Origin of the sequence: Pontibacter anaerobius (assembly GCF_026241195.1) — a bacterium.
In the GTDB taxonomy this organism is placed as follows: Bacteria; Bacteroidota; Bacteroidia; order Cytophagales; family Hymenobacteraceae; genus Pontibacter; species Pontibacter anaerobius.
This window is the reverse complement of record NZ_JAPFQO010000015.1, coordinates 1-57,671: the sequence shown is the minus strand read 5'-3', so window position 1 is coordinate 57,671 and position 57,671 is coordinate 1. Positions and strand designations below refer to the sequence as shown.

Below are 57,671 nucleotides of genomic sequence, written 5' to 3'. Positions count from 1 at the left end.
CCAGGGTCTCGGTGGAAGGAGCCGCTACAAAAGCATCCACTGCTGTGCTCATGGCCTCTACCTTGGTTTGGAAAGCGCTGTACGCCGGCACAATCAGGCTTTCAGCATAGTTAGCCAGCATCGTCTGGCGGTCATAGTCCGTGTTGGGGTCAGTGCTGTCGCTATCAGAGCCGCAGCTGCTAAGTATGGAAAGGCAGGCAAAAGCGCCTAAGGTATACTTTTTAAGAACTTTCATATGATACACTTTAAATGCGAAAGGCAGCTGCTGCGGAGTGGTTACCGCAGCAGCTGCACTTATCTAAAACACTAACTATTGTCTAAGGCGCTATAGCTGGCCTTTGATGCTGTCCATGTCATATACTGTGCTCAGTATGTTGATGGCGTTGTTGATATCCTCGGTGGTTGTCTCATACAGGTTGCTGCCGATGGCGTCTATTACCTCCTGGTACTTCGCCTGCGTTAGCTTGCGGTCAGACTTGTACTGCAGCCCCATTACAAAGCCGATGGCTTCGGAGAGGTAGTGGCTTTTCTTGGCCTGGTCAGCGTAGTTTTTCTTGGCTGCATTCAGCTCATGTATGGCAGAGGCGGCTACCAGGCGCTCCCACTCTGAGCGCACTGTGGATACGGCTTCGTCTTTGCCTTTCATGTCTTTGGCAGAGATGGCGGCGCGGCCTTTCAGGAACGCATCCATCATAACCTGGTTGCTGCCTAGCGCGGCATTTACCTGGTTGCTGTAATTAGCCCAGTACCTTGCCTCGCTCGTGTTGGCAGGGAAGTCTACGGGTGCCCCGAAATAACCGAAAGCCTCGTCCCAGTGGTGCTCCATCTTGGTGCCTTCGCCTTCCGTTACAGTGGTATTGTCTACCGCAGCGCCAATCTTCTCCTCTGTCAGGTAACTCTCTACGGCCTGGTAATAAAACACGGCGCCCATCAGTCCTTTCTGGATCACCTGTGCATACTCAACGCCATTCTCATCTACCAGGTAGCTCTTTGTGCCATCCCCGGTAGTTAGCAGGCCTGCCTGCCCGTTGCTGGCTGGTAAGCCTAATACATGGGTAGGAGCCTTGCTGGCAGCGGCCACGGCATCAAAATAACCTTCAAACTCGGCCTGGGCGGTAAGCATGGTCTTGTTCTTTAGTTGCTTGGAGGATGCTTCATTAAGGGCAGGGTTAGAAAACGCGTTGTTTGTATTCGCATACATATCCTTCATTTTCTGCGCATCTAATTGGGCACCTTCATGGCCTGTTTTAATGTAGTCGCTTAACTCATCCAGCATATCCATCCTGGTGGTTTGGCCGGCATAACTCACGTTCTCAAAGTTATAGGTTGTTGGCACGTTGTAAGCCGGGCCATCTTCATCATCGTCTGAGCAGGAAGTAAACGATACACAGGCTGCTAGTCCAACAAGGGCCAGTGTTGTGTGTCTTTTAATCGAGTTAAGCATCTTTTGTAAGTTTTATTTAGACTTATTTCAAATAATGGTGCAAAGCTAAACAGTACCTATATTAGAGGCAAGAGTTATTTAGAATAATTTTAAATAGCTAATAGCTCGGCACACTTGGAGAGGGTAGCAGCAGGGGCAGTCGGGGTGTGTCAGGGGCACTTAGCAACTTTAACAAATTTGTATTTGTATAGATATAAAGGACCTCAGTATATTTAAGGTAAATTATTGTACTACTTTGCCGTGCCTGTACTGTGGCATTTTACCTAACTTTATACTTTTAAGAACATGGACAAGATGGAGCATGGTGAGGAAAAAAGCAGCGCCCGGAATTCAGCGTTCCAGATAAGGCTGCCACTGTATATAAGTTTAGCGCTGGTAGTGGGTTTGCTGTTGGGGGCTACCATGTTCTCGCCATCATCCACTAACCCCCAGGGCACGGCCAAGAGCTACCTGAAATTCCGCGATATACTCAGCTACATAGACCGCGACTATGTAGATACTGTGGATGTGGAGGAGCTGACGGATTACGCCATCACTAAAATGCTGGAGAAGCTGGACCCGCACACGGCCTATATTCCCGCCGATGAACTGGCCATGGCCCGCTCCTACCTGGAAGGCGACTTTGAGGGCATCGGCGTGGAATTCAACATCTTTAAAGATACCATTTACGTGATTACGCCCCTGAGCGGAGGCCCATCTGAGGCGGCAGGTATACAGGCCGGCGACAAAATTATTAAAGTAGACGGGGAGAACGTAGCCGGCATCGGCATCAACAACGAGGGCGTGTTTAAGCGCCTGCGCGGCCCCAAAGGCACCAAAGTAAACCTCACCATCCAGCGGAACGCCCTTAAAAAGCAACTCAACTTCACCATCGAGCGCAACAAGATCCCGACCAACTCGGTGGATGTAAGCTATATGGTGGATAGCAAGACCGGCTATATAAAAGTGAGCCGCTTCTCGGCCAACACCTACGAAGAGTTTATGGCGGCCATGAGCAAGCTGAAGGAGCAGGGGATGGAGCAACTGCTGCTTGACCTGCGTGGCAACCCGGGCGGCTACATGGACCATGCCATCCGGATGGCTGACGAGTTTATTAACGATGAAAAGATGATCGTGTACACCGACGGCAAAGGCACAAGGTATGATTCCAAAACGTTTGCCCAGAAAGAGGGCGTGTTTGAGAAGGGATCCCTGGTGCTGCTGTTGGATGAGGGCAGTGCATCCGCCTCCGAGATTGTGGCCGGCGCCCTGCAGGATAACGACCGTGCCCTGATCGTGGGCCGCCGCTCCTTTGGCAAGGGCCTTGTGCAGATGCCGATTCCGCTGAATGATGGCTCCGAGCTGCGCCTCACCATTTCGCGCTACTACACGCCGAGCGGGCGCTCGATTCAGAAACCTTACGACGAAGGAATGGATGATTATGAGATGGATATCCTGAACCGGTTCGAGAAGGGCGAGTACTTCCACCCAGACAGCAGCTTGTTTGTAGACTCACTGAAGTATAAAACCCTGAGCGGGCGCGCTGTGTACGGCGGCGGTGGCATTATGCCGGATGTGTTTGTGCCCCGCGACACCACGGAACTGTCGGAGTACCTTAGCCAGCTGTACAACAAGAACGTGATCCGGGAGTATACTTTAGGCTACTACCAAAAGCATAAGAAGGAACTGGAGAAAATGCCTTTCGAAAAGTATAAAAAGACTTTTGAGGTAACAGACAAGATGCTGCAGGATGTGGTGCAGATGGCTAAAATTTCCGGGGTAGAGTATAACGAGGCGCAGTTTAAGCGCTCCCAGAACCTGCTCCGCAACCACCTGAAGGCCTTTATAGCCCGAAGCGTGTACGGGAACGATGGCTTTTTCCCGGTACTGCACCAGTCGGATGACGAGTTCCAGCAGGGGCTAAAGCACTTTAGCCGTGCTCAAAGTATGGCTGCAGGCAGTATGTAAATAACTTAGCCGTATCAAGTAGCACGACACACGTAACACGACCTGATAAGTGATCTTTAGTCTAAAAACGCAGTCGTGCTACTTGATACATGCTACGAGATACGAATAGATCCCTTTACCCAGAAAACAACGACACCTTAAAAACGAATCATACATGGCTTTTTACTATAAACTCGGGGAGATCCCGCAAAAACGCCACACACAGTTCCGGCAACCTGACGGCAGCCTTTATGCAGAGCAGCTGGTGGGTACGCTGGGCTTTAGCGGTGTTTCTTCGTTGCTGTACCATATTAACCCGCCCACACAGATTAGCCGCATTGGGGAGCCAAAGCCGTTTGCCCCGAAAAGGGCGGAGGGCGTGAAACTGGCGCCGCAGCACCTGCGCACCGTGGAGGTAAATGCCACCGGAACCGACTACCTCAGCGCCCGCAAAACAATGCTGTTCAACAACGATGTGGCCATCAGCCTCTGCAACCCGTCGGAGCTGGAGATGGACTACTACTACAAGAACGGACAGGCCGATGAGGTGGTGTTTGTGCACGATGGCACCGGCGACCTGCTGACCCAGATGGGACGCATCCCGTTCGGCCCTGGCGATTACCTGGTGATCCCGCGCACGGTTATCCATAAATTCCGCTTCGATAAAAGCGACAGCCAGGTGAGGCTGCTGGTGATCGAGTCGTTTAGCCCGATAGAGACGCCGCGCCGCTACCGCAACCACTTTGGCCAGCTACTGGAGCACTCGCCGTTCTGCGAGCGCGACATGCGCCCGCCGGTAGAGCTTATCACCGAAACTGAGAAAGGCGAGTACCTGGTGCAGGTGAAAAAGGAGGGAGAGTTGCACCAGTTCTACTACAAGTCCAGCCCGTTTGATGCCGTGGGCTGGGATGGCTACTTCTATCCATATGCCTTCAATATCAAGGATTTTGAGCCGATAACAGGCCGCATCCACCAGCCGCCTCCCGTGCACCAGAACTTTGAGGCGCACAACTTCGTGATCTGCTCTTTTGTGCCACGCCTGTTCGACTACCACCCGCTGGCCATTCCGGCGCCTTACAACCACTCCAACGTAGACTCCGACGAGGTGCTATACTATGTGGAGGGCAACTTTATGAGCCGCAAAGGCGTGGACCGTGGCTCGTTCACCATCCACCCTGGGGGCATCCCGCACGGGCCGCACCCAGGCACCGTGGAGGCAAGCATCGGCAAGAAGGAAACAGAGGAGTATGCCGTGATGATCGACACCTTTAAGCCGCTGCATTTAACCGTGGACGCCATGCCATACCTGGACGAGAAGTACCCGATGAGCTGGAACGAGGACGGCGACGGCAAAGTACGCAAAGGCGATATGTTTGACTAAACTGCTTCTTGTTTTGTAACTTGCGGCGGGAAAGGCGAGGCTCTGGGCTTCTGTCTCTCCCGCCGCAAGTGTTTTTTACCCTTATACTTACAATTGATGAAAAGAATGATGTTGATGGCGGTGCTGCTGCTTGCCCTGGTAGCCACTGCCTGCGAGAAGATTGATGACCTGCTCACTTTTTACATCGAAGAGGAGGAAACGTTTACCATTGAATCTGGTTTTCCGCTGGGGGCGCTGATACCGGCCACGCCGTTTACCATCACCACGAACTCCGAGGAAACGTTTAAGAATAATAAGACCCGTGCCGAGCTGGTGAAGGACGTGAGCCTGAACCGCCTGGAGCTGACCATTACAGAGCCTAAAACGCAGAATTTCGACTTCCTGAAGCGCATCGAGCTATACATCTCCAGCGAGAAGCAGCCGGAGGTGAAGATTGCTTACCTAGAGGAGGTGCCCAAAGGCAGCACCGTGCTGAAGCTGAAATCGACCAATGCCAAGCTCGATGAGTACATCAAAGGAGACAATTATACTATCCGCACCAAGGCCGAGATATCGAAGCCGGTGACGGAAGACATTACCATCAAAGCTGATATGCGATTTAAAGTAACCGCAGATCCTTTATAAGATGCATACATTACAAATGAGAATTTCAGAGGACAATAAGTTAGAGAAGATCATTATTGTAGGCGACCGCGTGCTGATAAAGCCCAAAACCGCCAGCGATCAGACCAAAAGCGGCCTGTACCTGCCGCCGGGCGTGCAAGCCAAGGAGAAAGTGCAGGAAGGTTACATTATGCGTGTAGGCCCTGGCTACCCGATACCAGCCGATTTCGGCTACGATGAGGAGTCGTGGGGGCAGGAGGAGGAAGAGGTGCGCTACATCCCGCTTCAGTCCAAAGAAGGCGACCTGGCCATTTACCTGCAGCGCGACGCCATTGAGATCAACTACCTTGGCGAGAAGTACTACATCGTGCCGCAGTCTGCCGTGCTGATGCTGGTGCGCGAGGAGGACCTGTAGCAGGATTAAGGCCGGTAAGTATACTTGGGCAAAGTATACTTACCGGCCATTTTTATACTTTACCTAATACGGAGGCCCTGGCTGTGTACAGCCAGGGCCTCCGTGTTTTTATACTTTCAGGTTTTGATGTCCGGCTATCCCGCCACCTTGTACACTGCCTTTGACACAGCTGGGGCAGCCATACTTCTGGCAGAGGCGTGGTCTTCCCTGTGGGAGCAGGGCATCCGTGGGCAGCTGAGCTATACTTGTAGCATTATAAAAATGTTTAAACATTTAAAAATATTGTCGGGTGCAGAAGCAACTACTTTACCTTAAAAGCTATCTATTGTGAAAAGAACCTGCTGACACCGCACACTGCCAAACTATGAATCTAAAATTACTGCTGCCATTTTCCTTCTTTATACTTTGCCTGGCCGGCCACATGCAGGCTCAGGACCAAAAGCAGGAACAGAAAAAGTATAACTATCCTCAAAAAACACTGCAGGCGCTGCGGGTGCAGCAGGCCCCTAAGATAGACGGTGAGTTGGATGAACCCATCTGGCAGCAGGCCGAGATCGCCACGCAGTTCATTAAGAACAGGCCTAACCCCGGCCCCCTGGAGAAACATCCGACCGAGGTCCGCATCCTGTACGACGATGCCGCCATCTACATCGGGGCCATCATGCATGATGTGTCCCGGGATTCTATCTTCCAGGAGTTTGGGCGCCGCGATGACCTGGGAAACACCGATTTCTTCGGGATTTTCCTGGATACCTATCTGGATGAGATCAACGGGTTTGGCTTCTTTATAACGCCGGCAGGGGTGCAGCTGGACGCCCGCTACTCCTCCAACGGCGAGGACTGGAGCTGGAATGCCGTGTGGGAGAGCAGTACCAAGGTGAACGAGACAAGCTGGGTGGCGGAGTTCAAGATCCCGTACTCGGCCATCAGGTTCAGCAGCAAGCCGGAGCAGGTATGGGGCCTGAATTTTATGCGCAACCGGCAATCCACGCGCGAGGGCTTTTTCTGGAACTACGTGGACCCGGCCACGGACGGCTTCGTGAACCAGTGGGGCAGGCTGGAGGGGCTGCGCAACATCGAGGCACCGCTGCGCCTGTCGTTCACGCCCTACGTTTCGACTTACCTGGAGCGCTACCCGGTGCAGCAGGAGGGCACAGGCAACACCTCGCACAGCCACAACTTTAACTTTGGGGGAGGCATGGATGTGAAGTATGGCATAAACGACGCCTTTACCCTGGACATGACGCTGGTGCCGGACTTCAGCCAGGTGCAGTCGGATAACCGCGTGCTGAACCTCTCGCCGTTCGAGCAGCAGTTCAGCGAAAACAGGCCGTTTTTCCTGGAGGGAACGGAGTTGTTCAACAAAGGTGATTTCTTTTACTCCCGCCGTATCGGGGGCAGGCCCGTGAACGCCAGCTTGATATACAGTGACGCCTACAAGGATTATGAGGTGATGGAGAGCCCCAGCGAGACAAAAATGATCAACGGCACAAAAGTATCCGGGCGCACGGAGTCGGGGCTGGGGATAGGGATTTTTAATGCGGTGGTGGGTGAGCAGTACGCCGAGCTGAAAGACGCGGAAGGCAACAAGATCAGACTGAAAACGCAGCCGCTCACCAATTACAACATCGCCGTGTTTGACCAATCCCTGAAAAACAACTCCTACGTGACGCTGGTGAACACGAACGTGATGCGGCAGGGTTCCACCTACGATGCCAACCTGACCGGCGTGCTGTTCCGGTTGGCCAACAAGGGCAACAAGTATGCGATCAACGGAAAAGGCGCGCTCAGCCAGCAGTTTTACACCGGCAACACCGAGCGGGGCTACATGTACCGCCTGGGCGTAGGCAAGGTAAGCGGCAATTTCCAGTTCAGCGCCTCACATACCCTGGAGTCTGACAAGTATAACCCCAACGATCTGGGCATCCTCTTCACCAACAACTCCTCGTCGCAGGAGCTGGAGCTTAACTACAACGTGTATGAGCCGTTCTGGAAGCTGCTGAACCTCTATACAAATGTGGGGGCGGTATATGAGCGCCGTTTCCGGCCCAACTCATTTCAGAACTTTGTGATTTACGGCAACATGAACGGCACTTTCAAGAATTTCATGAATGCCGGCCTGTTCTTTAACCTGGAGCCGGTGGTGACGAACGACTTCTTTGAGCCGCGCCTGAACGGCAGGGTGTACGCCTTTCCGGTGAACTACAATATGGGCGGCTGGGTTTCCTCGGATTACCGGAAGCGCTTTGCCACGGAGGTAAGCCTGAGCTACCGCACTTTTGAGGAACATAACCGCCACAACATTAACTTAGGCATTTATCCGCGCTTTAGGGTAAACAACCAGCTCAGCTTCAGCTACGGGTTTGAGTCGAACAACAGGTATGATGACATGGGCTTTGTGAGCCTTATCCGGCACAACACTGAAAACGGCGGGGAGCAGCAAGAGCCGGATGTGGTTTTCGGACTGCGCGAGGTGCACTCGGTGTACAACAGCCTGTCGGGGAGCTATATCTTCAACAACCGCATGTCGCTGGCCCTGCGTGTGTGGCACAACTGGAGCAAGGTAAACCACGACCGCTACTTCCGACTGCAGCACAGCGGCGCCTTGGAGCCTCACCAGTATGAGCCAGCGGAGTCGCCGGACGTGAACTACAACTCCTTTAACCTGGACATGGTGTACTCGTGGTGGTTCGCGCCGGGCAGCGAGATCAGCGTAGTCTGGAAAAATGCCTATGAGGAGCAGATAAACGAAATCTCCCCACACTATTTCGATAACTTCTCCCACACCCTGCGCTCGCCGCAGAGCAGCACCTTCTCGGTAAAAGTGCTCTACTACCTCGATTACCTGACCCTGAAAAAGAAGCTGTCGAAAAACTGACATGCGGGCAGTGCAAAGTACAAAAAGTAAAAAGCCGGCGCTGTGGCAGCGTCGGCTTTTTTAACGTTTGGCTAAAGTTGATATAGGTTATTTTCTGATCATGATCTTGCGGGTGTATACCTGGTCGCCGTGCTGCAGGCGCACGATGTAGAGGCCGTTGGCATGCTTGCTCAGGTCAACCATACCTTTATACTGGCCGTTAATCTGCCGCACCGAGGCTGTGTACAGCTGCTTGCCCAGTAGGTCTACCACCGTTAATGACAAGTTTTCGGGCGAGGAGGTTTCCACGGTATAGCTGAACTTGCCGTCCGCGCTTGGGTTCGGGAACACCATCAGCTCCGGCGCAACATCGCGCTCCGCACTCTCCAGCTCATACCGGTACGCCAACGACATGTCTGACACGCAACCATCCTTAAAGGTAATTACACTGTATTGGCCATTCAAAGTCGGGGTAAAGCGTTGCCCTGTTGCGCCTTCCAAGGGCTGGCCATCGAGGTACCATTGGTTACCTTCCGGTAAGCTCGAAATAAGCTCTTTGCCCTCACGCGTTACCTTTGGCTGGTCCAGCGGGGTACCCTCCTTTAGCGTTACAGCCACACGTGGGCTCGGGCAGCCGAGGGCGCGCACTTTTAGATCGTAGAAGTAATAGTAGTAGCCCGCCCACTCGGAACTGGCGGTGTTGCCGCTAATGGTAAACACATTCTCTACACCAAACGGATAGCCTTGCACGCCCTTGTTGTTTCGGTAAATGGTGGCGCTATCCTCATAAGAAATGGCGATATTATAAGTACCTGCCTGTGGCAACTCCAGGCCTAGGTAGTAAAGCTGGCCCAGGTCGTTCGGGTCGTTGGGCTGTACGAGTTCTTTTGTTGCCGGGGTGCTGCGGGTAGCCGTTACCCTGAGCTCACGCGCAGATACAGGAGAACCGTTCATATCAAATACAGTGAAAGTGATTTTGCCGCTGTGCCCAATGTATAAACGAGCCTGCTCCAGCACCACCGGTGCCTTGGTGGTTACCTGTACATCAGGCGTAAACTGGTTATAGCCACCGTCAGAGAAATAGTTCTTATCTGCAGGGCCAACCGTGGCTGAGAATTCATTGAAGGCGGCAAAGAGTGTGTTGCCGGCTGCAGCAGCCTGTACCTGCGCCTGGTTACCCGCCGCTATGGGCGTGGTGCTGGTGGGGGAGGTATACCAATACGGCGTGCCGCCACCCTCCGCCGACAAAGTATAAATAGGGCTGCTACCGCAACGGAAAGCTGAGGCATCGGCAGGAACAGCCGCATCTCCGGCCACTGTAAAAGTATAGCCGCGCTGGTTGTTGCTCTCCACCGCATCCGAGGTTAATTCCGACTTCGCCAACAGTTCATACGTGGCGCCTGCCTCTGTGGCAAAAGAGCCATCCAGGAGCAGTTCCGCCTGTGCAAAAGCAGCCAGTTTTTTATTGAAGGTGCCAGTCAGTGTGGTGAGTTCCTGGCCGTTCTTCAGCACTTTTATACTTACCGGAATATTCTGCTGCTCTGCGGTGCCATTGTTGCGAATGTTTAGCACCACGCTTTGTGAGGTTGAGGCACAGAGCGAACCGGCACCCACAGGTTGTACGGAGGCTATACTTACATCGCGCTGCGGCTTTACAAACTGAATGAGGTAATCCTGCGTTTCGCCTCGGCTGTAGCTGCTGCAGGCATTTACGGCGCTGGCGTCGTTTGTCTCCTGCACCACCACGCGCATACGTACTTTATTGTCAGTTATCAACGTGCCCGGGGCTTTAATATCGGCTGTAAAGGTGCCGTCGCCGCTGATAACGCCAGAGGTGGCGGCTAGTTCGTTGGCCTCGGCAAAGCTGCCGTTGCCGTTCCAGTCGATGTATACTTTGGCTACCTTGGCGGCTGCCGTGCCACAACTGCCAAGCTCCAGCTTCAGCTGTTTCGTCTGGCTTGGCTCCATAGGGAATACCGTAGAGGTCAGGTCGCGGTATGTGGTGCAATCACCTTGCTGGTTTATACTTTGTGATCCCAAAGTAAGCCTGCTGATGCGCGCTCCCTGGTTTGATGTGGCGCTGCTGGCGCAGGCTGCTGTGCCACCCATACCGCTCACCAGCAGCGCATACGCCTGCGGCCCTTCTTTTAAAGTGCCTTTGTGCCTGATGGTGATGGTATACTTTTTACCCGGCACGGCATCAGCAATCAGGATCTGCTCCACATTGTCCAACACGTTGTCGCCCGGTACGGCTGCGGCCTCCGGGGTGGCCGGGTTCAGGGTCCAGGGCTGGTAATTCTTGCCGTTGCCGGACACGCGGATGTCGAGGTCGTTTACCAGTTTAGGGGTACGGTTATTTAAGGCACTGGAGCCTAATGCGGTTATTGTGCCTTTGGGGTCGGTCCAGGAGATGGTGATCTTGAGCGGCCCCTTGCCCGAGGCGGTTACCTCCAGCGTTTGCGTTTCGCCCTGGTTCAGGGATCGCTCCTCCAGCAGGTGCGTGCCGCTGGTGTTGCTGATCATACTTGCGGCGAGCTCTGCGTTTAACAGGCCCCAGCCAAAGCGGTAATCCGGCCCTTCTGATTCCCCGGCTTCATCCGCAGTATGGATGGCGAGGCCTTTTAGCGTGGCGGCACGCATAAATTTCCCGAAGTTCACTTTGGCGTAGTGTTCCTGCAGCAGCAGCAGTGTGCCGGATACGTTAGGCGCGGCCATGGAAGTGCCGCTCTGTGTCTGATAGCTCCTGTCGTTGGTGGAGTAAGTGGAAAGCACCCGTACGCCGTTGCCGACAATGTCCGGCTTAATGCGGCCGTCATCAGTAGGCCCCCAGGAGCTAAAATTGGCCATTTCTACATCCTGCGGTAGGTTGTACCCATCCGTGATGGCACCCACAGCCCCAACGGTTAGTATATTTTTAGCGGTGCCGGAGGTGGAGATCACATCGTAGGTATCGTTGCTGCTTATACTTGCCGGGCGGGATTTCACGAGCTCGAAGGTGCCGTTGGTGTTGCGCTGAAAGTATGGCTCACCCACCTTCGGGCCGGTTTCGCCGTGGTTATTGCCTGCCGATTTTACGATGAGGTAATAGGGTGCGTTAAAAGCGATCTCATCCCAAGTGGCGGCTTCGTTGTTATAGTATCCAAAAGTGAAGTCCTCCTCTTTGCTCACGTTGGTATTGCCCCACCATTCCCAGTAAGGGTCCTCGGCGGTGCCTTTGCGGTCGGAGTTGAAGCGCCAGCCAGCCAGGCTTCCATAGGAATGGTTGGAGATGAGCAGGTCTTTGGCGGCCTCAGCCATCTCGGCATTATCTCCGTTAAAATCATAGGCCAGCAACGATTTATAGCCGAAGGCCATGCCTTTCGCCAGCGGGTTTACGCCACTGGCCACCATGGTGCCGGCCACGTGTGTGGCGTGTTCACTTTCTTTGGTGGGGTTATCTTTCTGGGTAACGCGGCCTGTAAGTTCCTGGTGCGAGGCGCGCACACGGCCACCGTCCCAGATGGCAAGTTTGTTGGCTAAGTTGCTGCTGCTGCCATTCAGGTCCAGGCCCAGCGAGCCTCCGGTCCACAGTTGGTCGGTTCGGGTGGTGGCGGCCGCATTAGAGTTGTTATAGGTGATGTAGTAAACGGGCATACCTGTCGCATCCAGCCCCTGCAGCGAGATGACGGTGCCGTCTTTATACTGTTTCTCAATCACCCAGCCATACTTTTCGGCCAGCGCGAGCGCCTTTGCTCGGTTGGCCTGGTAATCCTTTTCGGCGGCAGTGGCAATGCGTTGCAGTGCCTGCGTGTTGGTGCGGTCAGGGGTAAGGCCACGCTGGGCAACTGCCGTGGTGCCTGTAGCCAAGCCCAACGCAACAAGCCAAAGGCTCAGTCTTCTCATATAAATATAGCAGGGTAAAAATGTTCCATTCTAAAGATACTATAAAATCGTTATAAAGGCAAAGTAGTTCCCGTGTTAGGGGTGGTTAAAGAGGGGGTAGGTACACTTCTTTTTAATTGATGATTTGGATAAGCTATACTTGTTAGTTAGTGTTCATCCCGCTGCTCCGGACATCCCTGTCCGGAACCTTTCTGCTGCGGATTTCCAAGTCCGCGTACTTATACTTGCTTAGCCGCTGCTTTCTGCAACCTGAGCCAAGCTATCCATACTAGCCACGGTTCATCCTCAGTCTTACAAACCTATCGTTTCATTTTTGGCTTTGGTTCCCTCTAGCCCGGGAGGGCTCGTCTTCCCGCATCGCGCTGGGAGCTTTTCCTTTGCTCCTGCGTCGCAATGCCCTTACGGGCACCGGAAAAACTCCAAAGGCGCTCAACGGAAAGACTGGGATCAGTTTTCGATAGCCATTGCTATACCACTTGAACCGGACTCCCTCTCCTGTTTTGGGGGTAGGGGCCCTCGAGAAAAGGAGAGGGTTGGGGAGAGGTGAAATTCCCCTCCTTAGCCGCTGCACTCGCCACTGTCCTCTTGAGGGTCTATAGGAGTGGTTGGATAATCGTCCGCTGAATTCCCCTCCTCGGAGGGGTTAGGGGTGGGTTAATCGTTCTCGGGAAAGTCCTCCTTTGAAGGGGGTAGGGGGATGACAAGCGCCTGCGAAAAACTCTATTACTATTTTTCAGGATAGAGGTCATATTAGAATAAAAAAAAAGCGCACCAGCCGGGCCGGTGCGCTTTTTAAAGTATAGCTTTTATACGATACTATCGCTTCTGATATTGTGCAAACTCCTTGGCGAAGTAAGACAGGATGATGTCGGCGCCGGCGCGTTTTATACTTAGCAGGCTTTCCAGCATAGCTTTCTCACCGTCTATCCAGCCTCTTTCGGCGGCGGCTTTCACCATGGCATACTCCCCGCTCACGTTGTAGGCCGCAATAGGCAGGTGCGAATTCTCGCGCAGCGACTTGATGATGTCCAGGTAGGCCAGGGCGGGTTTCACCATCAGGTAGTCTGCGCCTTCGGCAATGTCCAGCTCGGCCTCCAGCAGGGCCTCGCGGCTGTTGGCCGGGTTCATCTGGTAGGTTTTCTTGTCGCCCATTTTAGGGGCTGAGCTTAATGCATCGCGGAACGGGCCGTAGAAGGCGCTGGCATACTTGGCGGTGTAGCTCATGATGCCCACCTTCTGGTAGCCATGCTCATCCAGCACGTGGCGGAGGTGTGCTACGCGGCCATCCATCATGTCTGATGGGGCCACTACGTCGGCTCCGGCCTGCGCCTGTGCCACGGCCATTTTGCCCAGTACCTCCAGCGTCTCGTCGTTCAGTATCTCGCCGTTCTCCACAATACCATCGTGTCCGTCGGAGCTGTAAGGATCCATGGCTACGTCTGAGAAAATCACCACATCCGGGAAGTTCTTCTTTATCTCTCGGATGGACCTGGCGTAAAGACCGTCCGGATTGTGGCTCTCGGTGGCATACTTGTCTTTGAGCTGGTCCGGTATACTTGGGAAGGGGGCGAAGGCTTTGATGCCTAGCTCTACGCAAGAGGCGATCTCCTCCTGCAGCGTATCAATGGAGAAGCGGTTGATGCCTGGCATCGAGGCTACCTCTACGCGCTGGTTCTGACCCTCAATCACAAAAAGCGGAAGTATAAAATCGTTTACCCCCAGCGTTGTTTCCTGCACCAGGTTGCGTATGGCTTCGGTCTGGCGGTTGCGTCTTGGTCTTCTGATCATATCTATAAAGTTTTACAGAAAAACGTTCGGTTTTAAGTTAGGGCAAAGGTACGGCTTAAATGGCAGAAAAGCTGTTTGTTTATAGTGGCCGTGCCGGTGTCTGTCGGGCAGACAAAAGAAAGAGACGCAATGTATTGCGTCTCTACAAGTATAAAAATCAGCTAAATCCCCTTCATTATTGATCATCCTCATCCGGCAGAATCTCCACATCCTGCACCAGCACGAAGTTCTCGATCTCACGGGCTCTGGGGGTGTTGGCCAGGCCGCCTTCGGCCGTCTCTTTATACTTGCGCTCCATGCTTTCGCCCACCTCGCCGAGGGCAGCCACGCACTGGTCCACGGGTATAACGGGATCTACGCCGGCAATGGCCAGCTGCGACGAAGAGAAGGCGATGGCAGCGGCACTGGCGTTGCGCACAATGCAGGGCACCTCCACCAAGCCGGCCACTGGGTCGCACACCAGGCCCAGCATGCATTGGATGGTGATGGCCACGGCATTAAACACCTGCGCCACATCGCCGCCAAGGCAGTACACAATGGCACCTGCGGCCATGGCAGCGGCGCTTCCTGTTTCGGCCTGGCAACCGCCCACGGCACCGGCCAGCGAGGCGTTCTGCTCAATGATCAGGGCGATGCCGGCGGCTACCAGCAGTCCCTCGTGTATCTTTCTGTCCTCCAGGCCGTGCAGCTCCTGCAGCGTAGTTAGCGTGCCCGGAAGTATACCCGAGGCACCGGCCGTAGGGGCGGCCACCACGCGGCCCATGCAGGAGTTCACCTCCTTGGCGCCCAACGCACGCGACACCAGCAGCTGGAACTCCGGCGAGAGCACTGTAACCGGCGACTTGGCCACTTTCTTGGCGCTGTTGTTCACCATGCCCGAGCGTGAGCGCATGTCCTCGGTCAGGCCGGTCTGCACGGCGTCTTTCATCACCTCGTAGGCCTTGGCGATGTTCTCCCAGATAAACTCCTCGGAGCGGCCTTTCTGCTCAATTTCGTACTCCAGCACGGGCTGGTACAGTGGTTCGCCGGTTTCAGCGCAGTGCTTTTGCCAGCTTTTAAAGTCTGTGAATAGTAATGACATCGTTTTAATTCCTTCTCTAGTGTTGTGTTGCGGCAGGCTGCCATGTGGCCAGCCGTACTACAAGTATACGTATTGCAAAGATAACAAAAGTGCCCGCAGGAAATGTTCTCCTGTGGGTAACTATCCCGAAGCCTAACCCCAACAGGTGTAGCCCGTTCAAAAAAGAAAAAAACTGAAGTATGGCAGGCCTATCCCCTGAAATAAAAGACAAGCTGCTAATGGCCCTGGAAAGCGCAGAGCACAGCATTTCGATGGCTAAGTTTAAGGTAAAAGACAAGCTACACCTGCTGGAGCCTATCAACATAATGCCCTACTATGGCTTTGGCAACGAAAACTATGTGTATGTAAAGGGCCGGGTGCTGGAAGATGAAAAGGTAAGGAAGCCGCGAGAAAGCGACGACGTGCTGGTCCATCTTAAGGACACTTACAAACGGTATGAGTCGGACGAGATACCGGGGATGAAAGTGAAGGCGAGTTTTGCGGGGCAGGAGGTGGAGGTGGAAACGGATGAAGAGGGATTCTTTAATGTGGAGTTCTGGCCCGACACTGCCATTGATTACAGTACAACTGATAACAAGGTAAAGCTGCAACTGCTGAGCCACAAAACAGACAAGGATCGGCTGGAGGCAGAGGCTTACGTGTATGCGCCGGGCAAAAACGTGGAGTTCGGCATCATCTCCGACATAGATGACACCGTGCTGATATCTAACATCAAAAGTTTTCTGGGGCGGCTAAAGCTGATGCTGACTAAGAACGCGACCGAGCGCAGCCCGTTTCCGGGAGTAGCCGGCTTTTTCAGGGCCTTGTGCAAGGGCAGCGACGGCAAGGGGAAGAACCCACTCTTCTACGTGTCGGGTAGCGAGTGGAACCTGTATGACCTGCTGATCAGCTTCTTCCGCTCACACGACATTCCGGAAGGCCCGCTGCTGCTCCGCGACAAAGGCACCCGCCTGGACCGCGGCGACTTGGAAACCAGCGAAGAGGAGTATAAGCTTGAAAAAATACGCCATATCCTGGATACCTTTCCCTACCTCAAATTCATCTGCATCGGCGACAGTGGCCAGCATGACCCTGAGGTTTACCAGAGGGTGGTGCAGGAGTACCCTGGCCGGGTTCTGGGTATCTATGTCCGCGATGTATCTCCAGGTGAGCGCGACAAAGAGGTTAGAAGTATAGCCCGGCAGGTAAAAGCGCAGGGTGTGGAGATGGAACTGGTGGAGGAAACCCTCTCGGCTGCCAGGCATGCCGTTAAAATGGGCTGGATAAACGAGGTGCAGCTGGAGGACGTAAGGCAGGCGTGTGAGGCCGACGAGCAGAAAGGCAGCTGACAAACCGCACAAACTATACTTTATACTTATACTATGGAGAAGGACAAGAAGCGAGTAGCTATGCGTGTGCACGGCAAGGTGCAAGGCGTATTCTTTAGAGCCAGCACCCAGGAGAAAGCCGAAGAACTGGGCCTCACCGGCTTTGTGCAGAACGAACCCGGTGGCACGGTATACTTAGAGGCCGAAGGAAGCCCCGAAGCTCTGAAGCAACTGGAGCAGTGGGCTTACGATGGCCCCCGCCACGCCAAGGTGGAGAAGGTGGAGGTAGAGGAGAAGGATAGCCTGGAGGGATTTGATGGCTTTGAGCAGCGGCGGTAGGGGTACCAAAAGTGTTGGAAGATGTATAATTATACATTAACTTTATCCTATATAAGTTACCCCTTATCCTCAAACTATGAGTACAAGAATCCTCCATTGCTCGACTTCTGTTGAAAATTATAATATGTGCATTGGGCACAATGTAGCAGGCTTTTCAAACCGGGCACCTCAGCAGGGTGATTTGATTTATCTTGTCGTAAAGGTGGGGAAGAAGACTTTATGCGGCGCACGCTTTAAGCTCAATGAAATAACCAAGCACAAGCCTTGGCCTGATGGAGAGAGATACGTGCATACTTTAGGTATAAAGGAAGTAGAGTTCTGTCAGCCTTTTGACTTGTCAGTGTTGTCAGAACCAGGCGGGAAACACTGGAGCATAAAGTATGTGCAAGCATCCAAGCCTATTACAGATAAAGCTGCTTGTGATCTATTAGATCACAAATTCAGGGTTAATAAGGTTGACCATTTCGTACCTTTTGAAGTTGCTTCACCTGTACCTGTTGATTTTGTAGAACCAACTACAACTACCACTGATGAAATAATAGATGAAGCACCGCTTACACGAGACTCAATAAGAATTCAGGCAAAGCTTGCGGAAATCGGAGACCGCATGGGGTACAGTATTTGGATTCCTAGGAACGATAGAAGCAGAGTCTTGGAGGCGTGGCAACCAATTAAGAAATCTGTACTAAACGACCTGCCACTTAACTATGATCTTGACACCATAAAAACTATTGAGAATATTGATGTGCTTTGGATAAATGGACGAACAATTGTCCGGGCCTTCGAGATAGAACACACAACATCGATTTACTCAGGCATACTAAGGATGGCCGATTTAATGGCACTGCAGCCTAATCTCAATATAAAAGCACATATAGTTGCTCCTTCAGAAAGAAAGTCAAAAGTAATGCAGGAGCTTTCCAGGCCAGTTTTCAGACATATACTGGCTAACACATGTACTTTTATTTCTTATTCTTCCATCGAAGAATTGGCAAGTGAGAAGAGACTCGAGTATATGACGGACGCTGTACTAAAAGTATATTCGGAGTCAGCGAAAGATTATATATCAACCTAACCTTTCGCCATTGTTGGTGTTCTCACCAACAATCTAAACTTCTGTAGCCGTACCGCTTGCTGGTGAAAACACGCAGCAAGGGCGGCGGCAAAAATCTTGCTTCAGTACTTCAACGGTATACTTTTCCCATGCTCCGCACCCTCCTACAGCAAATCCCATACTTTACCCCGGAAGACGTAGCCGCGCTGGAGGCACGGTGGCAGAAGCGGGTGCAGCTGAGTCGGTACGATTTCCTGATCCGGCAGGGGCAGGTGGAGCAGGGTTTATACTTTGTCTCCGGCGGTGCGCTGCGCATTTACTACCCGCTCCCCGACGAGGAAATCTGTGTGGGCTTTGGCTACCCTGACACCTTGCTCGTTTCCTTCCCCTCTTTCGTAAACGGCGCACCATCAAGCTACTACATACAGGCCCTGCGTAAGAGCGAGTTGCTTGGCATCAGTAAGTATGATTTTGTACAGCTGATGGAGGAGCGGCCCAACATCAGGCGCTTCTGGTACGAGCAGTTGGAGAAAGCGCTGGTGGGTAAAATTGAGCGCGAGGTAGACCTGCTGCTGCCTGAGCCGGAGCAGCGGCTGCAGCGGGTAAGGCAGCGCAGCCCGCACCTGTTCCAGCACATCCCTAAAAAGTATATCGCCTCCTACCTGCGCATGTCGCCCGAAACGCTGAGCCGCCTGAAGTAAGTTACAGGCTGTTGTAGTAGGCTACCAGCTTGGCTATGTCGCTGTCGTTGCGCAGGTTCAGAGAGTTGGTTTTGATGAAGCTTTGTAAGTCGTCAGGTTTTCCCGGCATGGCAGCGAGTAGCGAGCTTTTGCTTTTCTTCACCTTCACCAGTTTACTGCCAGTGGCAATGTAGTAATCCTCACTCTCCTGCACCTCCCGCTCAATGGTGGCCGAGTTATAGCTTTTGCGGTCGAAAATCTTTTTGGAGGTTTTTTTAAGCAGCGCGGTTTTGCCATCGGCTAACACCTCTAAAAATGCCTCCGGCAATACATCTTCGCCGCTATAACCATTTCGGAAGGTTTTGCTGGTGTTTGCGTTGTTGTGGATATAGTTGATGCTGAACTCCTTCACCGGCTCTATCAGTTCTTTTACCTGTCCGTTCTTGGCCTTAAAAATGATCACATCCTGCACCTGGTCATACATCATGTTAATGCCCTGGTAGGTAGTGCCATTGTTCAGCACGATCGTACCTTCGGCAAAGTCGGGGTGCAGGTAAGGCGAGCCTGCCATCGAAATGGTGTTGTACTCATGCACGGGGCGGGCCTCCATGTCTGTGGTTGAGGTGTATTGTGCCGCAGCATCTGCATAAAACAGGCCATAGGCCAAAAACGATAATATAAGTGCTTTCACTGATTTAGCCATGGGAGTTGTTTATATGTCTTGAGGTGTGGAAGATGCAAAAAAATCTTAATATATACTATACTTCGTTAAATCTTGATTTCCGTCAAGGATTTGGACGTATAACCTGCTGTATCTTTGTGCTGTACATCCTAAAACTATGATCGCCATGACCACACCGGAACAACTCTCGCAAATTATTAAACACCTGGCCGAAACCGTTGCGCAGGAATTCTCCTCGCTGAGTCTGGTTGACCTCAATTATAAGCCATCTCCCGATAGCTGGAGCATGCTGGAATGCCTGGAGCACCTGAACCGCTACAGCCGGTATTACAACCCGGCTCTGGCCAAAGCCATAGCACACAACACCTGCGAAAACTGCGTGCCAAGTATAACCTACAGTTGGCTGGGCAGAAAGTCGCTGGACATGGTGCGGCCGCAGAACATGAAGAAGCACAAAACGGTGAAGCACATGAACCCCAACAACAGCCAGTTGGGCCGTGCCACCATAGAGGAGTTTCTGCAGCACCAGCAGGAGTTGGCACACCTACTGTATGATGCTAAAAAAGCCAACCTAAATAAGAAAGCGGTACCGGTGGAATTCTTCAAGCTGCTGAAACTTAGGATAGGGGAGGCGCTGGAGTTTGTGACTGTGCACCAGGAACGCCATGTGCAGCAGGCGCTTCGGGTAAAGCAGTTGCTAGCGAAGCAAGCGGCTGCCTAAGGTTAGGCTGGTTTAACGATACTTTATACTTAGACTATACTTTCTAGCTGCTGCCAATGCGGTTGACTATGGTGTTTAGTTTGCAGCTAAACTGGGCCGGAGGCCCAGCTATACCCGGTCACGAGCGAGGACGCTCGCGCTATTAAATAGCCACTGCTAACGGAGCTTCAACAGAACTCCCCTCCTTAAACAAGGAGGGGCAGGGGTGGTTGGATAATTTCCCTCCTCGGAGGAGGCAGAGGGATGACAATCGTGCAGGAATTCTATACTTACAACCTTACCTCAACCTCCTGCTTTTCGCCTGTTGTGATATTCACGGTAAATAGCTGGTGACTGTTTGTGCTGGTAACCCAAAGCTGGCCGTTCAGGAACATGACATCATTGGGCTCGCTTAAACCGCTGACGAGGGTGCGAACGCGGTTACGCTGCAGGTCCAGCACTTTGATTTTGCCGTTGTAGGTGTCAGCTATGTAAATATCGTTGTCAATGCATTCCAACCCCACGCAGTGCTGCAGGAGCGCATCGTCAGTGTCACCGTCCACATCGCCGAAATCGAACAGGCCTCTGCCTAGCGGGGTAAGCACCATACCTGTTTCTATGTTGATGGTGCGGATGGCGCTGGCCTCGGCATCGGCTACATAAAGCACGGGGCCACTGCGGGAAAGCCCGCTGGGCTGGTTAAAGGCGGCTTCACGCAAAGGCCCGTCGGTCAGAGCTTCGCGGCCGCTACCGGCAAAGCGGTATACCTTCTCCGTCTCCAGGTCCATGCGCAGGAGCTGGTGGTTGCCGGCGTTGGCGATAAACATGCTTTTGCCATAAATGAGTAGGTCCCAGGGGCTGTTAGGGCTTACGGGCTCATCTAGCTTATCGTCCAGGAAATAGTACCCCAGCTCACCCGTACCCGCAGCCGTGCTCACCTGCTTTGCTTCCAGGTCTACCTTCCGGATGGCGTTGTTTTTGGCATCAGCTACATAGAGTATGCTGCCGTGCAGGGCCAGCCCGTGCGGCTCGTAGAAAGTGGCCTCACTATAGCTGCCGTTTCTAAAACCCTGCTCACCGCTTCCGATTATTTCCAGCACATCGCCTTGTTGGTTGAGCTTCAGGATGCGGTTGTGGCCACTGTCGGATAGAAAAATGGACCCTTCGGTATCACTTGTCAGCTTAGATGGGAAGTATAAATTCTTGGGTTTGGCTGGCGTATGCTCCACGTGGAAACGGATCGGCTCTGGGTTGAGTACCTCCTTATACTCTTCTTTTAACCTCTGGATATAAGGGCGCACAGTGTCGTAAACGGCCTCCCCGGCATGCTGCCCGATCACCTTGCCGTTAGGGTCTATCAGCACGGTGGTGGGCCAAGCACGCACCCCATACTGGTTCCAGATCTTGTAGTCGGCATCGTTTACCACCGGATGCTCAATCCCGAACTTGTGGATGGCCTGCAGGATAGTTTCATTCTGCTTCTCGGCGTCGAATTTGGCGGAGTGTATTCCTATCACCACCAGCACATCGGCAAACTCATCCTCCAACCGCTTCAGGTCGGGCACGATGTGCTGGCAGTTAATGCAGCCGAAGGTCCAGAAATCCAGGAGCACGATCTTGCCCGCAAAATCCTTGATGGACCAGCTTCTGTCGGTGTTGAGCCAGCCGTGCTCGGTGTTTATCTCTGGTGCGTTTACGCGTCCGGTTAGCATAGGGTAAAGTATAGGTTAAGCATGTGCGGTGTTCTATTTGTTACAGGTTTGGATGGTGTTTTGTTTTTTCTTTTAGTGGTACCGGGTGCAACCACCCCTGCCCCTCCTGGGGGTGCAGGGGCCCCCTTTAGAGGCTAAGGAGGGGTGTTTCACCTCTCCCCAACCCTCTCCTTTTCTCGAGGGCCCCTACCCCCAGAACAGGAGAGGGAGCCCGGCTCAAGCTCCGTCAGCGGTGACTATCGAAAACTGTTCCCAGTCTTTCCGTTGAGCGCCTTTGGAGTTTTTCCGGTGCCCGTGAGGGCATTGCGACGCAGGAGCAAAGGAAAAGCTCCCAGCGCGATGCGGGAAGACGAGGCCTCCCGGCCTGGAGGGCGCCAAGTATAAAATGAAACAATAGGTTGTAAGACTGAGGATCAGCTGCAACTAGCAAGGATAGCTTGTGTCAAGCTACAGAAAGCAACGGCTAACAAGTATAGCCAAAGTATAAGTATGGCTAGAGTTGCGTTACAAACTCAACACCATAATAGGACACAAGTCTTGAGACTTGCGCCATAAGGGGGCTTAACAACACCAAAGTATAAATCCATCACCGCATACCTTCACCATAGCAACCTCAATACCCATAACTCGCATAATTATCGTAAATTTGCCTAAACAGCTGCAATACAATGGCAGAAAACTATACATCAGACTTCGGAACCATCCTGCTTTTCCTGGTGGGCGGGGCTATTTTTGTGGTGATTGGCTTGTTTACGGCCAACCTGATCCGCCCCAAAAACCCGAACCCCGAGAAGCTGGCAACCTACGAGTCGGGGGAGGAGCCGATCGGGAACGCCTGGGTGCAGTTTAACCCGCGCTTTTACGTGGTGGCGCTGATCTTCATCATTTTCGATGTGGAGCTGGCGTTCCTGTTTCCGTGGGCTACGGTGTTTGGCCGCCGCGAGCTGATAGAGGCCACCGATGGCGTGTGGGGATGGTTTTCGTTGATCGAGATGTTCATCTTTATCGGGATTTTGGTGCTGGGGCTGGCCTATGCCTGGGCCAAAGGCCACCTCGACTGGATTAAGCCGAAGCCCATACTTCCGGAGGGCCGCTCCAAAATACCGATGGACGTGTACCAGCGCGTGAACGAGCGAACGTATGAACCAAAGAAGCCACAGCAGCAAGAGGAAGCATAACCGATGAATTTACCACAGGATAAGACTGGAGAAGGCGGTGTAGTGATCACCAAACTGGACGATTTGCTGAATTGGGCGCGGCTTACCTCGCTGTTCCCGATGGGCTTTGGTCTGGCGTGCTGCGCCATCGAAATGATGGGTGCCTACGCCTCGGGCTACGACCTGGACCGCTTCGGCATCATTCCGAGAGCCTCGCCGCGCCAGTCGGATGTGATGATTGTGGCCGGCACGGTTACCTTTAAGATGGCTGACCGCGTGCGCCGCCTCTACGAGCAGATGCCGGAGCCGCGCTACGTGATCTCGATGGGAAGCTGCTCGAACTGCGGCGGACCGTACTGGGAGCACGGCTACCATGTGGTGAAGGGAGTGGACAGGATCATTCCGGTGGATGTGTACGTGCCGGGCTGCCCACCAAGGCCGGAGGCGCTGATCGGTGGCTTCCTGAAGCTGCAGGAGATCATCCGAAAGGAAACCATACGCGCCCCGCGGGCCGTGCAGCAGATCATGGCCAAACGCGCGCAGCAGGAGCAGCCAGCATCAGGTGCCGACCAACAGGCCGTGTCTTGATTCACCTACATCATTTAATTTATACTTATGACCTTCGCGGAGCTACAGCAGTTTATAGCCGACAGATTTGGCGCAGAAGTTATACTTGAGGCCAAGGCCGATGCCCTGCAGCCCTACCTGGTGCTTCAGCCGGAGCGCCTGCCGGAGGTATGCCTGGAGCTCCACGACAACGAGCAGACTTATTTCGATTACCTCTCCTGCCTGACGGGCATGGACAACGGCCCCGCGGCTGGCACCATGGAGGTGATTTATACTTTATACTCTATCCCGTACGACCATCACCTGACGCTGAAGGTACAGCTGCGGCGCAACAACACGCTGGAAGAGGTTATCCCGCAAGTGCCCACCGTCAGCCACATCTGGCGCACCGCCGACTGGCACGAGCGTGAGGTGTTCGATCTATACGGTATCTACTTTAAAGACCACCCCGACATGCGCCGCATCCTCTGCGCCGCCGACTGGGAGGGCCACCCGCTCCGCAAGGATTACCAGTTGCAGGAGTACTACCATGGTATCAAAGTACCTTTCGACCAGCACAACGAACTGAATGGCTTTAAGGGCGAGCCGCAACTGATCATTAAAAAGGAGAATGAGCAGTTCCCGGATATGCGGGAGAAGCCGGAGTAGGATTGGTTATACTTGCAAAGCTGCTGTTAAATCTAAGCTAAATGCTTACGCTACCGCTGGCGCAAGTCTTCAGACTTGTGTCCTATTATGATGTTGAGTTTGTAACTCAACTGGCTCGGAGAGCCATACCTGTTGCATTGCTATACTTTATACCTGTCCATTTATACTTTAGCCGCCGCTTCCTTCAACTGGACACAAGCTATCCTTACTAGTTGCAGCTGATCCGCAGTCTTACAACCTATTGTTTCATTTTATACTTGGCGCCCTCCAGGCCGGGAGGCCTCGTCTTCCCGCATCGCGCTGGGACCTTTTCCTTTGCTCCTACGTCGCAATGCCTTCGGCACCGGAAAAACTCCAAAGGCGCTCAACGGGAAGACTGGGATCAGTTTTCGATAGCTTCCGCTAACAGAGCTTAAACCGAACTCCCCTCCTTAGCCAAGGAGGGGCAGGGGTGGTTGGGCATGGTACTACTGGAACTCCCTCTCCTGTTCTTAGGAGAGGGCTGGGGTTAAAACAAAGAAGCCGCCGGTTATACTTCCGGCGGCTTCTTTGTTATACTTTATACTTACTGCACATTCTTAAAAAACGTGGGCGAGTTGCCGTAGAGCGGCGTACGGCCGTCCCACTTCTCAATAAACTGCTGCTGGATGAGCAGCGGAGTAAGGGTGCGCTGGCGGAGTTCGTTGGCGCGGGCCTCGGCTTCGGCTTCCACGATCTTCTTGCGTGCCTGGGCCTCGGCTACTTTCAGTTCGTTCTCTACCTGCAGGGCCTGCTGCACGGCGCGGTTCTTTAGGTTCACGGCGCGCACAATCTCGTCGGGGTACTGCAGGCCGCTGGTCATCTGCTCCAGCTCAAAACCCTCTTTTCGCAAGGCGTTATCCAAAGCGATCTGTACCTTGTCTTCGAAGCTTTGGCGGTTCGAGATGATGCTGTCGGTGCTGTACTTGTTAAACTGGATGCGGAAAGCGTCACGGGTATAGTTGAACAGTGTGGTCTTGGTAATCAGCTCGATATCCTTGCGGTACTTGCTGAAGATACGTGGGCTCTCTCCCGGACTCACCCTGAAGGAAATCGTCGGGTCTACGGTAAAAACGGAGCCGTCTTTGGCGTTCACGGTAAAGGCAGGGTAGTCCACCGTCTGCACGAAAGTCGGGAACTGGAACACCTCCTCGGTAAACGGGTTGTACCACACGCGGCCTGTTACCAGGTTCACGTCCTGCACGCCCTTGTCGGTGCCGTAGAGTTTTACAAGTATCCCTTCATGTCCCGCATCAATACGGGTACAGGATTTCATGGCGGTGATGGAGAACACAAGTATAAGGATGAAGCTGAGGCTCCAGGTTAAAAGCTGACGGGCGTTGTTCATGGGTTAGGCTTTAAGTCTGTTGATGGAATAGCGGATAACGAAGAAGTTGGCGATGATGAGCACCACCAGCAGGCCGAGGCCAATGGCCACTTTCAGGTCGGAGGGCTGGCGCACCATGGACGCGATCTCGGTAAAGGTAAGGATGTCGATCAGCAGCAGCAGGCCGAGCAGGAGGATGTATCCGAATTTCATGGGAAGTATGTTATAAGGGCAATATATCGAAAACCTTTTGTTCTTTCAACTCCTGGAAGCCGATAGCCTTATAGAAAGTATGGGAATCTTCCCTTTTGGTGTTGCAGCGCACCCTTACTTTACTTACTCCTTTTTGTTTTGCCCAACTGCGCACCTGCTCCACCATCCTGCGGCCAGCGCCTGTTCTCCTATGGTTATCATCCACCACCAGTCCACCAATCTCCACAAACGCCCCGGACTCCAGCCGCACCGTGTAAAATGCATGCACCCAACCGATAAGCCTGTCGTCCAGCACAGCGCCAAGAACATAGTTATCCTTACCCTCCAGGATTTCCTGCAGCCATACGTTGGTTTCTACCACCGATGCCTTGTAACCGAGTTGAGAGGAGAGGCTGGTGATGGCTTCGGCGTGTGCGAGGGTGAGGGTGCGGAGGTGCATGGTTTTGAGAGATGCTTTTTTGCTGGCCTTTCGCTAGCGCGAGCTTCTAGCTCGTGCTGTTGTTTCTGGTTGGAAGCACGAGCTAGCGGGGCGACCCTTGTCCTTATTATTCTATTCCCTTAACTATATTTCTAAGATGAGTAAGATTACTTGGATCATCAAGCCTATGTATCATACTATGACAGTTGCTACAAAGCACAGCAAAATCAGTTTGAATGTTAATCTTATACTGTCCAATACCTAAATTAGAGATTGGGGTTAAATGATGTGCTTCTATGAATTTACGGCCGAGATCTCCATACTTCGTTGTGAAGTCAAACTCGCATGCTTCACATACATAACCTTTATATTCTTTTACTTTTTTTGATAATCTAGAATTGCGTTCTATTCTAAAATGAAGTCGATATTGTTTCTTTTCTGTAGCTGTTAATCCTTTGTTTTCGTCAACATGTGTATCATTAAAATTAAGTTCCTCATAGAGGTGAAGAAAGTGCAGGATATCAGCAATTAGTTCGGTTTCATTAGGTAAGTTGTCAGCAGGGTAATACCGTGCTATTATGTTGCCCGCTTCATAAAGTCTGGCGTTCGAATTTATCGAGCTGAGATTTATTTCAAGTAAGTCATTAGTATCAAGATCGATCTTTGCTCGATAGTCTTCTGCTCTAAGTTTTAGTACGTTTCTTGCCTCACTTTTATAGTAGTCTTTTACCTCAGTTACACCCTGGTTTAATGATAAATATACGCCTGACATATCGGCCTTAAATAGAAACACGGGATAATATCCTGATTGTGCAGTATCAGTAACTAGAGTGTCAAAAATTGCAATCCAAGGGCAATCAGTCCAATTGCCTTTACCGGGAGAGCCTACAACCTTGTATCTAGTTTGGTCGGATAAAATTCGGTTTATAAGTTCTGGAAATTCATGCCTCATTTGGTCGGCTAATGGGTTGCCCGCAAAAGCTTGACGCTTTTGTGTAAGATAGTTTTCAATTGGCTCTCTTAGTAATCTTTCCATGATATTTCAACTAACTGTGTGGTCTTGTTTCTGCATTCTACATACATTCAATGTGAAACGAATGTTTGAATAAAAATATACTATATATTCGTTATTTTATATAATTTTAAATTACATTATTAAATTGTACCCCCCAACAAACCCCAACATAAATCCCCGTTTTTTCCGACCTTTGCAGAAGAAGCAACGCTCTAACTTTCTAACATTTTAACTTTCTAACTCGCCCGTGTCCACGATCTACAAAAACTACCTGCTGCAGTCGGAACCGAACAAGTTCAGCCAGGATGCGCTGAAGTCCGGCGAGATGATCGTGAACATGGGACCGCAGCACCCGAGCACGCACGGCGTACTGCGCCTGGAGGTGGTCACCGACGGAGAGATCATTCAGGAGGTGGTGCCGCACATCGGTTACCTGCACCGTTGCTTCGAGAAGCATGCCGAAAGTATGGCCTATAACCAGACGCTGCCTTATGTGGACCGCATGGACTACCTGGCCGCCATGAACTCGGAGCATGTGTGGTGCATGGGTGTGGAGAAGTTGCTGGGCATTACCGACCAGATCCCGAAGCGGGTGGAGTACATCCGGGTGCTGGTAACGGAGCTCAACCGCATCGCCTCGCACTTTGTGGCCATCGGCACCTACGCCATCGACATCGGGGCTTTTACGCCTTTCCTGTGGCTGCTGCGCGATAGGGAGCACATTCAGCGCCTGCTGGAGTGGGTTTCGGGGGCGCGGATGCTGTACAACTATATCTGGGTGGGCGGTTTATACTATGATCTGCCTATCGGGTTTGAGGAGCGCTGCCGCGAGTTTATCGAGTACCTGCAGCCTAAGCTCGACGAGCTGGACACCATACTACTGACAAACAAAATCTTTATAGACCGCACGGCCAACGTGGGTGTGCTGCCGCTGGATGTGGCGATTAACTACAGCTGCTCCGGCCCGATGCTGCGCGGTTCTGGTTTAAAGTATGATTTGCGCCGCGTGGACGGTTACAGCGTGTACCCAGAGCTGGATTTTGAGGTGCCGATAGGGCAGGGGCTTGCCGGTACCACCGGCGACTGCTGGGACCGCAACTACGTGCGCGCCCTGGAGTGCCGCGAGTCTGTCAAGATCATCCGCCAGTGCCTCGACCAGCTGACCGGCAACCACAAACGCACCCCGGACTTCGACCCGCAGGCCGCCTGCCCCAAGAAAATACGCATGACCGGCAGCCAGGAGTTATACTTTAGAGGCGAGACACCGCGCGGCGAACTGGGCTACTTCTTCCGCACCACCGACAAGAGCGACGTGCCGTTCCGCGCCAAAGGCCGTGCCCCCAGCTTCGTGAACCTCTCGGTACTACCCGAAATCAGCCGCGGCTGTATGGTGGCGGATTTGATCGCCATCGTCGGTTCTGTGGATATTGTGTTGGGGGAAGTGGATAGGTAAGTGTAAAGTATACTTGCTGGCTCACGCAAGTGTGCGCTTATGTGCTACTGCTTCCTGCAACTGGAAACAAGCTATTCTTTTCTACTACTGCTATTCCGCAGTCTTACAAGCCTGATGTTGCATCTCTGGCCTTGGCTCCCTCCAGGCCGGGAAGCCTCGTCTTTGGGCATCGCGCTGGGAGCTTTTCTTTGCTCGCTATCGCTTTGCAATCCCGCTCTCGCGGGACCTAAAAACTCCAAAGGCGCTCAACCCAAAGACTGGGATTGGTTTCGATAGCCACCGCTGACGGAGCTGGAACTGGGCTCCCTCTCCTGTTTTTAGGAGAGGGCTGGGGAGAGGTGAAACTCCCCTCCTTGGATAAGGAGGGGCAGGGGTGGTTGGATAATCGGCTGCTGAATCCCCCTCCTCGGAGGTGTTAGGGGTGGGTTAATCGTTTACAGAATTTTCCTGATGCCTCCGGTCTCAGTGAAGTCGGAGACTTCACACCATTGGTAGGACACGAGTCTGGAGACTCGCGCCAGAAGAAATATATAGCTGTAGAGACAGGTCGCGAGCGTAGCTCTGAGGGCAGGGGGATGAAACAGCGTGTTGCAGAGAAATCCTGTCCATCCACTAATCCTGAAAATCCTGATCCAGACAAACAAAAAAGCCTGCTTCATCAGCAGGCTTTTTTGTTTTTATCCGCGTTGCTCTTTCCAGAGCTGGTTAAACGATTTTTTAGGTACGTGCAGTGGTTCGCGGCGCTTGCTCCAGGTGTCTTTCAGCACGCGCTTCAGCACGAAGTTCTTGATGCCGGAAGGTGCCAGGTTTAGCAGCGTGCGGCTCTTCATGGCCCTGAGCCAAAGCTTCATGGCAGTGGTTTCCTGTCCGTCCGCCAGGCCTTGGTCCACGCTCTGTTTGCGGTTTAGCAGCAGCAGGTTATGGATGTTGATCTTGACCGGGCAAACCGAGGTACAGGCGCCGCAGAGGGAACTGGCGAAGCTCAGGTGCTTGTGCTCGGCCATGCCGTTGTAGTGCGGCGAGATTACCGAGCCGATCGGGCCGCTGTAGGTGGTCTCGTATGTATGGCCGCCGATGTTTTTGTATACCGGGCACACGTTCAGGCAAGCGCCGCAGCGGATGCAGTTCAGGGCCTCGCGCTTCTCGGGCAGGGCCAGCAGGTCGGTACGGCCGTTATCCAGCAGGATCACATACATTTCCTCCGGTCCGTCCTTCTCTTTTGGCTGGCGCGGGCCGGTAAAAATGGTGTTGTACACAGTTACGTTCTGTCCGGTGCCGCTGGTGCTCAGCAGGGGCCAGAAAAGGTCCAGGTCCATGATGGAGGGGATCATCTTCTCGATGCCCACTATGGCGATATGCGTTTTCGGGAAGCTTGTAGAGAGACGGGCATTGCCCTCGTTCTCTGTTACGGCTACGCCGCCCACATCAGCGATCAGGAAATTGCCACCGGTTATGCCTACCTCGGCAGAGGTATACTTCTCGCGAAGCAGCTTGCGGGCCACGCCTACCAGTTCCTCAGCATTATCGGTTGGTTGTATGCCCAGCTTGCGCACAAACAGATCCCGGATGTCGTTTTTAGACATGTGCATGGCCGGCGTTACGATGTGGTAAGGGCGCTGCTCCGCCAGCTGCACAATGTACTCGCCCAGGTCGGTCTCCACGGTCTCGATGCCGTTCTTCTCCAGGTACTCGTTCAGGTGCACCTCCTCCGTGGTCATGGATTTGGACTTTACCACCGAGCGGGCGCGTTTGCGCTTCATGATCTCGCCAATCTCCTTTAAGGCCTCCTGTGCGTCGCGGGCCCAGATCACCTTACCGCCACGGGCGGTAAAGTTGGCCTCAAACTCCATCAGGTACTTGTCCAGGTTGTTGATGGTCTGGGTTTTTATGTAAGAGCCACGCTCGCGGGCCAGTTCATGGTCGGTGTATTGGGTGAGGCCACGCTGCACAGCGGCGTTATACTTGCCGATGTTGAATTTGATGGTAGCGCGGTGGCCTTGGTCGAATGCTTTTGTCTCCGCGTCCTGCAGAAACTGTCTCAGTTTACTCATACTGTTTCCCCCTTACGTTTTTCCGGGACAAAGGCTGCGCTTTAAGGCAGCCTAAAAAAGAAAAACACCCTTAAAGGTAGGGTGTTTTTCTTAATAGTTAAAAAGTTATAAAGTTTGGGAGATATAAAGGTGATGAATTAGAAGCACTTGTACGGTGAAGCGCTTTAACTGCCTTGCGGCAAATATCTCTCTAACTCCGAAACTCTATAACTCAAAAACTTATTTCTTATTGCTGTCTACCACAATGCGGTTCTCACGGTTGGCCAGCTCCCAAGCCACGTGGAACGCCAGTCGGGCTACCTTCTCGGCACTCTCGTAGATGATCTTATCAGGCTCATCACCTGGCTGGTGGTAATCGTCGTGCACGCCGTTGAAGTAGAACACGATCGGAATACCGTTCTTGGCGAAGTTGTAGTGGTCGGAGCGGTAGTAGAAGCGGTTCGGGTCGTTCTCGTCATTGTAAGTATAGTCGAGCTTCAGGTTCACGTACTTCTGGTTCATGTCCTCGTTTATCTGGTGCAGCTCCGAAGAAAGCTTGTCTGCCCCGATTACATAGATGTAGTTGCTGTCGTTGGTCTTCTCGTGGTCATAATCCATGCGGCCGATCATGTCGATGTTAACGTTGGCCACGGTGTTCTCCAGCGGGAAGATCGGGTTCTGGGAGTAGTACTCTGAGCCTAGCAGGCCTTTCTCCTCACCGGTTACCGTCATGAACAGTACGCTGCGGCGCGGGCCGTAGCCGGCTTTTTTGGCCTGGGCAAACGCTTCTGCCAACTCTATCACAGCCACTGTGCCGGAGCCGTCGTCGTTTGCGCCGTTATAGATCTTGTCACCTTCCAGCGACTCATCCACACCCACGTGATCATAGTGTGCAGTTACTACCACGATCTCCTCCTTCTTGTCAGTGCCCTCCACAAAGCCAAGTACGTTCTCGGTGGCCAGCGGCTCAGAGGTTCTGCTCATCAGGATCTTGATGTCTGAGGCAGGCTTGAAAGAAGCAGTTGCTGTGTTCTGCTGCATTTTCTCCGGGGTAGTACCCAGTATGGCTGCGCCCACAGTTGGCGTGGCGAAAATAGTGGCAGGGCGGCTGCTACCGTTGTTAGCCTGCGAGATGCTTGGCTGCTTAATGCGGTGCGAGAAGCGCTCCGCCATGGCGCGGTACTCCTCGGCACCCAGTACATACACTACGCCCTTGGCACTCGCTTTTTCGGCAGCGGCCGAGAAGCCGCGCATTTTTGTCTGCATTTCGGCAGCCGTAAGCATGGTTGCCACCAACTTGCCTTTAGCCGCCTGCTCGGTAACCTGGCCCGCATCCGCCATATACACAGCCTCTACGGCCTGCTCTGTGGTAAATGGGGAGCCTCCGAACGGGAAGAAATCCTGCATCATCAGGTATTTCTCTTTGCCAATGGAGATGTGGCCTTCGCCCCAGGTGCTCTTCTGCAGGTCAAAGGTCTGGTAGTATGGGTTGGCGCTGTTAGCTGTTACGGGGCCGGTCAGGCCATCCTCACGAAACTCGCGGGCAATATACTCTGCGGCCATTTTCTGGCCCTTCTCACCTGTGTTACGTCCTTCATACTCGTCGGAGGCGATAATGTGCAGGTGCTTGGAGAGGTCTGCTGCCGTGATGGTCTCGGCATACTTTGGGGCAGCCTCGCTAAGCTTGGCTACATCGGTAGTGGGTTTACTGGCGCTTGGGCCTTTGGCGCAGCCGTAGCCTACGGCGGCTAGCAAAAGGGCGGCGTAGAGATTGTGTCTCCTCATGGTTTAGGTTAGGTGTGTTAAAGTTTAGTTCAGTTTAGACGGATACAGGTACGGCAGGTTTAATTTAACTGTTCGGGTTGCGCTGCCGCTGCGCCTATTCCTTCACGATCAGAACGGTGGCAAAGGCGGCCACGCCCTCTTTCTTGCCCACAAATCCGAGATGCTCGGTGGTGGTGGCCTTAATGGAGATATCCTCCTCCGGAATGCCCATTACTTCGGCCAGGCAGGTTTTCATGGCCGGGATGTGCGGATTTACCTTCGGCTCCTGCAGGCAGATGGTGGAGTCGATGTTGCCGACCTCATAGCCTTCGCGGCTCAGCAGGTGCATCACCTCCTTCAGCAGTATCTTAGAGTCGATGCCTTTATACTTGGGGTCTTTGTCGGAGAAGTGGTAACCGATGTCGCGCATGTTGGCGGCGCCCAGCAGGGCATCGCAGATCACGTGAATCAGCACATCGGCATCTGAATGGCCCAAGGCACCGTGCGTGTACGGTATTTTGATGCCGCCGAGCCAGAAGTCGAGCCCTTCCTGCAGTTGGTGCACATCGTAGCCGAAGCCGGTTCTTATTTTCAGTTTCATAGTAGTATATCGGGAGTATAAATAAGTATAAAGCCAAAGTATAAACTGGCTAAAAAGGTAAATCTAAACCAAAAATACGATTTTGCGCCATGTTCAGGCCATTTTTTGGAAGGCGGCGGTGTAGGAGAGAGGTTGGGACGCAAAAAAAGAGCCTGCTATACTTTAGCAGGCTCTCACATCTATATTTCAAGAGCCTTGTGCTTAGGCCTCGATTTCGGCGAGCGTAGGGTAGGTGATGTACCCCTCAGGGCCGGGCGTATAGAACTTGTCCTGCTCCGGTTGCTGCAGCTCCGCATCCTGCGCAAAGCGCTCCGGCAGATCCGGGTTGGCAATAAACGGTACCCCGAAGGCCACCATGTCAGCATCGCCTTCCGCTATCACCTTGTTACCGCTTTCTTGTGTAAAGCCAGCGTTAATGATCAGGTTGCCTTTATACATCGGGCGGTAGCGCTTGGCAATTTCAGATTCCGCGTGCGGCACATCGTTTACATCGTTAAACGGCTCCGACAGGTGCAGGTAGGCCAAGTTATACTTGTTCAAGTGCTCGATGATGTAGTCGAAGGTCGGTATGGTGTCCTCGTTAAGGGTCATGCCGAAAATGCCGTGCAGGCTTGGGTTTAGGCGCACGCCGATCTTTTCCTCCGGTACTACCTCTTTAATCGCATCCAGCACCTCAAAAAGTATGCGTGCACGGTTCTCGATAGAGCCGCCATACGCATCAGTGCGGGTGTTGGAGGTAGAAGCGAAGAACTGGTGCAGCAGGTAACCGTTAGAGGCGTGTACTTCCACTCCGTCAAAACTGGCATCGATGGCATTTTTAGCAGCGTTTTTGAAATCCTGCACAATCTGCTCTATTTCCGGGATAGTCAGCGCACGTGGCGTTTCGGTGTCTTTAAAGCCTTCCGGGGTATAGGACTTCTCGTTCGGGTTGATGGCGGATGGCGCCACCGCAGGCTCTCCGTTATGGAAGTCAGGGTGCGAGATACGGCCCACGTGCCAAAGCTGCAGGAAGATTTTGCCGCCCTCGTCGTGCACGGCCTTGGTGATCTTTTTCCAGCCGTCTACCTGCTCCTGGCTGTAGATTCCGGGCGTGTTAATGTAGCCCACGGCCTGCTTTGATATCTGGGAACCCTCCGAAATGATAAGGCCTGCGCCAGCGCGCTGTGCATAGTAGGTGGCCATGATGTCGTTCGGCACGTTGCCTTCGTTAGCGGCGCGGCTGCGCGTCATGGGTGCCATAATTACCCGGTTCTTCAGTTCCAGGTCGTGTAGTTTTATCGGTTTTAAAAGCGGTTGTGCCATATCAATTTAAAAATTAAAGCATTGTAAAGTTAAAATTGGGTAGACATGTATGTGTGGCTTAGTATGATTGCCAGATACTGTTTTATGCAATCTTTGTAGCAAAAAAGAATACTTTTGAAGTATATACATTACTTGTCTATACAAATATATGATCAAAAAAATACTACCCGCGTAGTTTGTCGAGTAGGTTGCTTACTAAAACGGCTTCCTCCTGCGAAAGGTTATGAAAGCGTTCCATCAGGCTCGGGAACATGGCATCTACCTCCTGCAGCTTTTTAAGGCCGGTTTCGGTAATACGCACCTCAATCATGCGGCGGTTGGTCTGACAGATGTCGCGGGTAACGTAGCCTTTTTCAATCAGTTTATCGATGAGGCGGGTAACGTTGGAGTTGCGGTCCACCATGCGGTTCTGGATATCGCCGAAGCACACTGGCTCCGGGTGCTGCCCCCGAAGTATGGCCAGCACGTTGTGCTGCTGCAGCGTAAGCCCCAATCCTTTGAAGAACGGTATCAGTTGCTGGTTCAGCCAGTTGTTGGTAAACAACAGGTTAGCCATCAAGCGACGGTAATCGTCTTTAAACTCCTTCTGGTGTATTTCGTCTTCTATCCGCATGGGCCTACAAAGGTACGAAAGATATTTGTATATACAAAATTTGTAAGAGTAAGGTTGCGATCGGGCGTTTGTGCGTTTAAAATTTCACAAGTATTGTCGCCCTTACTGGAAGAATAAGAGCCAGGGAATGATGAACCCACCCCTAAAGCGACGCTCGCTACCTTCGAACTCGCGTTCTCGGTAGTCCAGAGGAGGGGAGTTTCACCTCTCCCCAGCCCTCTCCTTTTCTCGAGGGCCCCTACCCCCAAAACAGGAGAGTGAGATTTCGGCAGACGATTGTCATCCCCCTGCCCCCTTCAAAGGGGGACTTGGTTCAAGCTCCGTCAGCGGTGGCTATCGAAACCAATCCCAGTCCTTGGGTTGAGCGCCTTTGGAGTTTTTAGGTCCCGAAGGGATTGCAAAGCGACAGCGAGCAAAGAAAAGCTCCCAGCGCGATGCCCTTATCGAGGGCCCCTACCCCCAGGACGAGCCCTTCCGGGCTGGAGGGAGCCAAGGCCAGAGATGAAACGATAGGCAATTAAGATTGAGGATGAACGGCAGAAAGAGGGGATAGCTTGTGTCCAGTTGAAGGAAGCGGCGGCTAAAGTATAAATGGACAGGTATAAAGTATAGCCAAAGTATAAGTATGGCTCTGCAAGCCAGTTGAGTTGCAAACGCAACACCATTGTAGGACACAAGTCTGAAGACTTGCGCCAGAAGGGGTCAGACCAGAAAAGTATATCCCTGAGGATCAACAGCAGCCACTACACCATTAAAAAAGAAAGGCTGCCATACTTGGCAGCCTTCTTATCTAATCAATTTCGGATTACGCTTCTACAGCAGCCTCTTTCTTCTCTGCTTTATAAAGCAAGGTAGAGCAGTTGGTTTTGCGCAGCACCTCCTGGGCACAGCGCTGTATATCGTCTGGTGTAACGGCCTGTACTTTCTCGCCTTCCTGGTTGATGAGGTTGGCATCGCCGAGGAGTTTGCTGTAGGCCAGGTTCATAGCGCGGTTCAGCAGCTCTATCTCGGAGAACACGATGCTGGTTTCGGCCTGGTTCTTTACCTTGTTTAGCTCCTCCTCATCTACACGGTTATCAATCAGCTCCTGCACAATGGCCTCCACGGCAGCGTTTGCCTCCTGCAGGTCCACGCCCTCGTTCAGCTTACCCTGGATGATGAGCAGGCCCGGCTCCACGCTTCCGGTTACGGAGGCGGCGATGGAGTTGAATAGCTTCTGCTCTTTCACCAGCCGCTCGTAGAGACGACTCGATTTGCCCCGGCCCAGAATATCGCTGATCAGGTCTACGGCGTGGTAGTCGGGGTGCTGGCGGCCCGGCATGTGGTAGGCTTTGTAGAGGGCGCTGAGCGGTACATCAGAACTTGCCTCCAGCACGCGCTCTTCTGCCTGCCGCGGCTCCTCCTTCAGCTGGCGCTCATACTTCTCACCGGCAGGTATCGGGCCAAACCATTTTTCCGTCAGCTCCTTTGCATGCTCAAAAGTCACGTTGCCGGCCACTACAAGTATGGCGTTGCTCGGGGAGTAATGCTTGCGGAAAAAGGCCTTCACAATGTCCATCGTGGCATCCTCGATATGCGCGATCTCCTTGCCAATGGTAGCCCATTTATAGGAGTGCTCCTTGTAAGCCAGCGGGCGCAGCTTCAGCCACACATCACCGTAGGGCTGGTTCAGGTAATTCTGCTTAAACTCCTCTACCACCACCTTGCGCTGCACTTCCAGGCCGTGGTCGCTAAAGGCCAGTTCAAGCATGCGGTCCGACTCCAGCCAAAAGCCCGTTTCCAGGTTCTGGGCAGGCACCGAGAGGTAGTAGTTCGTGATATCGGGGCTGGTAAAGGCGTTGTTCTCGCCGCCTACGCGCTGCAAGGGTTCATCATACACCGGTATGTTCCTGGAGCCACTGAACATCAAATGCTCGAACAGGTGCGCAAAGCCGGTGTGGGCCTCCTCCTCATCGCGCGAACCCACATCATACAGCACGTTCAGTACCGCCATCGGCGAAGTATGATCCTCATGCACGATCACGCGCAGGCCGTTGTCGAGGGTAAATTCTTTAAACTCTATCATTGCTCTCTCTTCTGGTTTTATAGTGCTCGGTACACAGGGCGCCAAACTGTCGCAAAACAGCAAATCTATACTTTATACTATGTCTTTGCTTGCAGGCTTTACAGCTTTTCTGTAGCTTTTGCACGCCAACTGTGCCTTGCCATTTGGCGCTTGTGTAAGATCAACTAAACAAAAGTATAAATTAATGGCATACATTTCTGGAGCCCTGCCATTACTTTAACCCAAAAACTATAACGAGGTTTTCTTAAAAGAGATGAACTATAACCGCAAAGAGTATTCTGAGGAAGAACTGATAAAGCTGTACCGTGCCATTCTGAAGCCGCGCATGATCGAGGAGCGCATGCTGGTGCTGTTGCGCCAGGGCCGCGTAACCAAGTGGTTCTCCGGCATCGGGCAGGAGGCGATCTCGGTGGGCTCGGCCATGGCGCTGGATGAGGACGAGTACATTCTGCCGCTGCACCGCAACCTGGGCGTTTTCACGAGCCGCGAGGTGCCGCTGGACCGCCTTTTTGCGCAGTTTCAGGGCAAGACCCACGGCTTTACAAAAGGCCGCGACCGCTCTTTCCACTTCGGTACCAACGAGCACCACATTGTAGGCATGATCTCGCACCTGGGGCCGCAGCTGGCCGTGGCCGACGGTATTGCCCTGGCCGACCTGCTGGAGAACAAGGAGAAGGTAACGCTGGTGTTCAGTGGCGACGGCGGCGCATCGGAGGGTGATTTCCATGAGGCGCTGAACGTGGCCGCGGTGTGGGGCCTGCCGGTCATCTTTATGATCGAGAACAATGGGTATGGGCTTTCCACGCCAAGCAATGAGCAGTTTAAGTTTAGGCACTTTATCGATAAAGGTCCGGCCTATGGCATCGATGCCCTGCAGATAGACGGCAACAACATACTGGAAGTATACGACACCGTGCGCCAGGCGGCGGCTAGCATCCGCAAGAACCCGCGCCCGATGCTCATCGAGGCCATCACCTTCAGGATGCGCGGCCACGAGGAGGCCAGTGGCACCAAGTATGTGCCGCAGGAGCTGTTCGAGAAGTGGGCTAAGAAAGACCCTGTGGAGAACTTCGAGAAGTACCTGCTGGATGAGCTGGTGCTGACGCAGAAGGCCATGGAAAGTATAAAAGAGGAGCTGAAGGAGGAGATTGAGCAGGGGCTGCAGACCGCCTTTGCCGAGCCGATGCCGACAGCCAGCCGTGAGCAGGAACTGGAGGATATGTACAAACCTTTCTCTCAGGAAGTGATACAGCCAGCCTCCGATGCCAAATCCGAGCGTCGCTTCGTGGACGCCATCTCAGACGGGCTTCGCCAAAGTATGGAGCGGTACCCGGAGCTGGTGCTGATGGGCCAGGACATTGCCGAGTACGGCGGAGTGTTCAAGATCACGGAGGGTTTTGTGGATAAGTTCGGCAAAGACAGAGTGCGCAACACGCCGCTTTGCGAGTCGGCTATTCTGGGCATTGGCCTGGGCATGTCGGTACGCGGGCAGAAGAGTATGGTGGAGATGCAGTTTGCCGATTTCGTAAGCGCCGGCTTCAGCCAGATCGTAAATAACCTGGCCAAGAGCCATTACCGCTGGGGCCAGAACGCCGATGTGGTGGTGCGTATGCCAACAGGTGCGGGCACAGCTGCCGGCCCGTTCCACTCGCAGAGCAACGAGGCCTGGTTCTTCCACACGCCGGGCTTAAAAATAGTATACCCGTCCTCACCCTACGATGCCAAAGGCTTGCTAAACGCTGCCATCGAGGATCCCAACCCGGTGATGTACTTTGAGCACAAACTGCTCTACCGCTCCATCTCGCAGGAAATTCCGGATGATTATTATACTGTGGAGATCGGTAAGGCGAAAACGGTGGCTGAAGGATCAGACCTGACCATTATCACCTACGGCATGGGCGTACACTGGGCCAAGCAGCTGCAGCAGGAGCTAGGGGATGCAAGTATAGAGATCCTGGACCTGCGCTCGCTGCTACCATGGGACAAGGATGCCGTGCGTGCCGCCGTGGAGAAAACAGGCCGTGTGATTATACTTCATGAGGATACCATGACCGGAGGCATAGGCGGGGAGATTGCCGCCTGGATAAGCGAGCACTGCTTCGAGCTGCTGGATGCGCCGGTGGCCCGCGTGGCCAGCCTGGATACCGCCGTGCCGTTTGCGCCGCCGCTGGAGCAGGAGTTTTTGCCGAAGCAGCGCCTGCGCGAGAAGGTGGAAGCTATGCTGAATTACTAAAAGGCGCCGAAGCAGCACAGCCTATACTTTGGTTGTATGCTGTGTTTTGCTTTTGTGTTTAAGCTATTTATAATAAAATTAAAATCATATATTTGCATCATGCGTTTATTCCGCCCATACCTTTTTATGCTGCTGTGCCTGTTCCTGCTTGCCGGGGCGGGGTGCCAGCGCAAAGGAATTCCTTGCCCCAAGCCTACCAGCAAGCGCACAGTAAAAGTACAGGGGCCAAACTCGCAGGGCCTGGAGGCCATTAAGGTGAAGAGGGATAAAAACGGACGGGTAAAGAAGGGACGCGTGTTGGGCCTGTTTTAGAAAACCAGTTTAAACAGAATCAGTATAAAACCATGATGAAGGTGCGTGTTGCTGAATCTTGCTGCCGGACAGCGTATAAGTATGGCTTGGGCCTGCTGCTGTTTTTCCTGTTGGGTACCCTGCCCGGATATGGCCAGGTAAGCTATGAGGCGTTGGCTAAGCATGAGCAGCAGCTACGGAAATCGTTGAAAGATGCCGAAAAGGTAGACAGCAAGTACAAAGACACCCACCTGAACACCGATGCTTATACTTTTAAGAAAGGGGCCGCCGGCCGAAAGCGCGTAAAGCGGGATGACGGCTCCAGGTTGCACTTCAACGTAAACGGGGATCCGGCCAGGAAATTTAAGCTCTTTAAGAAAAGAAAGTATAAGCCCCGGAGCGAGAAAAGAAAATCAAACTAAGAAGAGAAAGGACTTTATAATATGAATTGGCACCCGCTAACCAGCGTTGATCAGTTGGAAGAGATCATGGATGAATCGAAGAACACGCCGGTAGTTATTTTTAAGCACAGTACCGCCTGCTCCATCAGTTCTACCGCCAAAAGCCGCCTGGAGCGCCAGTGGGCCGGCGCCGGCATCGACCATGTAAAGCCCTACTACCTCGACCTGATAAGCTACAGGCCTGTTTCCAACGAAGTGGCAGAGCTGCTGCAGGTAAGGCACCAGTCGCCGCAGCTGCTGTTGGTGCAGGATGGCGTTTGTACCTATGATGCCTCACACCTCGGTATCAGCGTAGACGCGCTTAAAAAGCAGGTGGCGGCATAGCGGCTTATACTTTGGCCGCCCTATTTTCCGTATAAAGTACCACAACGATTCTGGCGCTGTAGTAGTAAGTAGGAAAAGTTCGGAAACGGCTTTTACGCATACTTTTAAGGTGTTGGCGGCAGGTGATCTTAAGTTTGAAATACGCGTAAAGTTGAGTACTTTTATACAACCTGAAATGCACTGGCCTGTGATAAGATTCTTGACATGTATACTTGTGGCAGCGCTTCTGGCAGCCACCCCAGCCGTTGCCCAAACGGAGGAAGACGAAAGCTTTGAGCAAGAGACGAGCTACGGCATCAACTTCAACTCCAACGGTGGCCTGATCGGAGGGGCCTTTCTGCGTTTCTCCTATTACATGAACGAGCGCATGTACCAGTTTGGCGGCGTGGAGGTAGTGGAGGTAAAACACCCCAAGGAAGAGCGCTACCTGAACTATGTGGGCGAGCCGTTTGTGTACGGCAAGAAGAATTACTTTTTTGTGGTGAGGCCGCATTATGGCCGCGAGCTGGTGCTGTTCCGCAAGGCAGCTGAGTCTGGGGTGCAGGTAAATGCCCTGGGCGCCGTTGGCCCTTCTATTGGCCTGCTCGTGCCTTACTACATAGACTACAGCTACGACGGTACCACCAACGATGTGCGCACCGTGCCTTACGACGAGAACATCCACACCAACACAGACTATATCCTGGGCAGCGATACCGTTTTCCGGGGCTTGGGGCAGACAAAGGTTAAGCCGGGCTTGCACGCCAAGGCCGGCCTTAGCTTTGAGTATGGCCGCTACCGCGAAAGTATAGCAGGTATAGAGGTGGGTGTGGCAGTGGAGTACTTCCCGAGTGAGCCGGTTATCATTCCGTTGGCCGAGAACAACAATACGTTCACCTCAGTGTACCTGAACCTGTACTACGGTAGCAGAAAGTAAAATCCCCCGAACATTTATTGGTGCCGGTTTGTTAGAGAGGCATACCTTGCCATGGCCACATTTTTGGTCTATGGTTAAACTCTTAAGCCATAACTTCCTATCTTTGCCCCATGGATGAAATGATGACACTTCCGGTTATTCAGCCTAACGCCAAGCCCGAGGGACTTAACGCGTTGGGCCAGCCCCGCAAGCCAAACTGGCTGCGTGTAAAACTGCCGGTTGGGAAGGAGTATGCCAAAGTAAGAAACATTGTAGACGAATATAAACTGCACACCATCTGCGAGAGCGGCAACTGCCCAAACATGGGCGAGTGCTGGGGTGCAGGCACTGCTACGTTCATGATCTTAGGTAACGTGTGTACCCGCAGCTGCTCTTTCTGCGCTGTGGCTACCGGCCGCCCCAACGAGTATGATGAAGATGAGCCACGCCGCGTAGCCGAGGCCATACAACTGATGGGCGTAAAGCACGCTGTGATCACATCGGTAAACCGCGATGAGCTGAAAGACCGTGGCGCTGCCATCTGGCACGAAACGGTAAAGCAGGTGAAACTGATGTCGCCGACCACAACCATTGAGACCCTAATCCCTGATGTGAAGGGTACCTGGGATGCCCTGATCACGATGATCTCGCCAGGCCAGGAGGTGGTGTCGCACAACATGGAGACGGTGAAGGAGCTGTATCGTCGTGTGCGCCCGCAGGCAAAGTATGACCGCTCGCTGGAGCAGATACGCCGCACCAAGGAGTACGGGCAGCGCACCAAAACAGGCATTATGCTCGGCCTGGGCGAAACTCGCGAGCAGGTGTATCAGGCTATGGACGACCTCGCTGCCAACGGCTGCGACATCCTGACACTGGGCCAGTATCTGCAGCCAACCAAAATGCACCTGGAGGTAGCCGAGTTTATCCACCCGGACCTGTTCGACCATTACCGTGAGGAAGGGTTGAGACGGGGTATAAAATATGTTGAGTCCGGTCCTTTAGTAAGATCCTCATATCATGCTGAGCGTCATGTAAACGTTTAGCCGCATAACACTAAACAAAAAAAGCCCCTGTTGCGCCTAGGCGCAACAGGGGCTTTTTTTGTTGGTCTATAAGCTGACTCTGTAAAATTGTAATTATCTCATATTTTAATAAAAATATTTAAATATATTTGATAATACTGTTGTTAAATGTAATTTTAACGGCTGATTACTGCTAATATGCCTATGTAAACAACTTTACTTTTTCTCTTCGCAATAGAATTTTTGCACTGCTTGCCCCCTCTTTCTTCATGTCGAGAGAATAAAGGTTTCCATGCCTATGGGATACTTTTATGCAAAATAAATTCTATGATTATAATAAGAATTTATTGTCTTAACTGTAACTATTTCTGGCATACCAAGTAAAAGAGTGGAAGATAGATATAGCCCTATCTATAAATATGTAAGTGACGTTATATACAGTTATTTCTAATATTATGATTAAACATCTACTGCTGACCTTTCTTTTACTGACTGGCAGTATCACCCTTAGCCTGGCAAGTGAGCATGAAATAGAGCTTGGGCGGGCAACTACCTTCTCGGCGCTGGCCAACAAGAAGATTGTAGCCAAAGGGCCTGGAATTACTCAGATCGATGGCAACATTGGTATTAGTCCGGGCAGAACCATAGAAGGCGAGCCATACCTGGATGTGCTCGGCCGGAAGGAACGCAACACGGAGTTGGCGCAAGCAGGCATGCAGTACGCAAATGCCGTTTATGATAAATTGCTTAACCTGCCGGATTATGTTAATCATGCTCCCGCAATAGGTAATAACAACTCCTTAACCCCTGGTGTCTACAGGTTCAACGCCAACACCGTCTTAAACGGCAACCTTCGTCTTGATGGTCAGGGGAGCATCAACTCTCAGTTTATATTCCTGATAGAGGGCGACTTCACCTCCAACAGCGGCAGTATCCAGTTCTCGGACATGGGTGCTTCCGCAAAAAATGTTTACTGGATCATAACAGGCAATGCCACCATCGGGGCCGGTAGCTCTTTTCAAGGTAATATCATTGCCGCCGGAGACATCACCTTTCATAACAGGGCTGCGTTGGTAGGCCGTGCCATTTCACTCGGGGGTACTATTTACTTCGATGAGAACTCTACGGCCATGCCTATCATCATACAAACTAACCTGGAGGTAGAGAAGGATGTGGAGTACAAGGATGTGACGCTGGGAGCCAAGGTAACCTATACCATAAAAGCCACCAACAAAGGTTTGGGCAATGCCATGCATGTAGTGGTAAAAGAGCAGATACCGGCAGGGCTTAAGTTTGTAAGGTTTATCTCGGCCACCAAAGGCACTTACAACGAAGAGACCCACCAATGGCTTGTTGGCGATATGGCGGTAGGGCCGACAGAAACGCTGAAGCTGGAATTTGAGATAGTAGGAACAGGTAACATCAAAAACAAAGTAGTCATTATAGGGGATAACCCCGACCCGGAGCCCATTGATGACGAGGATGAAGCCGAAGTTGTACTTCCCGACCTGGGCGTAACCAAGCAACTGCTTAACCCGAAGGAGTCATACTTTGTAGGCGACTTCGTGGACTATAAGATTACACTTACCAACTATGCTGACAAAGCTGAGGAAGATGTGTATGTAAGAGAGAAACTGCCTGAGGGGCTGCAGTTCGTGAGCTATACAGCCAGTGCAGGAACATACAACCACGAGGCCGGTGTGTTCTATGTACCATCGCTCCCTGGCAACTCAACCATAACCCTTACCATCAGAGCCAGACTTGTAAAGGCCGGCGCGATCAGCAACGTTGTCAGTATCATCGCAAAAGACATTGAGCCCGAAGATCCGAATAACCCAGGTGATCCAAATAACCCTGGCAACCCAACAGATCCGGGCGACTATGAAGACTCTGACCCTGATAACGACGAAGATGTTGTTACCATACCGGAGGTGAAATGTAACCCGGAACTGGCGGTGGCCATCAGCGAAGCACCAACTACTGTGTGCGCCAGCGCTACCAGCCTGACCTTTAAGGCAGCATCAGAGGTAATTGGCGGCACTTATACCTGGACACTACCTCAAGGCTGGAGTTTTGCCGAGGGTACTGACCGTAACAGCAGCCAGGTAACGGTGCATGCTAGCGCTACCAGCGGCAGCAAAACGGTGAAAGTTACAGTAACCGACCAGTGCGGCAAAACAGCAAGCGCAGAAGTAGCAGTTAATGTAACCGGTGCCCCTAAAGCGCCAGCCATAAACGGCCTTGCGCAAGTATGTTTCAACAGCGAGGGCATGACTCTGGAGGCAGGCGAGTCTGAAGAGGAACTGACCTATGAGTGGTCTGTAGATACCAACCTGGAAATAGTTGGAGACATTACCGGAGCCAGCGTAGTAGTTAAGCCAAAGAATGGCAGCCTGCTGGGCGGCAAAGTAACCCTGAAAACTACAAACAGCTGCGGCTTCAGCAGCACCAGCGTAAAAGTGCTGGCCGTAACGCCAGCCCTGAAAGCTCCGACAGCCATTAACGGAGAGGTTAAGGTATGCGAGGACAAGCAAGTAACCTTCAGCACACCGGCAGTAACCGGTGCCACCAGTTATACCTGGGCATTCCCTTCTGATTGGAAAGTAGTAGGTGCTGCAAACGGAAGAGAAGTAACCGTAACAGTTGGCAAAGAAAGTGGGGCTATCAGTGTGGTAGCTAACGGCGAGTGCGGTAGCAGCGAAGCCTTCAGCAAAGAAGTGGAGGTGAACGAGCCGCCAACCATCGAAAACTTCGCCTTGAACGGAGATGGCGAGGCTTGCCAGAATGAAACACTTGTATTTACTGCAACCGAAGTGCCGGGAGCTACTTATAATTTCGCTGCCGGAGGTGGTGTGCAGATTATTTCGAAAACAGGCAACAAAGTAACCGTTAAAGCAGGTGCTTCTAATGGTACCGTGTCTGTTACAATAACTGACTTCTGCGGCAACGAACTGACTGTAACTAAAAGCGTGGTGGTTACGCCGATGCTGGCTACGCCAACTATCTCGGGTACAGACAAAGTATGCCAGAACAGCACAGGCAATGTATATACAGCGCCAGCTTATGAGGGTACAGTAACTTATAAGTGGACAGCCAACGGCGGCCTGACCATTACCTCCGGAGCGAACGCTTCTACAGTAGAGGTAAGTGCCGGTGCTAGCGGTGGCACCCTGACACTGGAGGTGACGAACGGCTGCTTTACAGTGAAGGCTTCTAAAGTAATTGGTATCAACCCGGTGCCTAACGCTCCGGCAAGTATAACCGGCGATGCAACAGTATGTGCCGGAACAGAGCAGACCTACACAGCCGCTGCAGTAACTGGTGCTACCTCTTACACCTGGAGCTTCCCTTCATCAGACTGGACAGTAGTATCCGGGGGAGACAGCAGAACAGTAACGGTAACAGTTGGCAGCACAAGCGGAAACGTAACGGTGAAGGCTAACAACGCATGCGGTCGCAGCGTGCAGGCAGCTTCCCTGGCAGTAGTTGTGAGCGATGTGCTGACAGCCCCAGCCATCAGCGGCAGCAACGGTGCTTGCGTAGGCACGAACCTGACTTATACTATACCGGCAGTAGCCGGAGCCACCGGGTATGAGTGGAATGTGCCGGAAACCTGGGCCATCGTATCAGGGCAGAATACTACTTCCATTGTAGTAAAAGTTGGAGAAAAGGGCGGTAACATGAAAGTAGCCGTGAGAAATGAGTGCGGCCTTGGTGAGGAAGCCGTGAAAGCAGTAGCACCTGTATTAGCCCCTGCCGCTCCGGTTATCACAGGCAACAACGATGTGTGCGAGAACACGCCACAGCTAACTTACACCATCTCTAACCCTGAGGGAGGCGCCACCTATACCTGGGCGCTGCCAGAAGGCTGGAGCTTCGAGGGAGGCAACACCGGCACAAGCGTAATAGTGAATGCAGGAACAACGGCCGGAGCTATAAAAGTAGTAGCCGAGAACAGCTGCGACACTTCAGAGGGTACTTTGGAGATTGAGATCTTCACGCCTCCGGTAACGCCAGGGCTGATTACCGACAACAGCAACGTATGCGACGGACTGGTGTTCACCATAGAGCCTGTGGCCGGAGCAAACGATTACACCTGGACGGTAAGCAACGGGTTCACCATCACATCTGGTCAGGGTACTACAACCATCACTGTTAAAGCCGACAGAGTTGATGCCCAGGGAACGGTAACGGTAGTTGCCAATAACGGCCCGTGCAGCAGTATGGAAGCCATGGGTAACATTGATGCCTCTAAAGCCGACGGTAACCTGAATTTCCCGAAAGCCTTCAGCCCGAACGGCGATGGCAAGAACGACAACTGGCACATTAAGAACCTGGAGAAATTCCCGAACAACGAGATAACCATTTTCAACCGCTGGGGATCTGAGGTGTTCAAAACAAAGAACTACCAGAACAACTGGTCTGGTAAAGGATTGGAGCAAGGTACTTACTTCTACAAAGTAAGGGTAACGTTATGTGACGGCGTAGTGAAAGAGTTTACCGGGTATACGACCATATTCCGCTAGACTGAGGCTTAAAAATTAGTAATTCCAAAGACAATGAGAATATATTACCTATTGCTGGCCCTGTTGCTTACCACGGCCGCAAGCGCTCAGCAAAATCCGCAGTACTCACAGTATATTTTTAACAGCATGTCCATCAACCCGGCTTACACGGGTAGCAAAAACGTGTTGAACATAAACGCGTTTCACCGCTCCCAGTGGACGGGCGTGGAAGGGTCGCCAAGCACGCAGTCGTTGGCAGTGGACGGGGTGATGGCCAGTGACAAGCTAGGCCTTGGCCTGAACCTGACGCGGGATGAACTAGGTGCCCACAGCACCACCAGCGCCTACGCCAACGTTGCCGTGAAGCTGCAGGTGAGCGAGAATGCCATCTTCAGCCTGGGCCTGGCGCCCGGCCTGGTGCAGCATACCGTGGATGGCAGCAAGTTCGGCATCGAAGATGACCCAACTATACCGACGGGCAAAGAGACAAGTATAAAGCCGGACGTGAAGATCGGTGCCTACTTCCATACCCGCAGTTTCTATGCTGGCTTCTCAGGTACGGACTTGCTGCAGTTTAAGGACATGGACCAGGTGGAGCCGGAGCGCCATTACTTCTTTACAGCAGGCTATGTGTTTGATGTAAGCCGTTTCGTGAAGCTGAAGCCAAGCCTGTTGGTGAAGGAGGACTTCCATGCACCTACAAGTATGGATGTGAACGCCTTTATACTTCTGGCAGATCGCCTGTGGCTGGGTAGCTCTTACCGCACAAGTATGAATGTTTTCAACGATGCTGAGATGGGCGATGTGGAAAAACGCACGGCCGTAGCCTTTATAGGCGAGCTGCAGGTAATGAAGCAGCTGCGTGTGGGTTACTCCTACGACAAAATGCTGAATGGATATAGCAACCAGAGCACCCACGAGGTATCGGTTGGCTACTACTTCTTCCGTAAGAAAGAGACCAAAATGCTGACGCCGCAGTACTTTTAATCGAAAAGCGCTTACTATATGAACTTCAAGAATATACCCTTTTACTTAATAACTGCCGCCGTGCTGGGTTTTACGCCTGTGGCACAGGGCCAGTCTTCGCTGCGCAAGGCAGATAAACTTTACGATAACTACGAGTTTGCGCTGGCTTTGCCCTTGTACAAGGAAGCCATACTAAAACGCAAGCCCGAACTGCCAACCGTGGAGCGCATTGCCACGGCTTATCGCCTGACGCGCCAGAACCGGGAGGCGGAAGTATGGTACGGTAAGGTTGTCTCCATGCCGGGTCGCCCGCCGATGAACCTATACTATTACGCGGAGGCGCTGCGCAGCAACGGTAAGTACATTGAGGCGAAGGAGCAGTACATGCAGTGGGGAGAGGAGATGCCGGAGTATGCCGAGCGCGCCCAGCAACTGATGGAGGCTACAGACAAATCCATACGCCTGATGAAGCAGCCTGCCGTGGCAGAAGTTACCCAGCTAACCACCCTGAACGCAGCCGGCGCCTCAGACTTTAGCCCGATGATGTACGGTAGCAACGGTATCATTTTTACCTCTGACCGCGGTGTGCGAAAAGACGGGAAAGATGCCAAAGTTTACGGTTGGACAGGCCGCCCGTACCTGCAGCTGTTCGTAGCGCAGGAAGTAGGAGAGGGTACTTACGGTAGCCCGCAGCCACTGCAGGAGGTAGTTAACGCTGACTACCACAACGCCACAGCCTCTGCCGCCAAAGATGGGGGCAAGTTATACTTTACACGTACCAAAATGGTGCCTGCGCTGAGTAACGTAAACGCAGACCCCACCAGTTGGGCAGAAAAGAATGAAAACCAGAACCTGGTAAACCGCCTGGAGATATATGCTGCAGAGAAAAAGGGCGGCGCCTGGAGCAACATTGAGCCATTCGTCTATAACAAAGTGGAAGAGTACTCTGTTGGGCATCCGGCTGTTTCGGCAGACGGGCAGGTGCTATACTTTGTGTCTGACATGCCGGGTGGTTTCGGCGACACGGATATTTACTACAGCACGCGTCAGCCGAACGGTGGCTGGAGTGAGCCTGTAAACGCAGGCGCAGTGGTGAACACGAGCGGCCGCGAGAGCTTCCCGTACGTGGATGCCAACGGCAAACTATACTTTGCCTCTGAGGGGCACCCGGGCATGGGCGGCATGGACATTTTCTCTGCGGAGGGCGGGCTTGGCAACTGGCGCGATGTGAAAAACCTGGGTTACCCGATCAACACACCACAAAACGACTACGGCATCATGTTCACAGAGCCGGGAGTGCGTGGCCTTTTGTCCTCTAACCGTGACTCGCAGAACGGCACCGAAGACATTTACGCCTTTAAGGTGCTGCAGAAGCCGGTGGTACTGGCCATTACAACCCTGGGCCGTTATCAGAACAATAAGAAAAAAACTGTGCAGGAGCCACTGCCACAGACCAGAATCATGATAAGCCAAAAGAACTCAAAAGATTCTACAGTGGTTATTACAGATGAGAAGGCACAGAGTTATGCAGACGCCCGCGCAGGCAACGCTTATACTTTTACAGGCTCTAAGATCGGCTTCCTGAAAATGGAGTCTGCCATAGAGGTGCCGACCACTGCCTCTGATACCGTGCAGGTGGCGCTCATATTCGATAAGAACGAGGTGGAGAAAGCCATTGTGCTGGAAAACATCTACTACGACCTGGATAAAGCAGACATTCGCCCTGACGCGGCCAAAGAACTGGACAAACTGGTGACGCTGCTGAAGAACAACCCAAGCGTAGAGATTGAGATGGGTTCGCATACAGACAGTCGCGAAAGCCATCAGTATAACCAGCAGCTGTCTGAAAGAAGAGCGCAGGCCGCCGTGGATTACCTGGTGTCGAAAGGCATTGAGCGAAACCGCCTGACAGCAAAAGGTTACGGTAAAACAAGGTTAGTAAACAAGTGTGCTGACGGTGTGGAATGCCCTGAGGCGGAGCACCAGAAAAACCGCCGCACCGAGTTTATGATCAAGAAGAACTAAAACAGATTTAAATTCTCATTAGCTTTCATAGTTTGGAAAGGCTCTGTGGTTTCTGCGGAGCCTTTTATCTTTTCAGGGGCAGGGGCGTTGCGCCGATGCAGGGAAAATCCGGAACTTGTGAAGCCGGCAAGTATAAACCTTAAGCCGCGTTGCCCGTTTTCTGATTGTTCATCCACCTTACCTATGCACGCATTTCGCTATACTTATACTTTCCTTTTCTTTTTACTGATGATGTTGCCGCAGGTACTGCAGGCGCAGGAACTGTACAGTGGCCATGTGCTGAGTGCCCAGACGGAGCAGCCGCTACAGGGCGTAACCGTTACCGCCAGCTCGGGGGAGCAGGGCATCAGCAACGAAAACGGCTACTTTAGCCTGGCCACAGCCACTGCACCTGCCCGGCTTGTCTTCAGTTACATCGGTTACAAAACAGAGATCATAACAAACCCGGGTGCCGGGCAAGAACTGCGGGTGCTGCTGCAACCAGGCGCAGCCAGCCTGCAGGAGGTGGTGATTACCGGCTACGAAACCAACCGGCCGCTGCTGCAAACAGCGGGTGCGGTAAGTATAATTGAGCGGGAGGTGATCGAACGCTTCGACGAAAGCTCTATCGTGCGGGCTGTGAACACGGTGCCGGGTGTGCGGATGGAGGAGCGGGCGCCGTCCAGCTACCGCATTTCGATTCGCGGCAGTTCATTGCGTTCGCCCTACGGCATCCGTAATGTGAAGCTATACTATGATGGCATTCCGTTTACAGAGGCCAACGGCACCACGGCGCTGAATTTGATGGATGCGGCCAACATCGGAAGTATAGAGGTGCTGAAGGGGCCAACCGGAAGCATCTACGGTGCCGGCACAGGCGGAACCGTACTGCTGGAGCCGCGGCGTGCAGCAGACGGAGAGCAATCGTTGGAGGTGGGGGCGATGACAGGATCTTTTGGCTTAAGGCGCTACACGGCCACGGCCCGGGTAGGAGGGGAGAAAAGCAGTATCTTGGTGCAGTACGCGCGGCAGGAGTACGACGGCCACCGGCAGCAGTCGGCGGTAGACCGCGAGGTGCTGCTGCTGAGCTCTGAGTTCAAACCGTCAGACAAGCGTACCATCTCTGCCAATCTTGTTTACTCCGATTTATACTATGAGCTACCCGGTGGGCTGACGCAGGAGCAGTATGAGCAAGACCCAAGCCAGGCCCGCGGCGGCATGTTCGGGAGTGTGGCTCAGAACGCCTCCATGAACCAGGAAGGGGTGAATGTGGGGCTGAAGCAGGCGTATCGGTTTAGCGAGCAATTCCGAAACACCACCTCTGTGTATGGACTGCACCGTTTCAGAAATCATCCGTTTAACACAGACTATGAACGCAACACCAACCAGGAAATGGGCGGCCGCACCAGCTTTGCCTATGATGCGCAACTCGGAAGTATAGGCACTACCGTTACAGCAGGCGGGGAATTTCAGCGTGGATTCGAAGCGGCTCGCACCTACGATAACAACGGCGGCACCCCCGGCGACCTGCGCACGGATGATGAAGTGGTGGCTAAATCTGGATTCGCCTTTGCCCAGGCCGAGTTCGAGCTACCTGCCGATTTTATTGCCACCGCCGCACTAAGCCTGAACGACACCAGGTATGAAATAACGCGCCTGCACCAGGCCGGCAGCGGCAGTTACAGGTATAACCGCGATTTTGAGTCTGTGCTGTCGCCGCGCGTGGCCCTGCTCAAGCAGCTGACGGAGGAGGTAAGTATACATGCCAGCGTGAGCTCCGGCTTCTCGCCACCCACCGAAGAGGAGATTTTGACCTCAGACGGGCAGCTGAATGAGGAACTGGAAGCGGAGAAAGGCACTAACTACGAGGCAGGCGTGCGGGGCTTTGGCCTGAACGGCAGGCTGAGTTTTGATCTGGTGGCCTACTACTTTAGGTTGAAAGAAACCATTGTGAGCCGGCAGGATGTGTCGAGTGTGGCCGTGTTCCGCAACGTGGGCAGCACCAACCAGAAAGGCATCGAGACAAGTATAGGGTATACTTTGGTGGATGAGCCGACGCAGCAGCTGAGCTTGCTGAAAGTATGGACGAGCTATACCTTCAGCCATTTCCGCTTTGACGAGTACCAGCAAGATGAGAACGATTACTCCGGGAATGAGCTGACAGGCGTGGCGCCGCATACCGCCACAGCAGGACTGGATCTTAACACCCGCTTCGGCTTATACCTGCACCTGACGGCCAATTACTCCGACGAGGTCCCGCTAAACGACGAGAACACCATTTATGCTGATAACTATTTAGTAGCCGGAGCCAGGTTGGGTGTAAAAAAACGCCTGGGGCAGCACTTCGGGTTGGAAGTCTTTAGCGGTGTGGATAATGTCACGGATAAAAAGTATAGCTTGGGCAACGACCTTAATGCCTTCGGCGGTCGTTTCTTTCAGCCTGCGCCGGGCCGCAACTACTACGGCGGCCTCAGCCTGAAGTATACTTTATAGGTAACTAGCGGCTCCTGGCCAGGGTGGGCGGAAACTCTGACATGATATCGGCCACAACCAAACTAATTCGCTCCATGTCCTGAGAGGTTGGGTTAATACCCGCCTCAGCAAAACCGCGCCACAGCAGCTGGTTAGTGCTTGGGTCGATAAGGTCGATGACAAGTGTGCCGGCAGGGAAGCTCTGGATTGGTCTGTAATTTGTTATCCCGGCGGTGTTGTAGCGGAAGCGGTAGCCGAACCAGTAGCTGTAGCCGTAGCCAAAGCCTTCCGGGAAAGTATAATCAGAAGTAGGTGCCTGGCTTGCATCTACTGCCAGGTCGTATGCCACCAACAAACCGGGGTTCTGCACCTCGGGGCGCAGCCCGTCTTTCACCAACTCACTAGCAACCGCTTCTTTCACGCGCTGGTCCAGCAGCAGGTTAAACTGTGGGCCTGCCCCTCCTGCCACAGGCTTAGGAACCTCCGCACGGTACCAGTTAAACGTCTGGAACTTGGTAAAATCAACCGTAGGATCATAGGCATACTGCCTGTTTGCCTGCGGAATGCGGGAGCAACTGGCAAGCGTCAAAAACAGCAGGAGTAATGAGGTGTAGAGGTTGCCTGTTTTCTTCATAGTTCAAATTGTTTCAGGTGGTGTAGTATAAACGCTCTGCTAAGAGCTTTCTGATATAGTTATACTTGCTAAAAGTATAGTAATGTAAATATATACATAATTTATTAGATGTGAACACACCTGGTCGTGCCGATGTTTTAAAATCCCTGTTAGTTTGTACGGAGGTAGTATGGCGGGATAAAAAGACGGCAAGCAGGAGAGAGCCAGCCGAGATAAACAAAAAAGCCTGACCGATGCGGCCAGGCTTTTGAAGTATAAATCGGGGTGTGGTTAGCCGATGGCTACCATCTCATTTCCGTTCTCGTTGTAGGCCTCGATCGGGGCGCAGGAGCAAACCAGGTTACGGTCGCCGTACGCGCTGTCGATGCGGCTAACAGTTGGCCATACTTTGTTATCGCGCAGGTAAGCCATTGGGAACACGGCTTTCTCACGAGAGTAAGGGCGGTCCCAGTTCTCTACCATCACCACCTTAACCGTATGTGGGGCATTCTTCAGCACGTTGTTCTTCTGGTCAGCCTTGCCAGTTTCGATCTCGCGGATCTCCTCACGGATCGAGATCATCACATCACAGAATCTGTCCAGTTCTTCCTGCGGCTCAGACTCCGTTGGCTCTACCATCAGCGTGCCAGCAACTGGGAACGATACCGTAGGTGCATGGAAACCGTAATCCATCAGACGCTTCGCAATGTCCTCTACCTCTACACCGGCTTTCTTGAACTCACGGCAATCCAGGATCATCTCGTGAGCGCAACGGCCATTCTTGCCAACGTAAAGCACAGGGTAGTGCTTCTCCAGGCGAGCCTTAATGTAGTTGGCGTTCAAGATAGCTACCTTAGTAGCCTCAGTCAAACCTTCACCACCCATCATGGCAATGTAAGCATAAGAGATCGGCAGGATAGAGGCAGAACCCCAAGGCGCAGCAGACACAGCATGAATAGCTTTGTCGCCGTTTATCTTTCTAACCGCATGGCCTGGCAGGAACGGAGCCAGGTCTTTTACCACACCGATTGGACCCATGCCAGGGCCACCGCCACCGTGAGGGATGCAGAAGGTCTTGTGTAAATTTAGGTGGCAAACGTCGGCACCGATGTGCGCTGGGGAAGTCAGGCCTACCTGGGCGTTCATGTTGGCACCGTCCATGTACACGCGGCCGCCATTGTCATGTATAACCTGGCAGATCTCGATGATGCTCTCCTCGTACACACCGTGGGTAGATGGGTAAGTTACCATCAGGCAAGACAGTTCATTCTTATACTGCTCAGCTTTGGCGCGCAGGTCAGCTACGTCAATGTTACCCTTCTCATCGCACTTCACGATCACCACTTTCATGCCGGCCATAACCGCAGAGGCAGGGTTTGTACCGTGAGCAGAAGAAGGAATCAGGGCGATGTTGCGGTGATGATCACCACGGGACTCATGGTAGGCACGGATCACCATCAGACCGGCGTACTCACCTTGTGCACCAGAGTTTGGCTGCAGCGACACCGCATCGAAGCGAGTCACCTCGCACAGCCAAGCCTCCAGGTCAGCAAAAATCTGCTCATAACCTTTGGTCTGGTCGGCAGGGGCGAAGGGGTGCAGCTGTCCGATCTCAGGCCAGGTTACCGGGATCATCTCTGCCGTAGCGTTCAGTTTCATGGTGCAAGAGCCAAGCGGGATCATGGAGTGAACCAGGGAAATATCCTTGTTCTCCAGGTGCTTCATGTAGCGCAGCATCTCGTGCTCGGAGTGGTGCCTGTTAAACACTTCCTGCTTCAGGTACTCGCTCTTTCGGATAAGGCTGTCTGCCCAGGTGATCTCGGTTTCTTCCGGAAGCTCGTTTATACTTAACACATCCGCCGACTTGCCAGCCACTTTCGCGAACACGGCAAGTATATCCTTCACATCCTGCAGGTCGGTGTTTTGGTTAAGGGAGATAGCAATGTTCGTATCCCCAAGGTACAGGAAGTTAATGCCGGCAGCCTCAGCCTCTGTGCGGATAGCCTGCTGCATATCGGTACTTTCTACCGCTATCTTCAGCGTATCGAAATACTGCTCGTTCTGCTGCTCAAAGCCCAATGCCTTCAGGCCTTTCTCTAGCTGCTGCGCCAGGGCGTGCGTATTCAGGCCGATATACTTCAGGCGGCGTGGGCCGTGGTACACAGCATACATACCGGCAATTACAGCCAGCAGTACCTGTGCCGTACAGATGTTAGAGGTTGCTTTCTCGCGGCGGATATGCTGCTCGCGCGTCTGCAGGGCCATGCGGTACGCTCTGTTTCCTTCCGCATCTACAGAGATACCAATGATACGGCCAGGAATCACGCGCTTGAAAGCCTCCTTAGTAGCAAAGTAGCCCGCATGCGGACCGCCGAAGCCCATCGGTACGCCAAAGCGCTGTGTGGTTCCTACCACGGCGTCAGCACCCATCTCGCCCGGAGGCGTCAGCAGCGTCAGCGAAAGTATGTCGGCAGCAACAGCCACCAGCATCTCCTGCTCGTGCGCCTTGGCTATAAAGTCGGTATAATCAAAAATGGCACCGTCGGCAGCAGGGTACTGCACCAAGGCACCAAATAAAGTCTCGTCAGAGAAGTCTGCTTCGCGATGGTCGCCGATAACCAGCTCGATGCCGATAGGGGTGGCACGCGAAGAAAGGATATCGATGGTTTGCGGCAATACCTGGTTCGACACAAAGAAGCGGTTGGCATTTTTGCGCGAGCCTTTACGCTGGGCATAGAACATACCCATGGCCTCAGCAGCGGCAGTGCCCTCATCCAGCAGCGATGCGTTAGCGATCTCCATTCCTGTCAGGTCCATCACCATGGTCTGGTAATTGATCAGCGCCTCTAGTCGGCCCTGGGCAATCTCAGCCTGGTAAGGAGTATAGGCAGTGTACCAACCCGGGTTCTCCATAATGTTACGAAGTATAACCGGCGGCATAATGGTATCGTTGTATCCAAGCCCGATATACGACTTGTATACTTTGTTCTGCTTGGCGATCTGCGAGAACTTGTTCAGGAAGTCTCTCTCAGAAAGTGCGGCAGGCAGGTTGAGCGGCTTCTTCAGTCGGATGGCGGCTGGTACAGTCTCCTCAATCAGTTGATCCAGTGTGTCTACGCCAATGGTGCGCAGCATGTCCTGCATTTGCTCTTTATCGGGGCCGTTGTGGCGCTCCTTAAACACATCAGCAGGTTTTGTTTTAAAAATCATAACGATGCTATATTAGTCTGGAATTTTTTGGGTTTTCAGCTCCTTCGGAAGCCAGCCTTTCGGCAGTTCCTAACTCTTGCTACAAAAGTAGTAATACTTTATTATATTGAAGCATCAAAGCTAAATAGTTAAGGGCGCACGGGTGCGTATAATAACCTGAAGTATAAGCGCCAGCACGGACTTTTGTTCATCTGTTCCAACATAAAAAAAGCAGCAACAATTCAACTTCCTAACCTTATGCATAAACTGAAGATCGGCATCATTAAAGAAGGTAAAGTCCCGGTGGATAAGCGCGTGCCGCTCACCCCAAAAAAGTGCGTGGAGGCGATGCAGGAATTTCCGGGGATGGAGATTGTGGTGCAGCCAAGCGATGTGCGCTGTTTTACCGATGCCGAGTACCAGGAGCTCAACATTCCGCTGCAGCAGGACCTGGCCGATTGCGATGTGCTGATGGGGGTGAAGGAGGTGCCGATAGAGCAGCTGGTTCCGGACAAGACATACTTCTTCTTCTCCCATACTATAAAGAGGCAGCCGCACAACGCCAAACTGCTCCGCGCCATACTTGACAAGCACATCACGCTGATAGATTATGAAACGCTGAAGACGCCGGAGGGGCAGCGGGTGGTGGCCTTTGGCCGATACGCAGGTATAGTGGGTGCTTACAACGGTATACTTACCTACGGCAAAAAACACAGGCTCTTCGACCTGAAGCCAGCCTACCTGTGCCACGAGATGGAGGACATGCAGGAGGAGTACTTTAAGGTAAAGCTGCCGCCGATAAAAATCGCCATTACCGGGGGAGGCCGTGTGGCAGGCGGTGCCATGGAGGTGCTCGATAAGATGGGAATAAAGAAAGTGAGCGTCTTCGATTACCTCTACAAGCAGTTCACCGAGCCGGTTTACGCCCAGCTGCATTCCGGCGACTACAATGCCCGCCCTGATGTGGAAGTATGGGACTCGCCAGATTTCTACGCCAACCCACACTTATATAAGAGTACATTCCGGAAGTTTACCCGCGTAACCGACCTGCTCCTGGCCTGCGCCTACTGGGACCCGCACGCCCCGAAGCTGTTCACCGAGGAAGATACCCGAAAGCCGGATTTTAAAATAGACACCATCGCCGACATTACATGCGACGTGAATGGCTCCATACCTACCACCAAACGGGCCACCACCATAGAGGAGCCGGCTTATGATTATAACCCAACTGCCGGAGAACTGGAGCCGCCATACTCACAGCCCGATAACATCACGGTGATGGCGGTAGACAACCTGCCTTGCGAACTTCCCAGAAATGCTTCCCGCGACTTTGGCCGCCACCTTATAGATAATGTGTTCCCCCAATTCTTTAACAATGATAAAGGGGAGATGCTGGCGCGTGGCACCATTGCCAAAGACGGTAAGCTAACGCAACGCTATAGTTACTTGGAAGACTACGCCAACAGTGCCACAAATAATAAGGAGAAGCAGGAGGCGGTATAGTATAGAATACTGTAGTGCAATCACAAGTATAAAGAAAGCCCCAGCCCCAGTAAGGCCGGGGCTTTCTTGTTAAAGCTAGGGCGGGGGAGTTGGGGCAACCGGAGCTTTTATGATAGCCCTGCAGAGCAAAAGGCGAAGCCCTGAAAACATT

44 protein-coding genes (1 of these 44 running past the window's edge) are annotated in these 57,671 nt (G+C 52.8%); 25 read left to right on the top strand and 19 right to left on the bottom strand.

The window, feature by feature from the left end:
- Positions 1-235: the 5' portion of an imelysin family protein gene (locus OO017_RS19060; protein WP_266054299.1), read on the bottom strand. It extends 881 nt beyond the left edge of the window; only the first 235 of its 1,116 coding nucleotides appear in the window; its start codon is at positions 233-235; the stop codon falls past the left edge of the window.
- A 90-nt stretch (positions 236-325) separates the two neighbouring features.
- Complete coding sequence (locus tag OO017_RS19055) at positions 326-1,444, bottom strand: DUF4856 domain-containing protein (RefSeq protein ID WP_266054298.1); 1,119 nt, start codon at positions 1,442-1,444, stop codon at positions 326-328.
- A 285-nt stretch (positions 1,445-1,729) separates the two neighbouring features.
- Here OO017_RS19055 and OO017_RS19050 point away from each other — a divergent pair, with 285 nt between their 5' ends.
- The 5 genes from OO017_RS19050 to OO017_RS19030 all read left to right on the top strand — a co-directional run bounded on the left by OO017_RS19050 (position 1,730) and on the right by OO017_RS19030 (position 8,647).
- Positions 1,730-3,391: a S41 family peptidase gene (locus OO017_RS19050; protein ID WP_266054297.1), complete on the top strand. Its 1,662-nt coding sequence runs from the start codon at positions 1,730-1,732 to the stop codon at positions 3,389-3,391.
- A gap of 154 nt (positions 3,392-3,545) precedes the next feature.
- A complete protein-coding gene (locus OO017_RS19045; RefSeq protein ID WP_266054296.1) occupies positions 3,546-4,751 on the top strand; it encodes a homogentisate 1,2-dioxygenase in 1,206 nt (401 codons plus the stop codon).
- 96 nt (positions 4,752-4,847) lie between these two features.
- Complete coding sequence (locus OO017_RS19040) at positions 4,848-5,375, top strand: hypothetical protein (protein ID WP_266054295.1); 528 nt, start codon at positions 4,848-4,850, stop codon at positions 5,373-5,375.
- A gap of 16 nt (positions 5,376-5,391) precedes the next feature.
- The gene (locus tag OO017_RS19035; protein ID WP_266054294.1) at positions 5,392-5,769 is read left to right on the top strand and encodes a co-chaperone GroES; all 378 of its coding nucleotides are present in this window, start codon (positions 5,392-5,394) and stop codon (positions 5,767-5,769) included.
- 364 nt (positions 5,770-6,133) lie between these two features.
- Positions 6,134-8,647, top strand: coding sequence for a DUF5916 domain-containing protein (locus OO017_RS19030; RefSeq protein ID WP_266054293.1), 2,514 nt, complete (start codon positions 6,134-6,136; stop codon positions 8,645-8,647).
- Positions 8,648-8,734: 87 nt separating this feature from the next.
- Here the strand turns inward: OO017_RS19030 and OO017_RS19025 are convergent, their stop codons facing one another.
- The 3 genes from OO017_RS19025 to sdaAA all read right to left on the bottom strand — a co-directional run bounded on the left by OO017_RS19025 (position 8,735) and on the right by sdaAA (position 15,377).
- Positions 8,735-12,508, bottom strand: a complete 3,774-nt coding sequence (locus OO017_RS19025) for a S8 family serine peptidase (protein WP_266054292.1) — start codon at positions 12,506-12,508, stop codon at positions 8,735-8,737.
- 816 nt (positions 12,509-13,324) lie between these two features.
- Positions 13,325-14,296: a porphobilinogen synthase gene (gene hemB, locus OO017_RS19020; RefSeq protein WP_266054291.1), complete on the bottom strand. Its 972-nt coding sequence runs from the start codon at positions 14,294-14,296 to the stop codon at positions 13,325-13,327.
- Positions 14,297-14,471: 175 nt separating this feature from the next.
- The gene (gene sdaAA / locus OO017_RS19015) at positions 14,472-15,377 is read right to left on the bottom strand and encodes an L-serine ammonia-lyase, iron-sulfur-dependent, subunit alpha (RefSeq protein ID WP_266054290.1); all 906 of its coding nucleotides are present in this window, start codon (positions 15,375-15,377) and stop codon (positions 14,472-14,474) included.
- A gap of 179 nt (positions 15,378-15,556) precedes the next feature.
- Between sdaAA and OO017_RS19010 the strand changes: the two genes are divergently transcribed.
- The 4 genes from OO017_RS19010 to OO017_RS18995 all read left to right on the top strand — a co-directional run bounded on the left by OO017_RS19010 (position 15,557) and on the right by OO017_RS18995 (position 18,778).
- Positions 15,557-16,705, top strand: coding sequence for an App1 family protein phosphatidate phosphatase (locus OO017_RS19010; protein WP_266054289.1), 1,149 nt, complete (start codon positions 15,557-15,559; stop codon positions 16,703-16,705).
- A gap of 33 nt (positions 16,706-16,738) precedes the next feature.
- Complete coding sequence (locus OO017_RS19005) at positions 16,739-17,023, top strand: acylphosphatase (protein WP_266054288.1); 285 nt, start codon at positions 16,739-16,741, stop codon at positions 17,021-17,023.
- A 76-nt stretch (positions 17,024-17,099) separates the two neighbouring features.
- A complete protein-coding gene (locus OO017_RS19000) occupies positions 17,100-18,098 on the top strand; it encodes a type II restriction enzyme NmeDI-related protein (protein WP_266054287.1) in 999 nt (332 codons plus the stop codon).
- Positions 18,099-18,226: 128 nt separating this feature from the next.
- Positions 18,227-18,778 (top strand): Crp/Fnr family transcriptional regulator, encoded by a 552-nt coding sequence (locus tag OO017_RS18995; RefSeq protein WP_266054286.1) that lies wholly within the window; start codon positions 18,227-18,229, stop codon positions 18,776-18,778.
- A 1-nt stretch (position 18,779) separates the two neighbouring features.
- Here the strand turns inward: OO017_RS18995 and OO017_RS18990 are convergent, their stop codons facing one another.
- Positions 18,780-19,460: a hypothetical protein gene (locus OO017_RS18990; protein ID WP_266054285.1), complete on the bottom strand. Its 681-nt coding sequence runs from the start codon at positions 19,458-19,460 to the stop codon at positions 18,780-18,782.
- Between the two features lie 136 nt (positions 19,461-19,596).
- Between OO017_RS18990 and OO017_RS18985 the strand changes: the two genes are divergently transcribed.
- The gene (locus tag OO017_RS18985; protein ID WP_266054284.1) at positions 19,597-20,160 is read left to right on the top strand and encodes a DinB family protein; all 564 of its coding nucleotides are present in this window, start codon (positions 19,597-19,599) and stop codon (positions 20,158-20,160) included.
- A 269-nt stretch (positions 20,161-20,429) separates the two neighbouring features.
- Here the strand turns inward: OO017_RS18985 and OO017_RS18980 are convergent, their stop codons facing one another.
- Positions 20,430-21,851: a thioredoxin-like domain-containing protein gene (locus OO017_RS18980; RefSeq protein WP_266054283.1), complete on the bottom strand. Its 1,422-nt coding sequence runs from the start codon at positions 21,849-21,851 to the stop codon at positions 20,430-20,432.
- A 668-nt stretch (positions 21,852-22,519) separates the two neighbouring features.
- Here OO017_RS18980 and OO017_RS18975 point away from each other — a divergent pair.
- The 3 genes from OO017_RS18975 to OO017_RS18965 are packed head-to-tail and all read left to right on the top strand — an operon-like array spanning position 22,520 to position 24,223.
- Positions 22,520-23,029 carry an NADH-quinone oxidoreductase subunit A gene (locus tag OO017_RS18975; RefSeq protein WP_266054282.1) on the top strand — a complete coding sequence of 170 codons (510 nt, stop codon included), beginning with the start codon at positions 22,520-22,522 and terminating at the stop codon, positions 23,027-23,029.
- A gap of 3 nt (positions 23,030-23,032) precedes the next feature.
- Entirely contained in the window at positions 23,033-23,596 is a 564-nt protein-coding gene (nuoB, locus tag OO017_RS18970; protein WP_266054281.1) for an NADH-quinone oxidoreductase subunit NuoB, read from the top strand.
- 27 nt (positions 23,597-23,623) lie between these two features.
- A complete protein-coding gene (locus tag OO017_RS18965; RefSeq protein ID WP_369426445.1) occupies positions 23,624-24,223 on the top strand; it encodes an NADH-quinone oxidoreductase subunit C in 600 nt (199 codons plus the stop codon).
- Positions 24,224-24,788: 565 nt separating this feature from the next.
- Here the strand turns inward: OO017_RS18965 and OO017_RS18960 are convergent.
- From OO017_RS18960 to OO017_RS18945, 4 genes are all read right to left on the bottom strand, one after another.
- On the bottom strand, positions 24,789-25,589 hold the full coding sequence (locus OO017_RS18960) for an SPFH domain-containing protein (protein ID WP_266054280.1): 801 nt from the start codon (positions 25,587-25,589) through the stop codon (positions 24,789-24,791).
- 3 nt (positions 25,590-25,592) lie between these two features.
- Complete coding sequence (locus tag OO017_RS18955) at positions 25,593-25,781, bottom strand: hypothetical protein (protein ID WP_266054279.1); 189 nt, start codon at positions 25,779-25,781, stop codon at positions 25,593-25,595.
- A gap of 10 nt (positions 25,782-25,791) precedes the next feature.
- Entirely contained in the window at positions 25,792-26,220 is a 429-nt protein-coding gene (locus tag OO017_RS18950; protein ID WP_266054278.1) for a GNAT family N-acetyltransferase, read from the bottom strand.
- 106 nt (positions 26,221-26,326) lie between these two features.
- Complete coding sequence (locus OO017_RS18945) at positions 26,327-27,235, bottom strand: MrcB family domain-containing protein (RefSeq protein ID WP_266054277.1); 909 nt, start codon at positions 27,233-27,235, stop codon at positions 26,327-26,329.
- A 226-nt stretch (positions 27,236-27,461) separates the two neighbouring features.
- Between OO017_RS18945 and OO017_RS18940 the strand changes: the two genes are divergently transcribed.
- Complete coding sequence (locus OO017_RS18940; RefSeq protein ID WP_266054276.1) at positions 27,462-28,667, top strand: NADH-quinone oxidoreductase subunit D; 1,206 nt, start codon at positions 27,462-27,464, stop codon at positions 28,665-28,667.
- A gap of 677 nt (positions 28,668-29,344) precedes the next feature.
- Here the strand turns inward: OO017_RS18940 and OO017_RS18935 are convergent.
- From OO017_RS18935 to OO017_RS18910, 6 genes are all read right to left on the bottom strand, one after another.
- Positions 29,345-30,718, bottom strand: coding sequence for a LutB/LldF family L-lactate oxidation iron-sulfur protein (locus OO017_RS18935; protein ID WP_266054275.1), 1,374 nt, complete (start codon positions 30,716-30,718; stop codon positions 29,345-29,347).
- Positions 30,719-30,937: 219 nt separating this feature from the next.
- Positions 30,938-32,482: a M28 family peptidase gene (locus OO017_RS18930; RefSeq protein ID WP_266054274.1), complete on the bottom strand. Its 1,545-nt coding sequence runs from the start codon at positions 32,480-32,482 to the stop codon at positions 30,938-30,940.
- Positions 32,483-32,576: 94 nt separating this feature from the next.
- A complete protein-coding gene (gene ispF, locus OO017_RS18925) occupies positions 32,577-33,062 on the bottom strand; it encodes a 2-C-methyl-D-erythritol 2,4-cyclodiphosphate synthase (protein WP_266054273.1) in 486 nt (161 codons plus the stop codon).
- A 201-nt stretch (positions 33,063-33,263) separates the two neighbouring features.
- Positions 33,264-34,364 (bottom strand): alkene reductase, encoded by a 1,101-nt coding sequence (locus OO017_RS18920; protein ID WP_266054272.1) that lies wholly within the window; start codon positions 34,362-34,364, stop codon positions 33,264-33,266.
- Between the two features lie 163 nt (positions 34,365-34,527).
- Positions 34,528-34,977 (bottom strand): MarR family winged helix-turn-helix transcriptional regulator, encoded by a 450-nt coding sequence (locus OO017_RS18915; RefSeq protein WP_266054271.1) that lies wholly within the window; start codon positions 34,975-34,977, stop codon positions 34,528-34,530.
- Between the two features lie 805 nt (positions 34,978-35,782).
- Positions 35,783-37,042 (bottom strand): M16 family metallopeptidase, encoded by a 1,260-nt coding sequence (locus tag OO017_RS18910; protein WP_266054270.1) that lies wholly within the window; start codon positions 37,040-37,042, stop codon positions 35,783-35,785.
- Between the two features lie 253 nt (positions 37,043-37,295).
- On the opposite strand from OO017_RS18910, the gene OO017_RS18905 reads away from it, so the two are divergent.
- From OO017_RS18905 to OO017_RS18860, 10 genes are all read left to right on the top strand, one after another.
- Entirely contained in the window at positions 37,296-39,275 is a 1,980-nt protein-coding gene (locus OO017_RS18905; protein ID WP_266054269.1) for an alpha-ketoacid dehydrogenase subunit alpha/beta, read from the top strand.
- 99 nt (positions 39,276-39,374) lie between these two features.
- Positions 39,375-39,587: a hypothetical protein gene (locus tag OO017_RS18900; protein ID WP_266054268.1), complete on the top strand. Its 213-nt coding sequence runs from the start codon at positions 39,375-39,377 to the stop codon at positions 39,585-39,587.
- Positions 39,588-39,619: 32 nt separating this feature from the next.
- Positions 39,620-39,988, top strand: a complete 369-nt coding sequence (locus OO017_RS18895; RefSeq protein WP_266054267.1) for a hypothetical protein — start codon at positions 39,620-39,622, stop codon at positions 39,986-39,988.
- A gap of 21 nt (positions 39,989-40,009) precedes the next feature.
- Positions 40,010-40,351, top strand: coding sequence for a bacillithiol system redox-active protein YtxJ (ytxJ, locus tag OO017_RS18890; RefSeq protein WP_266054266.1), 342 nt, complete (start codon positions 40,010-40,012; stop codon positions 40,349-40,351).
- Between the two features lie 214 nt (positions 40,352-40,565).
- Complete coding sequence (locus OO017_RS18885) at positions 40,566-41,267, top strand: hypothetical protein (RefSeq protein WP_266054265.1); 702 nt, start codon at positions 40,566-40,568, stop codon at positions 41,265-41,267.
- A 119-nt stretch (positions 41,268-41,386) separates the two neighbouring features.
- Positions 41,387-42,289, top strand: a complete 903-nt coding sequence (gene lipA / locus OO017_RS18880; RefSeq protein WP_266054335.1) for a lipoyl synthase — start codon at positions 41,387-41,389, stop codon at positions 42,287-42,289.
- Positions 42,290-42,723: 434 nt separating this feature from the next.
- Entirely contained in the window at positions 42,724-46,794 is a 4,071-nt protein-coding gene (locus OO017_RS18875; protein WP_266054264.1) for a PKD-like domain-containing protein, read from the top strand.
- A gap of 33 nt (positions 46,795-46,827) precedes the next feature.
- The gene (locus tag OO017_RS18870) at positions 46,828-47,760 is read left to right on the top strand and encodes a PorP/SprF family type IX secretion system membrane protein (RefSeq protein ID WP_266054263.1); all 933 of its coding nucleotides are present in this window, start codon (positions 46,828-46,830) and stop codon (positions 47,758-47,760) included.
- 18 nt (positions 47,761-47,778) lie between these two features.
- Complete coding sequence (locus tag OO017_RS18865; RefSeq protein WP_266054262.1) at positions 47,779-49,764, top strand: OmpA family protein; 1,986 nt, start codon at positions 47,779-47,781, stop codon at positions 49,762-49,764.
- Between the two features lie 183 nt (positions 49,765-49,947).
- Complete coding sequence (locus OO017_RS18860) at positions 49,948-52,236, top strand: TonB-dependent receptor (RefSeq protein WP_266054261.1); 2,289 nt, start codon at positions 49,948-49,950, stop codon at positions 52,234-52,236.
- A 4-nt stretch (positions 52,237-52,240) separates the two neighbouring features.
- Here the strand turns inward: OO017_RS18860 and OO017_RS18855 are convergent, their stop codons facing one another.
- Positions 52,241-52,849 carry a DUF4136 domain-containing protein gene (locus OO017_RS18855; RefSeq protein ID WP_266054260.1) on the bottom strand — a complete coding sequence of 203 codons (609 nt, stop codon included), beginning with the start codon at positions 52,847-52,849 and terminating at the stop codon, positions 52,241-52,243.
- Positions 52,850-53,119: 270 nt separating this feature from the next.
- A complete protein-coding gene (gene gcvP, locus OO017_RS18850) occupies positions 53,120-56,038 on the bottom strand; it encodes an aminomethyl-transferring glycine dehydrogenase (RefSeq protein ID WP_266054259.1) in 2,919 nt (972 codons plus the stop codon).
- 237 nt (positions 56,039-56,275) lie between these two features.
- Between gcvP and OO017_RS18845 the strand changes: the two genes are divergently transcribed.
- Entirely contained in the window at positions 56,276-57,520 is a 1,245-nt protein-coding gene (locus tag OO017_RS18845) for an NAD(P)-dependent oxidoreductase (protein WP_266054258.1), read from the top strand.
- Positions 57,521-57,671 lie beyond the last annotated feature (151 nt).

Coding starts and splice junctions, on each gene's coding strand:
- OO017_RS19035 (WP_266054294.1), top strand. CDS start 5,392: ATGAGAATTTCAGAGGACAATAAGTTAGAGAAGATCATTATTGTAGGC.
- gcvP (WP_266054259.1), bottom strand. CDS start 56,038: ATGATTTTTAAAACAAAACCTGCTGATGTGTTTAAGGAGCGCCACAAC.
- OO017_RS18980 (WP_266054283.1), bottom strand. CDS start 21,851: ATGCTAACCGGACGCGTAAACGCACCAGAGATAAACACCGAGCACGGC.
- OO017_RS18855 (WP_266054260.1), bottom strand. CDS start 52,849: ATGAAGAAAACAGGCAACCTCTACACCTCATTACTCCTGCTGTTTTTG.
- OO017_RS18975 (WP_266054282.1), top strand. CDS start 22,520: ATGGCAGAAAACTATACATCAGACTTCGGAACCATCCTGCTTTTCCTG.
- OO017_RS18955 (WP_266054279.1), bottom strand. CDS start 25,781: ATGAAATTCGGATACATCCTCCTGCTCGGCCTGCTGCTGCTGATCGAC.
- OO017_RS18950 (WP_266054278.1), bottom strand. CDS start 26,220: ATGCACCTCCGCACCCTCACCCTCGCACACGCCGAAGCCATCACCAGC.
- OO017_RS19050 (WP_266054297.1), top strand. CDS start 1,730: ATGGACAAGATGGAGCATGGTGAGGAAAAAAGCAGCGCCCGGAATTCA.
- OO017_RS18910 (WP_266054270.1), bottom strand. CDS start 37,042: ATGATAGAGTTTAAAGAATTTACCCTCGACAACGGCCTGCGCGTGATC.
- OO017_RS18930 (WP_266054274.1), bottom strand. CDS start 32,482: ATGAGGAGACACAATCTCTACGCCGCCCTTTTGCTAGCCGCCGTAGGC.
- OO017_RS18985 (WP_266054284.1), top strand. CDS start 19,597: ATGATCGCCATGACCACACCGGAACAACTCTCGCAAATTATTAAACAC.
- OO017_RS18870 (WP_266054263.1), top strand. CDS start 46,828: ATGAGAATATATTACCTATTGCTGGCCCTGTTGCTTACCACGGCCGCA.
- OO017_RS19055 (WP_266054298.1), bottom strand. CDS start 1,444: ATGCTTAACTCGATTAAAAGACACACAACACTGGCCCTTGTTGGACTA.
- OO017_RS18920 (WP_266054272.1), bottom strand. CDS start 34,364: ATGGCACAACCGCTTTTAAAACCGATAAAACTACACGACCTGGAACTG.
- lipA (WP_266054335.1), top strand. CDS start 41,387: ATGATGACACTTCCGGTTATTCAGCCTAACGCCAAGCCCGAGGGACTT.
- OO017_RS19040 (WP_266054295.1), top strand. CDS start 4,848: ATGAAAAGAATGATGTTGATGGCGGTGCTGCTGCTTGCCCTGGTAGCC.
- OO017_RS19005 (WP_266054288.1), top strand. CDS start 16,739: ATGGAGAAGGACAAGAAGCGAGTAGCTATGCGTGTGCACGGCAAGGTG.
- OO017_RS19010 (WP_266054289.1), top strand. CDS start 15,557: ATGGCAGGCCTATCCCCTGAAATAAAAGACAAGCTGCTAATGGCCCTG.
- OO017_RS18965 (WP_369426445.1), top strand. CDS start 23,624: ATGACCTTCGCGGAGCTACAGCAGTTTATAGCCGACAGATTTGGCGCA.
- OO017_RS19025 (WP_266054292.1), bottom strand. CDS start 12,508: ATGAGAAGACTGAGCCTTTGGCTTGTTGCGTTGGGCTTGGCTACAGGC.
- OO017_RS18905 (WP_266054269.1), top strand. CDS start 37,296: ATGAACTATAACCGCAAAGAGTATTCTGAGGAAGAACTGATAAAGCTG.
- OO017_RS18895 (WP_266054267.1), top strand. CDS start 39,620: ATGATGAAGGTGCGTGTTGCTGAATCTTGCTGCCGGACAGCGTATAAG.
- OO017_RS18915 (WP_266054271.1), bottom strand. CDS start 34,977: ATGCGGATAGAAGACGAAATACACCAGAAGGAGTTTAAAGACGATTAC.
- OO017_RS18845 (WP_266054258.1), top strand. CDS start 56,276: ATGCATAAACTGAAGATCGGCATCATTAAAGAAGGTAAAGTCCCGGTG.
- OO017_RS18900 (WP_266054268.1), top strand. CDS start 39,375: ATGCGTTTATTCCGCCCATACCTTTTTATGCTGCTGTGCCTGTTCCTG.
- ytxJ (WP_266054266.1), top strand. CDS start 40,010: ATGAATTGGCACCCGCTAACCAGCGTTGATCAGTTGGAAGAGATCATG.
- OO017_RS18860 (WP_266054261.1), top strand. CDS start 49,948: ATGCACGCATTTCGCTATACTTATACTTTCCTTTTCTTTTTACTGATG.
- OO017_RS18875 (WP_266054264.1), top strand. CDS start 42,724: ATGATTAAACATCTACTGCTGACCTTTCTTTTACTGACTGGCAGTATC.
- OO017_RS18865 (WP_266054262.1), top strand. CDS start 47,779: ATGAACTTCAAGAATATACCCTTTTACTTAATAACTGCCGCCGTGCTG.
- OO017_RS19030 (WP_266054293.1), top strand. CDS start 6,134: ATGAATCTAAAATTACTGCTGCCATTTTCCTTCTTTATACTTTGCCTG.
- ispF (WP_266054273.1), bottom strand. CDS start 33,062: ATGAAACTGAAAATAAGAACCGGCTTCGGCTACGATGTGCACCAACTG.
- OO017_RS18945 (WP_266054277.1), bottom strand. CDS start 27,235: ATGGAAAGATTACTAAGAGAGCCAATTGAAAACTATCTTACACAAAAG.
- OO017_RS18960 (WP_266054280.1), bottom strand. CDS start 25,589: ATGAACAACGCCCGTCAGCTTTTAACCTGGAGCCTCAGCTTCATCCTT.
- nuoB (WP_266054281.1), top strand. CDS start 23,033: ATGAATTTACCACAGGATAAGACTGGAGAAGGCGGTGTAGTGATCACC.
- hemB (WP_266054291.1), bottom strand. CDS start 14,296: ATGATCAGAAGACCAAGACGCAACCGCCAGACCGAAGCCATACGCAAC.
- OO017_RS18990 (WP_266054285.1), bottom strand. CDS start 19,460: ATGGCTAAATCAGTGAAAGCACTTATATTATCGTTTTTGGCCTATGGC.
- OO017_RS18935 (WP_266054275.1), bottom strand. CDS start 30,718: ATGAGTAAACTGAGACAGTTTCTGCAGGACGCGGAGACAAAAGCATTC.
- OO017_RS19000 (WP_266054287.1), top strand. CDS start 17,100: ATGAGTACAAGAATCCTCCATTGCTCGACTTCTGTTGAAAATTATAAT.
- OO017_RS19045 (WP_266054296.1), top strand. CDS start 3,546: ATGGCTTTTTACTATAAACTCGGGGAGATCCCGCAAAAACGCCACACA.
- sdaAA (WP_266054290.1), bottom strand. CDS start 15,377: ATGTCATTACTATTCACAGACTTTAAAAGCTGGCAAAAGCACTGCGCT.
- OO017_RS18995 (WP_266054286.1), top strand. CDS start 18,227: ATGCTCCGCACCCTCCTACAGCAAATCCCATACTTTACCCCGGAAGAC.